Raw genomic sequence first — 57,671 nt, 5'->3', positions numbered from 1 at the left:
TGCCTTCGTCGTCCAGCCCCTCCATCCCATGGTCCGCCGACAGGTAGTCGTGAAAGCGCTGCAGGATGTGCAGGCGGTTCACATTGACCACGCGCTGGTCATAGGTGACGTGGAAGAAGCGCAGGAAGTCTTCCGCGGTTTCCAGATCGTCGAGGTCGTCGGTGAAATCGCTCATCGTCGAAGGCTCCTCACGCGTGCTGCTGGGTGGAAGGGGAGGGGCTGCACCCCTCCTGGTCGCAGATGTTGCCACAAGAGCTGCAGGCCACACCGTCCAAACGTATATCGCTGTGCATATCGTTCAGGCGAAATTCCGACAGGCGGATGTTCTTAGCAGGAAACTGTGACGTTTCGGTTGCGGTGTGGGCTTCCAGCCGGGCTTCGATGCGGTTGATGTGGTCGATCAGGCAGGCGATGGCCTTGCCGACCGGGTCCGGCATCAGATGATGTTCCAGGTCGATGCCATGATCGGAGACAGGTTGATCCGACAACTGGCGATGCGCTTCCGGCCGCACCACCCGGCCGGGGATGCCGACAACGGTCATTCCCGGCGGTACCGGCTTGGTCACCACCGAATTGGCGCCGACCCGCGCGTTGGTGCCGACGGTGATCGGCCCCAAGACTTTGGCGCCGGCACCGACCAGCACGCCGTCCGCCAGCGTCGGGTGCCGCTTGCCCTTGGTCCAGGAGGTGCCGCCCAGCGTCACCCCGTGATAGAGCGTCACGTCGTCGCCGATCTCTGCAGTCTCGCCGATCACCACGCCGGCACCATGGTCGATGAAGAAACGGCGGCCGATGCCGGCACCGGGATGGATGTCGATGTTGGTCACCGCGCGCGCCACATAGGACAGGAAGCGCGCCGGCCAGCGCAGCCCCCGCCGCCAGGCCGCGTTGGCGAAGCGGTGGATCACCAGCGCATGGATGCCGGGATAGCAGGTCAGCACGTCGAAGACATTGCGCGCCGCCGGGTCGCGGTCGAACACGCAGGCGACGTCCTCGCGCAGCAGGGCCAGAATGCCCGGGGAGCTTTTGGGCTTGGTCATGTCGCCGCCTCCAGAAAGGCGTGCAGTTCCTCGGGCGTAGGCGGCCGTTTGGCGCGGGTGGCCAGCGCGCGGACGCGCGGCAGCACCGCCTGCGCGGTGGCGTCGTCGCAGGCGATGCCGAGCCGCTCGTAGGCCAGCTTCACCGCCGCGGTGCCGGAATGCTTGCCCAGCACGATGCGGTGTTCGCGCCCGACCTCGGCCGGGTCGAAATTCTGGTAGGTGGCACGGTCACGCAGCAGCCCGTCGACATGGATGCCGGCCTCGTGGGTGAAGACGGCGGCGCCGACGATGGATTTGTTGACCGCCACCGGCCGGTTGGAGGCTCGCTCCACCAGATCGCTGATGGCGCCGAGCGACCGCGTCTCCACGCCGGTGTCGATGTGGTAGAGGTGCTTCAGCGAGACCACCACCTCCTCCAGCGGGGCGTTGCCGGCGCGCTCGCCCAGGCCGTTCACCGTGGTGTTGACATGGGTGGCGCCGCCCAGCACCGCGGCCAGCGAATTGGCGTTGGCGAGGCCCAGGTCGTCATGGGCGTGGATCTCGATCTCCAGGTCGGTCGCCCGGCGCAGCCGTTCGATGCAGGCGCGCGTCTGGAAGGGGTCGAGCACGCCGAGAGTGTCGGCGAATCGGAACCGCCGCGCGCCCGCCTCTTGCGCAACCGTGGCGGCGGCGATCAGGAAATCCATGTCGGCGCGGGAGGAATCCTCGCCGCCGACGCTGACCTCCAGCCCATGGTCGCGCGCCTGTTTCACCCGGCGCTCGATCTCCGCCAGCGCCCAGGCGCGGCTGCGCTTCAGCTTCTTCGTGATTTGGATGTCCGACACCGGCATCGACAGGTTGACGAAGCCGACATTGCAGGACAGCGCCGCCTTCAGGTCGGCGTCGTGCATGCGGCACCACACCATCAGCCGGCCCTTCAGCCCCAGTGCGGCCACGGCGCGGATGCCCTCGCGCTCCTCCTCGCCCATGGCGGGGATGCCGATCTCCTGCTCCGGCACGCCGGCGGCGTCGAGCGCGCGGGCAATGGCGATCTTCTCGTCCAGCGTGAAGGCGACGCCCGCCGTCTGCTCGCCGTCGCGCAGCGTCGTGTCGTTGATGGTGGCGAAGGTGGTGGGCATGGGGGCACCTTCTTGGAGTTGTTGCCGCGGATTGCCCCCTCCCCATCCCTCCCCCGCTTCGCGGGAGAGGGGGTAGGACGCTTGGTAAGGGTCAGCAAAGGAGCGGCGGCAGTTCCCTCTCCCGCGGAACGCGGGGGAGGGCTAGGGAGGGGGCCGAGAACTTCGCCCCCAAGTCAGTGTCGCAGGCCGGGCCGGGGACCCGCCCCGACGGGGTGTCGTCGGGCGGGGTGCCGGGACGGGCCATCGACCCGGCCTGCGATTCCGGTGTTACGAATAAACGGGTGCAAACTCCTTCGCCTTGCCCGCGTCCTGCTGCCAGTAGGGCGACAGGCTGCGCAGCTTGGCGATGATGCCCGGCACCACGGCGATGACCCGGTCGATCTCCTCCTCCGTCGTGTCGCGCGACAGCGAGAAGCGGGTGGCGCCATGGGCGGCGGTGTAGGGCACGCCCATGGCGCGCATGACGTGGCTGGGCTCCAGCGAACCCGAGGTGCAGGCGGAGCCGGAGGACGCGGCGATGCCGGCCTCGTTCAGCAGCAGGAGGATTGCCTCGCCCTCGATATACTCGAAGGCGATGTTGCAGGTGTTGGGCAGGCGGTTGTCGGGGTTGCCGGTGACGAAGCAGCTCGGCACCGCCGCCAGGATCGCCTGTTCCAGCTTGTCGCGCAGCGCCTTCACCCGCGTGTTCTCGTCGCCCATATGGACCAGCGCCAGTTGGGCGGCGGCGCCCAGCCCGACGATGCCGGGCGCGTTCTCGGTGCCGGCGCGGCGCGAGCGCTCCTGATGGCCGCCGCGCAGCATCGGGCGGTAGCGCAGGCCGCGCTTGACGTAGAGCGCGCCGATGCCCTTGGGAGCGTGCAGCTTGTGACCGGACAGCGACAGCATGTCGATGGCGCTGTCCGCCAGCTTCACCGGGATCTTGCCGACCGACTGCACCGCGTCGGTGTGGAAGAGGGCGCCGACCTCCTTCGCCATGCGCGCCAGTTCCTCCACCGGGAAGATCGTCCCGGTTTCGTTGTTGGCCCACATGATGGAGACGATGGCGACCCGGTCGGACAGGGCCGCGCGGTAGGCCTCCATGTCGAGGTTGCCCTTGTTGTCCACCGGGATTCGGTGGACCGTGTAGCCGCGCTTCTTCTCCAGATATTCGCAGAGCGCCAGCACGCCGGGGTGTTCGACCACGCTGGTGACGATCTCGCGCTTCTTCGGATAGGCCTCCAGCGCCGACAGGATGGCGGTGTTGTCGCTTTCCGTGCCCCCGGAGGTGAAGACGATCTCGCTGTCATGGGCGGCGCCCAGCAGGGCCTGGACCTGTTTGCGCGCCCATTCGATCTTGCCGCCCACCGCGGCGCCGAAGCCGTGCATGGAGGAGGCGTTGCCGAAATGCTCGGTGAAGAGCGGCAGCATCTCCTGCAGCACTTCCGGATCGACGCGGGTGGTGGCGTTGTTGTCGAGATAGATGCCCTGGCTCATGGCGTCACGCTCCCCCTTAGTTCGCATGGGCTGGCATGAGGGACGCGGGCTTGACCCGCACGAACTCACCGAGCTTCTCGACCAGCTTCATCTGCACGCCCATCATCGTGCCGGCCGATTGCGAACAGCCGGAGCAGGCGCCGGAGAGCCGCACATAGATGTCCTTGCCGTCGATGTCGACCAGCTCAACGTCGCCGCCGTCGCGCTGGATCTGCGGGCGAATCTCCTCGATGGCGCCCATGATGACCTGCATGCGCTGGACGTTCGTCAGCTTGGGCGCCGCGGCCGGTTCGGCCTTCGGCTCCAGCGGCTTGATGGCGTCGAGCCCGACCGTGCCGGGGGCATGCTTCTTGGCGGGCTTCAACGCGCCGGTCTTCGCCAGCACCTCCTCCAGCACCTCCTCGATCTTCTCGTGGCAGGTCTGGCAGGAGCCGCCGGCCTTGGTGTAGTGGGTGACTTCCTCCAGCGTGGTCAGGCCGTTGACGGTCACCGCGCGCTCGATCATGGCGGCGTCGATGCCGAAGCACTTGCAGACCAGCTCGCCTTCCTCATGGTCGTCTTCCCACGCCTCGCCCTTGTAGTTGGCGATGGCGGCGCGTAGCGCCTCGGCACCCATGACGGAGCAGTGCATCTTCTCCGGCGGCAGGCCGCCGAGATACTCGGCGATGTCGCGGTTGGTCAGGGTCAGCGCCTCGTCCACCGTCTTGCCGATGATCATCTCGGTCAGCGCGGAGCTGGAGGCGATTGCCGAACCGCAGCCGAAGGTCTGGAACTTCGCGTCCTGGATGATCTGGGTGTCGGGATCGACCTTCAGCATCAGACGCAGCGCGTCGCCGCAGGTGATGGAGCCGACCTCGCCGACCGCATTGGCGCTGTCCAGGACACCGGAGTTCTTCGGATTGAAGAAGTGTTCCTTGACCTTGTCGGTGTAGTTCCACATGTCGCTGCTGCCTTTCCGTGGGTGCGCGCCTTGGGGAAGATCCGTCCGGGGGCGAATTCAGTGAGTCGAGTAGGGGGCCGACGACCCGCAGCTGGACGAGGAGGTCGAGCAGGAGCCGCCACCGTCACCGCCGGCCGAGAAGGACTTGCCGCAGCCGCAGCTGCTGGTCGCGTTCGGATTGTCGAACTTGAAGCCGGAGCCCTCGATGCCCTCGACGAAATCGACCACCACGCCGCTCAGGAAGGGCTGGCTGTTGGCGTCGACGAAGATGGTGACCGGGCCGAAGCTGAGCACCGCGTCGTCATCGCCGGCTGCCGCCTCCAGCCCCATCTGGTATTTAAGGCCGGCGCAGCCGCCGTCGGTCACTGCGATCCGCAAGCCGGCGGCCGCACCGCCCGACTTCGCCAGGACCCGTTCCAGGGTGGAAACCGCCGCATCCGTCAGAGTCACCATGTCCCGCCTCCTCAAGCCGCGTTGCCGGGGGTGCCGGCCGATCTGACGGGGAATAGAGCAAGCGGTGTGCCAAACAGGCAAGACGTTGATTTTCAACGATTGTCAGGTCGGCCCGGCGTGGCGAAAGTCCGACAAAGTCCCGCACACGAACCATTTTGTCGGGTTTGGCGCGTGTCGTCTTTGCGACAGCCGCGACACTTCGCCGCACAAAAATATTGTGGTCTTTCGCCGTGCCCGCGCGCGTACCATGGGGCGTCGTCGGTGCGTCGGATGATTGATTGCGTCAGCAGGAATTAGTGGCGAGGAAAGCGATGAGCGACGAACCGATCGAACTCAGGATGTCGAACGGCCGGATGGCGTTCGGCGACGTGCCCGAACAGATCGACGAACTGTTGCAGGAGGCGGTGAAAGCCCGCGACGTGCCGGACGCCTGCGAGGCGCTGCTGTGGGAGGCTCATCGCAAGGGGCCTCGGGTGCTGCCGGTCTTCTATGCGCTCTACAAATTCTATTTCAACCGCAAGAAGCTGACGGACGCGGAGCGGGTGGCCCGCATCGGGCTGGATGCCGCGGCGCTCCAGGGCGGTTTTCCGGCGGACTGGTCGCGGCTGACCGCGGGGTCCACCGACTGGACGGCGGCCGGGCCGGCGCGCTTCTTCCTGTTCACCATGAAGGCGCTCGCTTTCATCGAACTGCGCCGCCACAACCGCGACAAGGCGCTGGCGATCCTTGCCAAGATGGCGGAAATCGACCCGGCCGATCAGGTCGGTTACGGCACCATCGCCGCCTTGGCCCGCGGACTGGACGGAGAGGGCGGGGCGGCGTAGAGGCCGGCTCCACATAAAAAAAGCCCCCCGGCCCAGGGGGGAGCCGGGCCGGGGGCAGCGGGGATTTGCGTCTCACGACGCTCTCACGACGCGCTCTCACGTCGAGAGCAATTGCGGCCCCGCCGGGGCAGGGAGGCCGCAATCCGGTCAGGCGGCGACGGATTCCAGGGCCGGATAGTCGGTGTAGCCCTTGGCGTCGCCGCCGTAATAGGTGGTGCGATCCGGTTCGGCCAGCGATGCGCCGACACGGAAGCGCACGGGCAGGTCCGGGTTGGAGATGAAGGACTCGCCGAAGCTGACCGCGTCGGCCTCACCCTTGGCGAGTGCGGCGTCGGCATCGTCGCGGCTGTATCCGCCATTCAGGATGAACGGACCCTTGAAGGCGGCGCGCAGGGCGGACGCCACATGCGGCGCACCGTCCGGCGGAGCCATGTGGTGGCCGGGCCGCCCCTCGATCACGTGCAGATAGGCGAGGTTGAACGGGTTCAGCGCCTTGGTGATCGCCAGGAAATGCGGCAGCGGGTCGCTGTCCTTCATGTCGTTGAACACGCCGGTCGGCGACAGGCGGACGCCGATGCGGTCGGCACCGACGGCATGGGCCGTGGCCTCCAGGATCTCCAGCAGGAAGCGGCAGCGGTTTTCCACCGTCCCGCCATACTGGTCGTTGCGGGTGTTGGTGCTGTCGCGCAGGAACTGATCGATCAGATAGCCGTTGGCCGCGTGGATCTCGACGCCGTCCAGGCCGGCATCGAACACCGCGCGCTTGGCGGCGTCGGCGAAATGGCGGACCAGACCGGGGATCTCGGACGTGTCCAGGGCGCGCGGCACCGGGAAAGGTTCCATGCCGGCGCCGGTGTAAAGCTGGCCCTTGGCCGCGATGGCCGACGGGGCGACCGGGGCGGCGCCGTTCGGCTGGAAGCGCGGGTGGGAGATGCGCCCGACATGCCAGAGCTGGGTGACGATCCGTCCGCCGGCATCGTGCACGGCGTCGGCCACCGCGCGCCAAGCCAGGGTCTGGGCATCGGTGTGGATGCCCGGCGTGTTGGGATAGCCCTGGGCGGTGTCGCAGACCTGCGTCGCCTCGGTGATGATCAGGCCTGCCGAGGCGCGCTGCGCGTAATACTCGGCGGTCAGCGCGGTCGGGCAGTTGCCTTCGCCGGCGCGGCTGCGGGTCATCGGCGCCATGACGACGCGGTTCGGCAGCTCGATCGCGCCGAGGCGCAGCGGGGCGAACAGATCCGGGGTGGCGGTGCTGTGCAGATCGGTGCTGTGCGGCATGGCGGGACTACCCCCTGTTGGGCGAATTGGCTTGTATGTATGTGAGTACATACTTGAACCGGAGCCTGCCGCTTGTCAAGTATGTATCCGCATACTTATTATCCAGCCGACGGCACCACGGGAGAGGGACGGGTTTTGGACGCAAGCAAGGACGCGGACGGCTGTTGCCCGGGCAGCGGCACCACTGACGGGGCCTGCGAGGGCGGGGTGCGCAAGCGCGACCGTGCCGCGACGGAAGGCGCGCTGCTCGACGCCGCCAAGCTGGTGTTCGCCGAACGCGGCTTCGACGCGGCGACGACGCGCGAGATCTCCGGGCGGGCCGGGGTCAACGAACAGCTGATCCAGCGCTATTTCTCAGGCAAGAGCGGGCTGCTGCTGGCGGTGGTGGAACGCTATTGGCGCGAGGAATCGGGCGGCTGCCACCTGCCGCCGCCGGACGAGGATCTGGAGACCGACCTTGCCCGCTTCCTGCACGCACAACTGAAGCACAGCTGGGAATGCCGTGACTTCACCCGCGTGGTTCTGGCCCGCGCCCTGGTCGATCAAGCGGTTGCGGACGAAATGGCCCGCACCCTCTCGCAGAGCCGCATTCCCTGTCTGCTGAAGCGGTTGGAGGGGTTCCGCGACCGCGGCGCCATCGCCGCCGATGCCGACCTCGCCAATGTGGCGGCCGGCATCGCGACGCTCAGCTTCGGGCTGGGTTTTCTCGATCAGGTGGTGTTCGGCCGCGACGACGCCGGCATCTGCGCCATGGTCGGCACGCTGGCCCACACCATCGCCCACGGCCTGACGCCGCGGTAAAGACTACTCCGCGGCAGTTGCGGTCCGGGCGGCGGTGCGGTGGCTGTGCACCGCGTCCGCGGTGAAGACGGCCAGCGCCACCCAGATGCAGGCGAAGGTGATGGCGTGGCTGCGGGTGAAGGCCTCGCCATAGACCAGCACGCCCAGCAGAAGCTGTCCGGTCGGCCCGACATATTGCAGCAGACCCAGTGTGGTCATGGTCAGTCGGGTCGCACCGATCATGAACAGCACCAGCGGCACCGCCGTCATCGGCCCGGCCAGCACCAGCAGGGTGCTCTCGCCCCATTCATGGCCGAAGGCCCCGCTGCCGCCCAGCCACAGCAGATAGCCGAGAGCGGCCGGCAGCAGCAGCGCGGTTTCCACCAGCAGACCGACCACCGGATCGACCGCCGCCTTCTTGCGCACCAGCGCATAGAAACCGAAGGACAGCGCCAGCGACAGGGCAACCCAGGGCACGGCGCCATAGCTGACGACGAGGCTGCCGACGCCGGCCGCGGCGATGGCGACCGCCAGCATCCGCCCGCGGCTGAGCTTTTCGTTCAGGAACAGCACGCCCAGCAGCACATTGACCAGCGGGTTGATGAAGTATCCCAGGCTGGCCTCGACCAGCCGGCTGTTGACCACCGCCCAGATGAAGACGGTCCAGTTGGTGGTGACCAGCAGCGTGGTGACCAGGAAAACGCCCAGCCGGCGCCAGCTTCCCACCGCTGCCACGATCGCCGCGGGCCCGCGGGTGGCCAGCACGCCGATGCCGACCAGCACCACCGTCCAGACCACGCGGTGCGCCACGATCTCCACCGCGCCGACATCGCCCAGCGATTTGAAGAAGACCGGGTTGACCAGCCCCCAGATCAGGTAGGAGGCCAGCGCCGCGACGAACGCCGCGGTTGTGGAGGTCGGGGCCTTGGCGGGCGGCGGGGTCTGAACCATACCGTCCGTTTAGCACATTGTTTGTGCAATCCGGCAGCGGGCGGACGAACATGGCCGGGCTGCGCAACCGGCATCACTCCCGCCCCGCGCCCTGTTCACTCAACAAAAAACCCCGCCGAAGCGGGGCTTTTCGTTCCGGTTCCTGGAAGACACCGGCCGTGTCAGGCGGCGGCGCCGGTGGCGACGCCCTTGTCGGCCAGCAGGGTCTGCAGCTCGCCCGACTCGTACATCTCGCGGACGATGTCGCAGCCGCCGACCAGCTCGCCCTTGACGTAGAGCTGCGGGAAGGTCGGCCAGTTCGAGTATTCCTTCAGACCCTGGCGCAGGCCCGGATCCTCCAGGATGTTGACGCCCTTGAACTTGACGCCGGTGTGGCTCAGCACCTGGACGACGGCGGCGGAGAAGCCGCACTGCGGGAACACCGGGGTCCCCTTCATGTACAGCACGACATCGTTGTTCTTGATGTCCTGCTCGATGCGCTCGACGACGTTCTGATCGACCATGACTCGATAACCCTTCCGATTCGGCCCGGCTATGCCGGGACCATGTCCGTTGCGACTTGTAATCAGGCGCCCTCGGGCATCCGTTCTCAGGCGCCTTCCGGCACCGCCGTGGTCAGCGCCAGGGCGTGCAGTTCGCCGCCCATCTTGCCCTGCAGGGACGCGTAGACCATCTGGTGCTGCTGCACCCGGCTCTTGCCCTTGAAGGCGGCGGAGGTGACGAGCGCGGCATAGTGGTCGCCGTCGCCCCGCAGATCCGCGATCTCGACGACCGCGTCCGGGATGCCCTCCTTGATGAGCTTTTCGATCGTGGCGGCTTCCATCGCCATGGGTCCAGTCCTCGCTCTGTTCAGGATTGCCCCGCCCGGGCACATACTGGGTAGATAGAGTAGGTGCGGCCGGGCCGTTTGTCATCCACCGGCAAATATTTGCCGGAATGCGGAAGACGCAGTAACGGCCCGCGCCACCCTGCTTCATCGGGGATTGCAGCTCACTCGCCGAAAACGCGCTTGAACACGGTGTCGACATGCTTGGTGTGGTAGGTCATGTCGAACATCGGCTCCAGCTTGTCGCGGCCGATATGCTTGGCGATGTCGGGGTCGTTCGACAGCAGGTCCAGATAGTTTCCGCCCTTCTCCCACACCTGCATGGCGTTGCGCTGCACCGCCTTGTAGCTGTCCTCGCGGCTCATGCCGGCCTGGGTCAGCGCCAGCAGAACGCGCTGCGAGAAGACCAGACCGCCGAGATCGTCCAGGTTCTTCTGCATGCGCTCCGGATAGACCACCAGCTTTTCCATCATGCTGGTCAGGCGCACCAGGGCGAAGTCGAGCGTGACGGTGGCGTCGGGGCCGATCATGCGCTCGACCGAGCTGTGCGAGATGTCGCGCTCGTGCCACAGCGCGACGTTCTCCAGCGCCGGCACCACGGCGGAGCGCACGATGCGGGCCAGGCCGGTCAGGTTCTCCGACAGGACCGGGTTGCGCTTGTGCGGCATCGCCGACGAGCCCTTCTGGCCGGGGTGGAAATACTCCTCCGCCTCGCGCACTTCGGTGCGCTGCAGGTGGCGGATTTCCGTCGCCAGATTCTCGATGCTCGAGGCGATCACGCCCAGCACGGAGAAGTAGAAGGCATGGCGGTCGCGCGGGATGACCTGGGTCGACACCGGCTCGACCGACAGGCCCAGCTTGGCGGCGACATGTTCTTCGACCCGCGGGTCGATGTTGGCGAAGGTGCCGACGGCGCCGGAGATGGCGCAGGTGGCGATGTCCTGGCGCGCCTGGACCAGACGCTCGCGCCCGCGGGCGAAGGCGGCGTAATGGCCGGCCAGCTTCAGGCCGAAGGTCGTCGGCTCGGCATGGATGCCGTGGCTGCGGCCGATGGTGACGGTGTCCTTGTGCTCGTATGCCCGGCGCTTCAGCGCGGCCAGCAGGGCGTCCATGTCGGCCAGCAGGAGGTCGGCCGCCTGGGTCAGCTGGACGGCTAGGCAGGTGTCCAGCACATCCGACGAGGTCATGCCCTGGTGGACGAAGCGGGCCTCCGGACCGACATACTCGGCGAGGTTGGTCAGGAAGGCGATGACGTCGTGACGGGTCTCGCGCTCGATCTCGTCGATGCGGTCGATCTCCCACTTGCCGCGTTCCCACACCGCCTTGGCGGCCTCCTTCGGGATCACGCCCAGCTCGGCCTGCGCGTCGCAGGCGTGCGCCTCGATCTCGAACCAGATGCGGAAGCGGTTTTCCGGCTCCCAGATGCGGGCCATTTCGGGGCGGGTATAGCGGGGGATCATCGGCACTCTCCGGAGGATGCGGGCGCTGGATTGAGGGTGGCTTGCGGGTCTCATAGCACGCGCGCGCGACCATAGCGGTGCCGGGGTGCGTTTTAAAGCCTCGCGATGCTCCGGTTTGCCCGTCCGGACCGGGCTGTTCGCGGCCGCATTAATCTTCGTGGTCGAATCGTTGCCCGCCGAAGGGAATCCGCGCCTAATGCTCGACAGGCGGAGTTTCCGCGATTTCCCTGTGCACTTGCGGTCGCGTCGTGGACCGGCCATCACGGAGCGAGGAAAACAGTCAAAGAGTCGCGCCCTGGTGGTTTTGATTCGCTTGCAGTTGAATCCTTGCGAGCATTAAGCAACACTTGCACAGCGCATCGGGGCCGGCCGCCTGCCGGTTTCCGCGAGTTTCATCAGATCAGGCCATCCGAAGGGAGCCCTTCTTGTCCGACCCCGTCGCCGAGCTGGTCCGTGCGCCGTCGCGCTCGTCAGACGAGGCCCGGCTCTACCGCCTGCAGTTCCTGGCGTCGATGGCGCTGGTGTCGGCGCTCGTCCTCGGGCTCGGCTTCTATTTCGTCTGGCAGCATTGGGCCGACCTCGAGCACGACCTGCAGCAGAGCGAGGCGCGCTATGTCCAGGAGCAGCATCAGGCCCTGGTGCAGGAGGTCGAGAACGCGCAGTCGTACCTGGCCTACATGCGGTCGCGCGTCGAACCGCTTCTGAAGGAGCATCTGCGCGCCCAAGTGGACGAGGCCTATGCCATCGCCCGCAGCGTCCATGACCGGGAAAAGGACATCCTGCCCGAAGCGGCGGTGAAGGAATCAATCAAGGAGACGTTGCGGCCACTCCGCTTCTCCGGCGGGCGCGGCTACTATTTCGTCCACGGTCTGAACGGCGAGTCGGTGCTGATGCCGGTCGATCCGTCGCGGGAAGGGACATCGCCCTTCGCGGCCCCCGACCCCCAGGGTGCCGCGGTGGTGCGCGAGCTGATGCGGGCGGTCCAGGACCCCAGCCTGCGCGGCTTCGCCCGCTACCGCTGGCGCATGCCCGACGACCCGGCGCAGATGGTGGACAAGCTGGCCTTCGTCCGCCGGTTCGAACCCTTCGACTGGCTGATCGGCGCCGGCGATTCCCTGGGCGCGGTGGAGGCGCAGCTCCAGCGCGAATCGCTGGAACGGCTGCGTGCCTTCCGCTTCGGGGAGACCGGCTATATCGGCGTGCTGCGCCAGGACGGGCAGGTCCTGCTGTCGCCCACCGCGCCCGCGTCGGAAGGGATGAACGCGCGCGACCTGCCGTGGAAGACCGAACGCGACCTCGTCACCCGCCTGCTGGAGCAGGGGCGCCAGGGCGGCGGGGAGGTGCGCTACGACTGGATCCATCCGGTCACCGCGCGGCCGACGCCGAAGATGGCCTATGTCTCCGCCCCCACCGTGTGGGGCTGGATCCTGGTTGCCGGCTTCTACATCGACGACGTCGGCAAGGAGATGGAGGCCCGCCGGGCGGAAATCAGCCGCGGCGTCAACCTGCGCGTCTGGACCACGGTCGGGGTGCTGGGCGTGGCGCTGGCCGCGTCCGTCGGCGTGTCCTGGCTGGTCACCGGCTGGATCCGGCGCATCGTCGGCAGCTACCAGCTGCGGGTCCGGCACAGCGACAGCATGCTGCGCGAACGGGCGCGGCAGCTCTACCTCGCCAACTTCTTCGTCGACCATGTGTCGGAGATTGTCGTACTGGCCGATGCGAACCTGAACATCGCCTACATCAACCCCTTCGGCTGCAAGGCGCTGGGCGGGACGCTTGAGGATCTGGTGATGGGGCAGGCCGACCTGTTGAAGCGCTTCGCCGCGGAGGGCGAGGACGCGGCCAGCCATTACGAGACCGTCTACCACACCCCGGACGGCCGCACGCTGGAGCTGGAGGTCACGGCCAGCCGCATCTCCTACGAGGGTGAGGTCTACTACTCCGCCATCGCCCGCGACATCAGCGAGCGCAAGCGGGCGGAATGGCAGCTGCGGCTGTCGGCCAAGGTGTTCGACAACGCGGCCGAGGGCATGTTCGTCGCCACCGAGAACCAGAAGATCGTCGCTGCCAACGACGCCTTCGCCCGCATCACCGGCTATGACCGGGAGGAGGTGCTGGGCCGCGGTCCGGAATTCCTGCGTTCCGACCGCAATCCGCCGGGCTTCTATGAGGATCTGTGGGCGCAGCTGCGCGATAACGGCCATTGGGCCGGCGAAATCTGGAGCACGCGCAAGAACGGCGAGGTGTTTCCGGAATGGCTCAGCATCAAGGTGGTGCGGAACGAGGATGGCGCCGTCGCCAACTACATCGCCGCCTTCACCGACATCACCGAGACCCGCGCGCAGGAGGAACGCATCCGCCATCTGGCGCAGTTCGATTTCCTGACCGACCTGCCCAACCGTTTCCTGCTGCGCGACCGGCTGGACCGCGCCATGCTGGCCGCCGGTCGCCACGGCACCAAGGTGGGGTTGCTGTTCGTCGATCTCGACCGCTTCAAGACCATCAACGACAGCCTGGGCCATCAGGTCGGCGACGGGCTGCTGCGCGAGGTGGCGGAGCGGCTGCTCGGCACAGTGCGGGCCAGCGACACGGTCAGCCGCCAGGGCGGCGACGAGTTCATCATCCTCATCAGCGACATGGACGGCCCCGACGCGGCCGGCATCGTGGCGCGCAAGGTGCTGCACGCCCTGTCGGAGCCCTATCTGATCGACGGGCACGAGTTGCAGGTCACGCCCTCCATCGGCATCGCCGTCTACCCGGACGACGGCACCGGCATCGACGCGCTGCTGAAGAGCGCCGACATGGCGATGTACGCCGCCAAGGAGGCCGGGCGCGCCACTTACCAGTTCTTCACGCCCGAACTGAACCGCCGCGCCTCGGACCGGATGTGGACGGAGAACAACCTGCGCCGCGCCCTGGCCAACAACGAACTTGAGCTGCATTTCCAGCCGCAGTTCTCGCTGGACGGCCGCCGGCTGATCGGGGCGGAGGCGCTGGTGCGCTGGCGCCAGCCCGACGGCACGCTGATCATGCCCGGCCAGTTCATTCCGGTGGCCGAGGATACCGGCCTGATCCTGCCGCTGGGCGACTGGGTGCTGGGGGAGGCCTGCCGCCGCACGGCGGAACTGCTGCGCCACCAGAACCTGCTGATCGCCATCAACCTGTCGGCCGTGCAGGTGCGCCGCCCCGGACTGGCGGAGCGGGTGGCCGGCTGGCTGTCGGCCTACGGCATCCCGCCCTCGGCGCTGGAACTGGAGGTCACGGAAAGCGTCCTGATGGACGATTCCGACGTGGTGTCGGAAACCTTCTCGCAGCTGCGCGAGATGGGGGTGCCGCTTGCCATCGACGATTTCGGCACCGGCTATTCCTCGCTGGCCTATCTGAAACGCTTCCGTGTCGACAAGCTGAAGATCGACCGCAGCTTCGTCAGCGGCCTGCGCGCCGGCAACCCGGACAGCGGCGCCATCGCTGAGGCGATCATCGGCATGGCGCGCAGCTTGCGCATGCAGACGCTGGCCGAGGGGGTGGAGACGGAGGAGCAGTATCACTGCCTCGCCACCATGGGCTGCGACCAGTGCCAGGGCTATCTGCTGGGCCGCCCCATGCCCTACGAGGACTTCCTGGCCTTCGTCCGGCGCGACGCCGACACGGCACAGGCGCGGTTGGCGGAAGTGGTGGAGTAGAGACCGGACTGCGCCCCGGCCGCCTCCGCGTCACCCGTACCGCAGCAGCCGCGTGCCGTTGGCCTTCAGCCAGGCCCGAGGCAGTTCGACGTTCTGCCCGGCGGTCAGGCTGGCGCACAGCGCCCAGAAGCGCGGGGAATGGTTCATCTCGCGCAGGTGCGCCACCTCATGCCCGACGACATAGTCCAGCACCGGTTCCGGCGTCAGGATCAGCCGCCAGGAGAAGGACAGCCGGCCGGTGGACGAACAGCTGCCCCAGCGGCTCTTGGTGTCGCGGATGGTGACGGCGGCGATGCGGGCGCCGATGGACGCGGCCTTGACGCGGGCGCGGGTCGACAGCTCGCGCTTCGCCTCGGCCGCCAGGAAATCGCGCACGCGGCGTGCCACATGCTCCGGCTGGCCGCCGACCAGCAGGGCGCCCTCCTCGATCCGGGTCGGTCCGCGCAGGGCAGGGTCGTGGCGGATGACATGCTCGACGCCCAGGTAAGGCACGCTGGCGCCATCGGCGAAGGGCAGGGACGGCGGCATCGCCGCCAGACGCGCCCGCAGCCAGCCGTCATGCCGGCCGACGAACTGGCGGGCGTCGGTCTCCGACACGCCGACCGGAACGACAACCTGCACCAGCCCGCGCCCGGCATCGACGCGCAGGGTCATGCGGGTGGCGCGCGCGCTCTCCCGCAACTCCAGCGGAATCGGCAGGCCGGATATCTCCAGCGCCCGCGGCGGCTGGGGCGGCCGGGCGGCGGATCGCTTGCGTTTGCGCAAGAGGACGGGGAGGGAAGGGCGGCGCTGCACCATGCCATCTTATAGCGCGGCTTCGGCCGCATGCGGAAGCGTCCTGCCACCTTGGCGGTAAAGGAGTTGCGGCGCAGCCTCGGCTTAAAGCATTAGTGCCTTCGAACGAAGCATGGGCTATGGGATCGACTGAGGTCACATTTGACACGATCGATCGGAGCACAAGATAAAGCAGAGGTAACGCGGTGGTCCCGGGATCCCCATTTTTCCGGACTTGAAAGCGCCTCTTCTCTATCGTCAGTCTTCCCCGCAGTTTTGCCGAGTACATGCCGATGCCACTCATCCAAGGACAGACGCCGACCCGCGCGGACTGGTTCGACGCGCTGATGTCGGCCAACGACGCCCCCCACGCGTTGCTTGGCGAAGACGGGCGCGTGCTGGTGGCGAACCGTGCCTTCGCCGAGGCTCTTGGCCTCGCCCGGGATGCGGTGGAAGGGCGAACCCTGGCGGAGGGCGGGTTGGCGGCAGGGGCGGCCGACGCGATCGACGTGCTGCGGCGCCAAGTGCTGGCGACCGGCACAGCGGCGAGCGGTGCCGGACCGTTTCCCGGCCTCGGGGGGGCCGTGGCTCTGAGCCCGGTGCGGGATGCCGGCGGCGTCGTCCGCGCGGTGGCGCTGATCGCCGACGCCGGTGCGGCCGCCCTGGCGGAGGCGCGGGCTGATGCCGCCCAGGCGCGTGCCGACGCGGAGCGCGCCCGCACCGCCAAGGGCAAGTTCCTGTCGGCGGCGAGCCACGATCTGCGCCAGCCTTTCCAGGCGATGCACCTGTTCCATCATCTGCTGATCGGCCGGCTGACCGATCCGGCCTCCATCGAACTGGCGAACAAGCTGGAGCAGGCGATCGTCGGCGGCGAGACCCTGCTGCGCGCCCTGTTGGAGGTGTCGGCGCTGGAGGCCGGGCTGGTCACCGCCAAGCCGCAGACCTTCCCGGTCGACGAACTGCTCGCCAAGATGCTGGAGGAGTTCGGGCCGGAGGCGGAGGCCAAGGGGCTGCGCTTCAACGTCCGTCCGCTCGATGCCCAGGTCACCAGCGATCCCGTCCTGATGGAACGGCTGCTGCGGCCGATCCTGGCGAACGCCCTGCGCTACACGCTGAAGGGCGGCATCCTGCTGGCGGCGCGGCGGCGTGGCGACACCCTGCGCATCGAGGTGTGGGACACCGGCGTCGGCATCGACCCTGCCAACCATGCCGTGATCTTCGAGGACTTCCACCAACTCGGCAACCCCGGCCGCGACCGCAAGCAGGGGCTGGGGCTGGGGCTGGCCATCGTGCGCCGGCTGGCGCAGGTGCTGGGGCATCCGGTCACGGTGCGCTCCAAGCTCGGCAAGGGCTCGGTCTTCGCGGTGGAGGTGCCGCTGTCCGGTTCCGACGGCGACCGGTCGGGCGACGAGTCCGCTGACAGCGAACCGGAACCGGCAGTCGGAACGTCGGCGTCCGCCGCCCCGGCAATGGCCGGCACGGTGCTGGTGATCGAGGATGACGCCATGCAGCTGGAAGGGATCGGCATGCTGCTGCGCGGCTGGGGCTATGCCGTCATCCCCGCCCGCGGCATCGTCGAGGCCTGCGCCGAGTTGGACAGTGCCGCCGCCGCCCCGGACCTCGTGTTGTCCGACCTGCGCCTGTCGGGGCCGGAGACCGGCATCGACGCCATCCAGGCGGTGCGCGCCCGTTGCGGCCGGCGCGTGCCGGGCGTGATCGTGACCGGCGATACCGACCCCGACCGGCTGCGCAGCGTCGACCGCAGCGGCCTCCCCCTGGTCCACAAGCCCTGCGATCCCCGGGCGCTGCGCCGCCTGCTCAGCCGCAGCCTGAAGGCGGGGGCCGGACCCGCTCCAAATGGCGGGGGCCGGCCGGACCTCGCCTGTTCGCGCTAGCCTTTCCGCGCTTGCGCATTTTCGCTCTGCAACATCCCGGTTGGCCTGATTCCCGCGTCACAAAACCGTAATACGGCGTCTTGACAGACCCAGTCGTGCATGGGCAGTGTGACGCTTAGAGCAACCAAACAATTTCGAAAGCGATCATCGGGTTATCGGTTCTTTTCGCAAGCGCAAACACATTGCCGTATGCGTCTGCCACCAAAACTTCACGAAAGCGTCGCGGGACGGCAACCCAATGCCCTCATGACAACCGCGCACCATACCGGGACAGGGAGACCCACCGCATGTTGAGCCGCCGCAAGCTTGCCCTCCTGACGGGCGCCGCCACCACCACCGCGCTGCTATTCGCCGCCCTTCCGGGGTCCGCGCTGGCGCAATCCAAGACGGTGATCGATTTCTGGCACGGCCTGCCGCAGCCGTTGGGCGGCCAACTGGAGCAGGTCGTCAAGGATTTCAACGACAGCCAGCAGGCGGTCCAGGTCAACGCCTCCTACAAGGGGGCTTATCCGGAGACGATGCAGGCGGCCATCGCCGCCTTCCGTGCCGGCAACGCGCCGCACGTCGTCCAGATGTTCGAGGTCGGAACGGCAACGATGATGGCCGCCGGCCCGGCGATCAAGCCGGTCTACCAACTGATGCAGGAGACGGGGGCGGCCTTCGACGCCGACGCCTACATCCCGGCGGTGAAGGGCTATTACTCGTCCAAGGACGGCAAGATGATGGCGCTGCCGTTCAACAGCTCCAGCACCATCATGTTCTACAACAAGGACGCCTTCCAGAAGGCCGGCCTCGACCCGAACAAGCCGCCGGCGACCTGGCCGGAGATGATCGAGGCGACGAAGAAGCTGAAGGCGTCGGGCTCCACCTGCCCGATGACCACCTCCTGGCCGGTGTGGGCGCAGTTCGAACAGCTGGGCGCCATCCACAACACTCCCTTCGCCAGCCAAGCCAACGGCTTCGGCGGCCTGAACGCCGAGCTGAAGATCGATGCCCCGCTCTTCGTCAAGCATGTGCAGACGCTGATCGACATGCAGAAGGAGGGGCTGTTCAAGTATGGCGGCCGCGACAACAAGCCGGACGCCCTGTTCCCGTCGGGCGAATGCGCGATGATCCACGGCTCGTCCGGCCTGCGCAGCCGCACCACCAAGGAGGCGACCTTCGCCTGGGGCGCCGCCCCGCTGCCCTACTGGCCGGAGTTCGCCAAGGAAGGTCCGAAGAACAGCATCATCGGCGGCGCCGCCTTCTGGGTCATGACCTCGCCCAAGCGCACGCCGGCCGAATACAAGGCCGTGTCGCAGTTCTTCAGCTATCTCGCCAAGCCCGAGGTGGATGCCAAGTGGCACATGGACACCGGCTATGTCCCGGTGACGATGAAGGGCTTCGAACTGGCCAAGGCCCAGGGCTATTACGACAAGAACCCCGGCGCCGACGTGCCGGCCGCCCAGCTGACCCGCACGCCGACCACCGAGAACAGCATGGGCCTGCGGCTGGGCAACCTGCCGGAAATCCGCAACATCGTCCAGGAAGAGCTGGAGAAGGCCTTCCAGGGCCAGCAGGACGCCCGCCAAGCGCTGGACTCCGCTGTGAAGCGCGGCAACGCCGTGCTGCGCAACTTCGAGCGCGCCAACAAGGGCTGAGTTCGGACGTAACCTCCATGGGATCCCCTCTCCCCCCGCTCTCGCGCAAACGAAGTTTGCGCTGACGCGACAGGCGGACCTCCGGTCCGCCGAAAGCGGGGAGAGGGTTAGGGTGAGGGGGAGGCGCGGTGAGGAGCTTCGAGCATCGCGCACGCTTCGCTTCCCACCAAATCCACCTCATGCATCCCCCTCACCCCGACCCTCTCCCCGGGGAGGAGAGGGGGATTAGGGAGGAGAGGGGGGGCCCCCCAAATGCGCGCCATCTAACCGACGAAAGATCATCCTTTGCAGCGTCGCGTGACATTCGACAGCCGGCTGCTGCCCTACCTGCTGCTTGCGCCGCAGGTGGCGGTGACGCTGGTGTTCTTCATCTGGCCGGCGGCCCAGGCCGTCTGGCAGTCGGTGCATCTGCAGGACGCCTTCGGCATCCGCAGCGAGTTCGTCTGGTTCGAGAATTTCGAGCATGTGCTGACCGACCCGAACTACCTCGACACGCTGAAGGTCACCGTGATCTTCAGCGTCGCGGTCACCGTGCTGTCGATGGGCACGGCGCTGCTGCTGGCGGTGCTGGCCGATTCCAAGATCAAGGGCGCGCGTGCCTACAAGACGCTGCTGATCTGGCCCTATGCCCTGGCGCCGGCCGTCGCGGCGGTGTTGTGGATGTTCATCTTCAACCCCGACATCGGGTCCTTCGGCCGGGCGCTGAGGGCGCTGGGCTATGACTGGGACTACCGGCTGAACGGCGGGCAGGCGCTGTGGATGGTCATCATGGCCGCCAGCTGGAAGCAGGTGGCCTACAACTTCATCTTCTTCCTGGCCGGCCTGCAGGCCATCCCGCGCTCGGTGATGGAGGCCGCCAGCATCGACGGCGCCGGTCCGGTCCGGCGGTTCTGGACCATCACCTTCCCGCTGCTGTCGCCGACCACCTTCTTCCTGCTGGTGGTCGACATGGTCTACGCCTTCTTCGAGACCTTCGGCACCATCCATGCCCTGACCCAGGGCGGCCCGGGCAAGGCGACGGAGACGCTGATCTTCCGCGTCTATCACGACGGCGTGGTCAACAACGACCTCGGCGGGTCGTCGGCCCAGTCGGTGATCCTGATGGTGATCGTCATCGCTCTGACCGCGGTGCAGTTCCGCTTCATCGAGCGCAAGGTCCATTACGCATGAAGCAGACCCGTTTCATCGATGTCGTGCCGCACATCGTCCTGATCGTCGGCGTCCTCATCTTCGCCTATCCGATCTACGTGACGCTGATCGGCTCCACCTGGGATTCCGGCACCATCGGCCGTGGCGGTCTGCCGCTGTGGCCGGGCGGGGAGGGGGCGGCCAACTATGCCCAGGCCTGGGCGGGCGAGGCGGGCGCGCGCGCCAAATACACGCCCGTGCGCACCATGATGCTGAACAGCCTGATCATGGCGCTGGCCATCGCGTTGGGGAAGATCGCCATCTCGATCCTGTCGGCCTATGCGGTGGCCTTCTTCCGCTTCCCGCTGCGCATGGCCTTCTTCTGGCTGATCTTCATCACACTGATGCTGCCGGTCGAGGTGCGGATCATCCCGACCTACAAGGTCGTCGCCGACCTCGGCCTGATCAACACCTATGCCGGCCTGGCGATCCCGCTGATCGCGTCGGCCACCGCGACGCTGCTGTTCCGCCAGTTCTTCCTGACCATTCCGGACGAACTGCTCGAGGCCGCCAAAATCGACGGCGCCGGGCCGGTGCGCTTTTTCATCGACGTGGTCCTGCCGCTGTCGCGCACCAACATCGCCGCGCTCTTCGTCATCCTCTTCATCTATGGCTGGAACCAGTATCTCTGGCCGCTCCTGGTCACCAGCAGCGGCGACATGGAAACCATCGTGACCGGCATCACCAAGATGATCGGCACCGGCGAATCGGCCAACGACTGGAACCTCATCATGGCGACCACGGTGCTGGCGATGCTGCCGCCGGTGGCGGTGGTGGTGCTGATGCAGCGCTGGTTCGTCAAGGGCCTGGTGGACAGCGAAAAGTAAGACGCGGACGAAGGAAAGAAGAACAATGGCAACCGTTGAAATCCGCGACGTCCGCAAATCCTACGGGCCGGTCGAAGCGATCAAGGGCATCGACATCGCGATCCGGGACGGCGAATTCCTCGTCCTGCTGGGGCCGTCCGGCTGCGGCAAGTCCACCCTGCTGCGCATGGTCGCCGGGCTGGAGGGCATCACCGGCGGCGAGATCGCCATCGGCGGGCGCGTGGTCAACAATCTGGAGCCCAAGGATCGCGACATCGCGATGGTGTTCCAGAACTACGCGCTCTACCCGCACATGACGGTCTTCGACAACATGGCCTACGGCCTGAAGATCCGCGGCATTCCCAAGTCGGAGATCCGCGCCCGCGTCGACAAGGCGGCGGAGATCCTGGAACTGGGCCGCTTCCTCGACCGCAGGCCGAGCCAGCTGTCGGGCGGCCAGCGCCAGCGCGTCGCCATGGGCCGCGCCATCGTGCGCGAACCCGCCGCCTTCCTGTTCGACGAGCCGCTGTCCAATCTCGACGCCAAGCTGCGCACCCAGATGCGGGTGGAGATCAAGCGCCTGCAGGACCGGCTGCGCATCACCAGCCTCTACGTCACCCACGATCAGGTGGAGGCGATGACGCTGGCCGACCGCATTCTGGTGATGAACCATGGCGTCGCCGAGCAGATCGGCACGCCGCTGGAAGTCTATCAACGCCCGGCGAGCCTGTTCGTCGCCGGCTTCATCGGCTCGCCGCCGATGAACGTTCTGGACGGCCGCATCGACGACCGTGGCGAGGCGGTGCTGCTGCCCGGCGGCCAGCGCCTACCCCTGCCGCAGCCGCGCCCGACCGATGCCGGCCGGCCGATCAAGCTGGGCATCCGTCCGGAACATATGGCGGTCGCCGCGGAAGGCTTTTCCATCGAAATCGAGCTGGTCGAGGCGCTGGGGGCCGACACGGTGGTCTATGGCCGTCTGCCGGACGGCGAGACGCTGCTGGTCCGCATGGCCGGCATTCCCACCGTGCGCGAGCGCGACCGGATGACCGTCGCCCCGCAGGCCGACGCCCTCCACCTGTTCGACGCGGTCACCGGCCGCCGGGTGGAGTGAGAAAACCGTCGCTTACCGCCGATTGAATTCCCTCTCCCCCCCGGGGAGAGGGTTAGGGTGAGGGGGGCGCGCGGCGAGGATTCTCAAATAAGTCCGGCATGTGCATCCCCCTCACCCCGACCCTCTCCCCGGGGGGGAGAGGGGGACTGTCGCACCCCTCAGAAATCCGAACAGCGTCCCTTGAACTCCCAATCGCCGTAGCGGGTCGGCTCCGGCCCCTTCGGGCCGCCGATCTCGCCCGGCTTCTGTTCGGGACCCTTGGTCTCCGTGGCATCCGGAGCGGTCTGGTCGGCTACCGTCTCGGCGGCATCCTGCTGCGGCTTGGTGGGTTCGGTCATCATATCCATCGCGATACTGCGGGCATTCCGGCGGGCATCTTGAACGCGGGCTCGGATCAGGCCCATATCTGGGGCATGGCACGGAGCGGGGCGGGTTACCCCGCTTCGGCCCATCCTGAACCGATATGGCGATCATGACCAGCTATCTGAAGACCACCATTCTCCTTGCCGGCCTGACGGCGATCTTCATGGCGGTCGGCTTCCTGCTGGGCGGCAAGACCGGTCTGATCATCGCCTTCGTCGTCGCGCTGGGCATGAACCTGTTCAGCTACTGGAATTCCGGCGACATGGTGCTGTCGATGTACGGCGCCCGCGAGGTCGACGCCTATTCGGCGCCGGAGTTCCACGGCATCGTCGCCCGGCTGGCGGAACGTGCCGGCCTGCCGATGCCGCGCGTCTACATCATCCAGAACGACCAGCCCAACGCCTTCGCCACCGGCCGCGATCCGGAGCATGCGGCGGTCGCCGCCACCACCGGCCTGCTGCAGCGCCTGACGCCGGAGGAGATCGCCGGCGTGATGGCGCACGAGCTGGCCCATGTGAAGAACCGCGACACGCTGATCATGACGATCACCGCGACCATCGCCGGTGCGGTGTCGATGCTCGGCAACTTCGGTCTGTTCTTCGGTGCTTCCAGCAGCGACGAGCGCGGCGGCAACCCGCTGGGCATGGTGGGCGCGGTGCTGGCCGCCATCCTCGCCCCCATCGCCGCGACGCTGGTGCAGATGGCGATCAGCCGCACCCGCGAGTTCGAGGCCGACCGCATCGGCGCGGAGATCTGCGGCCGTCCCAACTGGCTGGCCGACGCGCTGACCAACATCCACAACAGCGCCAACCACATCCCCAATCATCAGGCGGAGGCGCATCCGGCGACCGCCCACCTGTTCATCGCCAACCCCCTGAGCGGCGCCAGCATGGCCAGCCTGTTCTCCACCCACCCCGATATGGGCGAACGGGTGGCGCGGCTGCGCGCGATGGCGGCCCAGACTGGCAGTTTCGGCAGCGGTTTTGGGGGTGGGTTCGGGGGTGGCTTTACCCCGCCGCGCGACGGCCGCTCGCCCTGGGGCGCACCGCCGCAGGGCAGCCAGGGCGGCTTCATGCCGCAGAACCGCCGCGGCCCCTGGGGCTGATCTCCGACGCGGGCGCTGTTAAGGATTGCGCGCCGGACGGGTGGACGACTACCCTTCCGGCCAGCGCTCAACCAAGACGGCCGCCAGGGGAAGCTTGCATGTCCGAAGTCGCGAAATACCGCCTCGTCACCCGTTCCGATTTCGATGGGCTGGTCTGCGCCGTCCTGCTGAAGGATCTGGGCATCCTCGACGAGATCAAGTTCGTCCACCCCAAGGACATGCAGGACGGCAAGATCGAGATCACCGGCCGCGACATCACCACCAACCTGCCCTATGTCGAAGGCGCCCATCTGGTGTTCGACCATCACCTGTCGGAGACCATGCGCGTCGGCGAAAAGGCGAACCACATCATCGATCCCAAGGCGCCGTCCGCCGCCCGCGTCGTCTATGATTATTACGGCGGCAAGGAGCGCTTCCCCACCATTTCCGATGAGATGATGCTGGCCGTCGATCAGGCCGATTCGGCCCAGTACCAGCGCGAGGACATCCTCAATCCCACCGGCTGGACCCTGCTGAACTTCATCATGGACGCGCGCACCGGCCTCGGCCGCTTCCGCGAGTTCCGGGTGTCGAACTACCAGCTGATGATGGACCTGATCGATTACTGCCGCAGCCACAGCATCGAGCAGATCCTGGAACTGCCCGACGTGAAGGAACGGGTGGAGCTCTACACCCAGCACGCCGAACTGTTCGTCGACCAGCTGAAGCGCTGCGCCACGGTGCGCGGCAACGTCGTCGTGCTCGACCTCCGCCGGGAGGAGACGATCTATGCCGGCAACCGTTTCATGATCTACGCGCTGTATCCCGACACCAACGTGTCGATCCATGTGCTGTGGGGCCTGAAGCAGCAGAACACGGTGCTGGCCTGCGGCAAGTCAATCCTGAACCGCAGTTCCAAGACGGACATCGGCCCGCTGATGCTGCAATATGGCGGCGGCGGCCATCAGGCGGCCGGCACCTGCCAGGTCGACAACGACCGGGCCGAAGAGGTGCTGGAGGCCATCGTCGCCCGCATGCGGGCGGACGGCTGACTTCAACCGAGCGGATCTTTAGCGATTGAGCGCCTTTCCTCCCTTCCCCGACGGCACCCTGTTCGACGCCGGCTGGCTGTCCGCCCTGTCCGACGAGGTGCCGCGGGCCGAGGCGCTCGACCGCGCCCGCCCGGTGGTCGCCGATGCCATCGCCCGCACCGATGCGGCCGGGGCGGCGGCGCTGGCCCGCATCGACGCCCTGGTGGCGGGGGCGGCGCTCGACGCCATTCCGGCGTTGCTGGCGGCCGAGACCGATGAGTTGCCGGAAGCCGCCGCGACGGCCGAACGCTCCATCCACGACCTGATGAGCCGCGTCGCCTACAAGCGGCGGGAGCTGATGCCGCTGTTCCCGGACCTGATCGAGCGGGTTTCCGCCGTCCATGCCGCGGCGGTGCAGGCCTGCGGCATGGCGCGCTGGCGGCTGATGGCGGCACGCGCGCGGATGCAGCCGGGGCGGCCGTCCAGCCCGATCCAGGGTTCCGGCACCCGCTATGTGAAGAGCGACCGCTTCGACGCCCGTGCCGCCGAAAGCCTGCCCGCCATCGACCGCACCCGTGCCGACCGCATCCTGAAGCGGCTGGGCGAAGCGCCGGTGCCGGACGAGCTGGAGCTTCGCCCGCTGGATGACGGCGATGATCTCTGGACCATCAAGGCCGGCGGGATCAGCCGCTTCATCCTGCGGGTCGAGCGCGACCGGCGGGGGCCGTTCTACATGGTGGAGGATGTCGGGCCGCAGCCGGCATAAACAGGGGCGGCCTGATGCCTCACGACGCCTGCCGCAACCGCACCTGTTCCCGATAGAAGATGTAGACGCCGCTGGCGACGATCACGGTGGTGCCGGCGATGGTCGACAGGCGCAGATCCTCGCCGAATAGCATCAGCGCATAGACCGCCGCCCAGACCAGCGTCGTGTAGCCGAAGGGCGCCACGGTCGCGGCGGGGGCGGCGCTGTAGGCACGGATCAGGCAGAAATGGCTGATACCGCCCAGCGTCCCCAGCAGGATCATCAAGGCCGCCCCGGTCAGGTCCGGCGTCACCCAGTTGAAGGGCAGGGCCGCCGTACAGACCAACGTACCGACCATGCCGGTGTAGAAGATGGTCGTTGTCGGTGAATCCACGCCCTTCAGCTTGCGCGTGGCGATCTGATACAGCGCGTTGCAGAAGGCTGCACCCAGCGGCAGCGCCAGGGCCCATTGGAAGGTTCCCCCCACCGGCCCGACGATGATCAGCGCGCCGGCCATGCCGGCCAGAACACCGACCCAGCGCCGCCAGCCGACCTTCTCGCCCAGCAGCGGGACGGATAGCGCCGTCACCAGAACCGGAACGGCGGCGGCAATCGCCTGCACCTCGGCGAAGGAGATGCTGCGCAACGCCAGGACGGCAAGCAGCGTGGTCGCCAACAGCAGGCAGGAGCGGACGAGTTGCAGGGGCAGCCGGCGCGACACCATCAGATGCGGGCTGCGCCACGCGACGATGCATCCGACCAGCAGCATATGGACGGCGAAGCGCGCCCAGGCGACTTCCATCACCGGGTAGCTTTGGGCAAGGACGCGTGTGGTGGCGTCCTGGGTGACGAACAGCAGCGTGGTCAGGATCATCCAGAAGATGCCCGCGCGGCCCGAGCGCCGTTCGGCCAAGGATCGTTCGGCCAAGGATCGCTCCGCCAGCGCGGCGTCACCGGCAGCGGCAGGCGCGCCCGCAGCCGTACTCGTCTCCCCCATACCCATGGCCCCGCTTTTCCAAGGTTGCCATACTAGTATATGGACGACGCGAGGTTGCTGCCCTGCCAAGGGCGTGACATTGCCGTGCCCTGTGCGCAGGGCTGCCTGGATCGGTTAGATCCCCGCCACGCCCCACAGCAGCAGCGCCACCAGCCCGACCAGCAGCAATGCTGCGACCGCGGATAGAGCGAGCGCTCGCCCGATGTCGGCGGGGGTGACGCGGGCGCGGCCGTCGCCGATCCAGCTTTCGGTGATGACGACGCCGCCGTCGCGGTGCGGGCCGCCCAGTGCGAGGCCCAGCGCGCCCGCCATCGCCGCGATGGGCCATCCCATGTTCAGCGACGGGTGCTTGCGCGCGTCGCTGCGCAGCGTGCGGAAAGCGCCGCCGGCCTTGGCGGTGCCGATGAAGGGGGCGGCGAGCGCCAGCAGCAGGCCCGCCAGCCGGGCGGGCAGGGCGTTCAGCGCGTCGTCCAGCGTCGCCGCGGTCGATCCGAAGCGGCCATGACGGACGCCCGGACTGCCGAGCGCGGCGTCGGCGCCGTCCATCGCAGTCCAGACGAACAGGCCCGGCACGCCGAGCAGGGCATAGCCGAAGACCGGTGCAACCAGCTTGCGGTCGAAGGCGCGGGCCGCGGCCTCCACCGCCGCGCGGGCGATGCCGTGCTCGTCCAGGCCATAGACATGGCGGCGGGTCAGCGACTGGATCGCCTCCTGGCCGGGGACCACCCCGCCGCTCTCCAGCGCGCGGCGCACCGCACGCACGCGGGTCCAGGCCGCCCGCCCGCGCAGGCCGCAGAGCAGGGCCAACAGTTCCAGCATCCAGCCGCGGCCGATGGAGCCGACCCATTCGACCGCCAGCCCCGCCGCCACGGCGATCAGCAGCAGCGCCAGCACCACCAGCGTCCCGCGGAACAGCTGCGCCGAGGCGCCGCGCTCCGCCCGGTTCAGCCGGGCGTCGGCGGCGTTGCAGAAGCGCCGCGCCAGCCCCGCCGGGTCGGGCAGGATACGGTCCAGCCAATCGCCGAACAGCGCGTCGATCCCCAGCGCCAGCAGCAGAAGCAGCAGCGGGCCGGGACCGCCGAAGGCCGAACCGAACATGGCGTCTCCGCGACTAGAGGATAGGCATCAGCGGGCGCCGGCTTGGCGCAGCAGGGTGCCGACACGGGCGTTGCGGCTTTCCTGCGCCCAGTTCAGTGCGGTGCGGCCGGTGAAGTCGGAACGGTCGACCTTGGCCCCGGCCTTCAGCAGCCGGTCCACCACGTCGGCGCGGCCGGCGCGGGCGGCGACCATCAGCGGGGTCATGCCCTCGCGGTTCTCCTGGTCGACCTTGGCGCCCTTCTTCAGCAGCAGGTCGATCAGTTCCGGGTTGCCGTTCTCGGCCGCGGTCAGCAGCGGGGTGTTCCCGCCCTTGTCGGCGCGGTTGACGTTGGCGCCGCCGTCCAGCAGCAGGCCGGCCATTGCCGGGTTGGACCGGTCCACCGCGGCCAGCAGGGCGGTCTTGCCGTGGATGTCGGCCTGGTTGGGGTTCTCGCCCCGCAACAGGGCGCCCTTCACCTTGGCGACATCGCCCTCGTTGACCGCCTGCATCAGCCCGGTGTCCTGGAACAGGCTGATCTGGGCGAGCGCCGGGGCGGCGGAGCCGGCGGACAGGCCGGCGGCGAGGAGGGTGGCGAGCAGGAGCCGCTTCATGGCGGGTGTCCTTCCTTGACAGCAGGGGTGCCGGATACTAGCCAAAAGACGGGCGCCTTTGCCAGATCGGCCTTGCCTGTTCCGTGCGCGCGCCGCATTCGCCTGGGGGACCGCCTTGCTTCGTACCGCGCTCCGCAACCCGCTTGCCCGCCACATCGCCCTGTTCCTGCTGGTGAAGGCCGTGCTGATCGGGCTCGGCCTCTGGTGGTTCCTGGGCGCCATGCCGGAGCCGCGCGGCGCCGTGCCTCCGCCCGCCGCAGCCGGGCGCTCCTGATCGAACGCCTTATCGGAAGCCCCGGCGGAAGCAAGGGCGGAACCTTGGCCCCGCTTCGCGGTTGGATCCGGATTGTACGGACTTCCTGCGAAGCGAAGGGGTGGAGGCATGATCGAGAGCCGCGACCAGAACCCGACCACAATCGATTCCAGCGCCTGGACGGGAGACACCGGAGGGACGACGGACGCCACGGTGCGCGAGGCGGTGGCGATCTTCGACAGCCGCGAGTCCCTGCAGAACGCCATCGACGACCTGACGCTGGCCGGTTTCCAGCGCCATGAGCTGAGCCTGCTGGCCAACGACGAGACGATCCGCGAGCGGCTGGGCAGCGTGCCCGGCGATGTCGGCAGCCTCGCCCACGATCCCGACGCCCCGCGGCAGGCCTACATCTCGCCGGAGGACATCGGCAGCGGCCAGGGTGCCGCCGTCGGCTTCCCCGCCTATGTCGGCGCCATCATCGCCACCGGCGCCATCCTGGCCACCGGCGGGACGGCGCTCGCCGCCGCCGCTGCGGCTGCGGCTGCCGGGGTTGGCAGCGGGGCCGCCGGCTCCTTCCTGTCGCAATGGATCACCGACAAGCGCAACGAGCCGATGCTGCAGCATCTCAACAAGGGCGGCATCCTGCTGTGGGTCAATGTCGGCGACGCCGCCCGCGAACGCATCGCGCTCGAGGTGCTGAACCGCCACGCCACCCAGCCGGCCGAAGTCCACGACGTGCGGCAGACCGGGTCGACGTAAGCATGGGAATCCTCACCCCCGACGCCCGCGGCGGACCAGGGCCTCGGGGGTGAAGTCTTCCGGCTTGAGCGGTGCGTCGAACTGCGGCGGCGGCAGGCCGTTGTCGCCGCCGCGGGCGACATAGCGATCGGCGGTCAGATCGAAGGCGAACTCCACCGTCGGAACCAGGGCCGGGACCTGCCAATGAGGGATCGGATGCGCCTCGGCGTAGCGCAGAAGCTCGCCCTTGCCGTTGTAATGCTCCGACGCCAGGATCTGCCAGCTGTCCTCGTCCAGGTAATAGGTGCGGTCGGGCAGGGCGTGCTGGAAGTTCGGCTTCAGCCGGGCGTCCACCACCCAGACCCGGTGCATCTCATAGCGCAGGAACTGCGGGTTGGGATGGCCCGGCCACAGGATGTCCCGCACCGTCAGGCCGGGGTTGGTCAGCCGGTGGGCGTTGTAGGGCATGTACATCTCGCGCCGCGTGACCAGCGTGAAGTCGAAGCGGTCGAGCGCGCCGCTGAACATGTCCAGCATATCGGCGGTGCAGATGCCGCCCGTCACCGGGTCCGGCGTGTCATAGGCGAAATCGGGCGCCGGCACCACCCGGCCGCGTTCACCCTCCCGCGCCCAGGCGCGGGTCCGCGCGGCGATTGGGTCGAGCGTCGACTGGAGCACCAGACTGCTGCCGGCCTGTTCCCGCGGTTCCAGAATCGTGCGGCGGTAGAGCAGCGGCGGTGCCGCCGTGTCCCCGGCAGCGTAAGGAGAGAGGAAATCCTCGCGCAGCCGTGTCTGCGACCGCGACCCGTCGCCGGATTGGACGATGGTCAGGCCGGTGCGCGAGACCCGCTCGCCACGCCAGCGCAGCTTGTGGTTCCACATCGCCTGCAGCCCGTTGGCGGGGATGGGGAAGGGCACGCCGACCGCGGCATCGCGCAGGACCAGTCCGTTCGCCCCCAGCGAGGTCCGGTCGGCGTTCGCCATCGATGCGTCATAGATGCGTTGCGGGGCGGCGGCGCTGCGCCGGCAGGGGAACAGCGCCAGTTCGAAGCTTTCCGGATATTTTTCCAGCAGCGCCTGTTGCCCGGCGGTCAGCCGGACCTTGTAGCGCTCCACATCGGCGGCGCCGACGGTGAACCAGCGGACATCCTCGATGTAGGGATCGGGGGAGGGGCGGCCGGGCACATAGCCGCGCGGCGCCTGGGTCAGCCCCCCGGTCCAGGCGGGGATCGCCCGCGTGCGGTTGCCGGCGCGCACCGCCCCGAAGGGCGTCAGTTCCTCGCCCAGCCGGGGCACGCCGACCTCTGTCGGGGTATTCTGGGGCGGGGCATTCTGGGGCGGGGCATTCTGGAGCGGTGCATTCTGGGCCCGCAACGGCGATGCCGTCGTCGCCACGGTGGCACCCAGCAGAAAGCCCAGCGCCTCCCGCCGGCTGGGGTGGCGGATCGTCGGATCGTTCATCGTGCCGGACTTTCCGCTTCGGCCAACTCCTTGCCGATGGCCTCGCAAGTCGCCGCGAAGCTGCCGCGCAGCCGGTCGGCCGCCTCCGCAAGCTGGGAAAGCGGCACACCCTCGGCGGCGGCCTGCTCCAGCACACGGGCCGCCTCCGCCAGCGGCTTGGCACCGGCGTTGCGCGAGGAGCCTTTCAGATTGTGGGCGCAGGCCCGCATCCAGTCGCGGTCGCCGTTGCCCAGCGCCGTAACCAGATCGGCGACGATCCCGCGGCCGATGGTGACGAAATCGTTCAGCAGTTCCGCCAGCATCGCCGCATCACCCCCGCACAGCGCCCGCAGGCTGCCGAGTTCGATCAGCGCTTCGCCGCCGGCCGGCGGGACAGGCAGTGGGATAGGCAGTGGGACAGGCGGCGGGGCGGATGGCGGTGGAGCGCTCTCCGCCGCATCGGACGAAACCGGCGCCGGCGGCATCCAGCGGGCGAGGGCGACGGCCAGTTGCGACAGCTCCAGCGGCTTGCTCAGCACATCGTCCATGCCGGCGGCGCGGTAGTTCTCGATGTCGGCGGGGGCGGCGTTGGCGGTGATCGCGACGATCGGCAGGCGGCTGCCAAAACCCGGTTCGCCGATACCCGCCTCGGCGGCGCGGATGCGGCGGGTCAGCTCGAAGCCGTCGATCTCCGGCATCTGGACGTCGGTCAACAGCAGGGCGTAGCGGCGCCGGCCTTGGCGCATGGCGTCCAGTGCAGCCAGCGCCTCCGCCCCGCCCGGAGCCATCTCCGCGGCATAGCCCAATGCCTGCAACTGCATCAGCAGAACTTTGCGGTTCACCGGATTGTCTTCCGCCACCAGGATCAGGCGTCCTTGGGCCATCGCCTCTTCCACGCTGGGCGCGGCGGGGGCGGACGGTTTCGTGGCGGCGGTACGGCCGGCGGCGGGCGTGGAGGAGGCGCCGTCGGGGGCGGCGTCATGGGGACAGGCATGGGCGGCGGGCGGGGCGGCGGGCGGGGGAACCAGCCGCCCGGCGGCGATCGCCACCGCGCGCAGCAGCACCAGCCGGCGTATCGGGCGGCTCAGCACCACGGTGCCGGGCTCCGCGCCCCGCGTGCCGGGACGGGAGGTGGCGGACGCCTCTCCCCCCGTCTCGTGGCAGAGCAGGACCACCGGCGGACGGGGCTCGCCGCTGCGGCGGCCGAACTCGTCGGGTGCACAGGCCGCGGCGGGAACATGCAGCGCCTCGTCGATGGTGACGACGCCGACGGCGCATCCGGCCTCCCGCGCTACGCGGGCCTGGGTCGCCAGTTCGGGCGGGGAGGCGGCGGGCAGCACGCGGGCGCCGGCCTGCTCCAGATAGCGGGCGAGGAACCCGCGCTCGGTATCGTCGGGCACGCCCAGCAGCACCGTCAGGCCGTCCAGCCCGATGGAGTCGCTGCCGTCCTCCGCCGGGGCGGGGGCCGCCGCGCGGGCCAGCGGCAGGCGCAGCCAGAAGGTGGAGCCGGCGCCGGGTTCGCTTTCCACCCCGATCTCGCCGCCCATCAGCGCGGCCAGCCGCCGGCTGATCGACAATCCAAGCCCGGTGCCGCCGAATCGCCGGGTGGTCGAACTTTCCGCCTGGGTGAAGGGCTGGAACAGGCGCTGGCAGGTGGATTCGGCGATGCCGATCCCCGTGTCGCAGACCGCGATGCGCAGCAGCGGCTCCGCGCCGCCATCGTCATTGTCAACCGCGGCTGCGGGCTCAAGTTCGGCACGCAGGACGACGCGGCCGGCCTCGGTGAACTTGATGGCGTTGCCGGCAAGATTGAACAGGATCTGGCGCAGCCGCACCGGATCGCCCAGCAGGGCCGGCGGAATTGCAGGGTCCACATAGGTCAGCAGCGCCAGCCCCTTCGCCCCGGCGGCGGGCGCCAGCGTTTCCGCCACCCCTTCGACCAGGGCCGGGACCGACAGCGGCACCCGTTCCAGATCCATCTTCCCGGCTTCAATCTTGGAGAAATCCAGGATGTCGTCGATGATCCGCAACAGCGCACTGGCCGATTCGCGCATGGTGGCGACGGTGTCGCGCTGATGCTCGTCCAGTTCGGTCCGTTCCAGCAGGCCGAGCATGCCCAGCACCCCGTTCATCGGCGTGCGGATCTCGTGGCTCATGGTGGCGAGGAAGGCCGATTTGGCCTTGGTCGCCTCCTCCGCCTGCTCGCGGCTTTCGCGCAGTTCGCGCGTGCGTTCAGCCACGCGGGTCTCGATCGACTGGATCTGGTCGAAGGCGCGCAACGCCGCGATCACGGCGGTGAACAGGCTCTCCGCGGACAGGTCGGCCTTCGGCTTGTAGTCGTTGATGTCGTAATCGACGATCACGTCGCGCTGCGGCGCCTGCCCCGGCTGGCCGGTGCGCAGGATGATGCGGACGTCGCGGTTTCCCAGATCGTCCCTGATCCAGCGGACCAGCTTCAGGCCGGAGTCATCCTCCTCCATCACGACGTCCAGCAGGATCACGGCGATGTCGCGGCGGTGTTCCAGCACTGCGCGGGCGTCCGCCGCGGTGAAGCAGCTGACGAGTTCCAGCCGCCGCCGCTGGAAGACGACGTCGGCCAGCAGCAGGCCGGTCATGGAATGGACGTCCGATTCATCGTCCACCACCAGGATGGTCCAGGGCGGGGCGGCCGGGTCGTGCGCGGGCGCGCGCTGGACCGCCGTGGCGCCGGAGCGATCCGCAAGGCCCTCCGCCTCCTCGTCGGCGAACAGAATCTCGTCGTCGTCAAAGGCGGCGCCGGTGCTCATGCGGGGTCGGTCTCCAGCGGGACGGGCGTCGGAAGGTGGGACGGCTGTGGTTGCGGTTGCGGCTGCGATTGGGGGTGCGGGGCCGCCTGCGGATTGGCGGCGGTCCGCGGAATGCGCAGGGTGAAGGTAGTTCCATCGCCGGCAACGCTGTCAACCGAGATCCGCCCGCCCAGCGACTGGGTGACCAGGTTGAAGACGATGTGCAGCCCCAGCCCGCTGCCGCCCGACCCGCGCCGGGTCGTGAAGAAAGGCTCGAACACCTTGGGCAGGTTTTCCGCCGGGATGCCGACTCCGTCGTCGGCGAAGCGGATCTCCACCTCGTCGTCCGGCATCTCGTCCACGTCGATCACCATGTGCCCCTTGCAGTCGGACGGGAAGGCGTGGGTCAGCGCATTCATCACCAGGTTGGTCACCACCTGGCTCAGCGCGCCGGGGAAGCTGTCCATCTGGATGCCGGGCGAGCAGGCGATGGCGACGCGGTGGCGGCTCTTGCGCAGGGTGGGACCGAGCGAGGTCACCACCTCCTCCAGATAAGCCAGCAGGTCGAAGCGGCGCCGCTCCTCGCTGGTCTGGTCGACGGCGACCCGCTTGAAGCTCTGGATCAGCTCGGCGGCGCGGGTCAGGTTCTGTTCGATCAGGCGGGAGGACTCAGCCGCGGTGGCGACATAGGCGGCGAGGTCGGACTTCTTCATCGTCCCGCGCTCGAACGCTTCGGCCAGGGTGCCGGTCCGTCCCGACAGATGGGTGGCGCAGCCGAAGGCGATCCCGATGGGCGTGTTGATCTCGTGCGCCACGCCGGCGACCAGCAGGGCGAGCGAGGCCATCTTCTCCGCCTGGACGAGATTGGCCTGGGTCTCCTTCAGGTCGGCATATGCCTTCTCCAGTTCCTGCATCGCGTTGAAGATTTCCTCGGCCGACCGCGCCTCCACCGTCACGTCGGTCAGGGTGCGGACGAAGCCGCCCTCCGGCAGCGGGTTGGTGCGCACCTCCACGATCCGGCCGTCGGGGCGGCGGCGCTTGAAGGTGAAGGGCTGGTCGATGGTGCCGGCCGGCTCGTCGGGTTGGCCGCCGGGGCCGCCGTCCAACCCGCCGTGGGGGCCGCCATCCGGGCCGCCGATCCCGTAACTCAGATACAGGTCGGGATCGTCGCCCATCTCGCCGAACTCGCCTTGGCGGCGCTGGAGGGCAACCACGTCGGCGAAGCGCGGGGTGCCGGTCAGCATGTCCGGCGGGATGTTCAACAGTTCCGCCGCGCGGCTGTTCGCCATCACCACGCGGCCGCCGCCGTCGACCTTGATGATGCCCTGGTCGGTGTTGTCCAGCGTGACCTGCAGCACGTTGCGCTCGTGCGCCAGGTCCAGTTCCGCCCGCACCCGTTCGGTGACGTCCGACATGGTGCCGGTCAGCCGCCGGGCGCGGCCGTCGGGGTCGCGCTGTGCGGTGGCGCGATCCTCGATCCAGGCCCAGCGGCCATCGCGCCGGCGCATTCGGTAGACCGCGGTGTAGGCCATGGCCCGGTCGCGCAGCCGCCGCCGCGACTCGGCCATCACCCGTTCCGCTTCGTCCGGATGCAGCAGCGACGCCCAGGTCTCCGTCGTCATGGTCAGATCGTTCGGCCCGTAGCCGAGCAGGGCGGGGAACTCCTTCGACCACCAATACTGCCCGGTCCGCAGGTCGTAGTCCCAGACGGAGGAGCGGGTGGCGGTGATGGCCAGCGCCAGCCGCTGCTCGCTCTTGCGCAGGGCGGCTTCCTCCTGCCCCAGGCGGGCGAGCATGGCGTTGTGGGCCTGGATCACCCGGCCGAGCTCGTCGGAGGCGCGCCAATCCACCGGCTGAAGCCCGCCGCCGCGTTCCGATTCCAGGATGGAGGCGATCAGCCGCCGCAGCGGCCGTCCCACCGTCAGCCGAAGCGCCGCCAGAGCCGCCGCGATGGTGCCGGCCAGCATCAGCAGAAGGAGGACGGCGGTGTTCACCACCTCCTGCCGCAACTGTTCACGCGCGACCTTGTGGTCGTAGTGCAGGGTGATGGTGCCGACCTGGAGGTTCTGCACCCGGATGGCGCGCCGTTCGATGTTGGCGTCGCCGCTCAAGGGGCAGCTCGGCCCCGGCCAGGCGAACAGCCCGTCGGCCAGATCGTCCGTCACCTCGACGCAGACCAGCTCGCGGTTGGCGCCGATGGCCTGGATCACGTTGCGGATCGCCTGGACGTCGAAGGTCCACAGGTTGTTGGACAACGCCGCCGCATTGATGTCGGCGATGGTCGCCACCTTGTCCCGCTGGGCCGCCTGCAGATCCTGGTAGCGGTCGTAGAAGAACAGGGCGGAAAACAGCGAGACGGTGACCACCAGGCTTGGGACCAGGATCAGCAGGAATTTTGCCGATACCGCCGGCACGCGCCGCCACGCCTCAGCGATCCTGGTCATGCACTGCCGTTCCGGACGTTCGTTGGTGCGGCACGCGGCGCACGTGCGCCCGTCAAGACGTTCTACCCCGTTGCGGGCGGCGCGTCCATGGGGGTGAACCCGGGGTGTCGCGCAGGGGAAAAGTGTCGCGCCAGGGTGAAAGGGACAATCCGTGCGGCATCCGCGCTTGAGACATACCCCGGGGTTGCACTACTGTGCATAGGCGGATGTCCGGTGTTTCGCGCGCATTCGTATGAGGGCCGTCCGGACTGCACGCGCGTGGCCGGCCGGCGACCGATGGGTGAGGGGAAGTATGGAATTCAAGACGATCAGAGCCGATGCGGAGTCCGAGATCTGGCTGTCCGGGCGGATGGAGTTCACTGACCACGACCGTCTGGTCGATATCGTGACCCAGCTGCAGGACCTGGGGGGCAGCCGGGTCGTGCTCGACCTGTCGGCGCTTGAGTTCATCGACTCCGCCGGTCTCGGCATGCTGCTGATCCTGCAGGAAGAGGCGGAGACCCGGAACACGAAGCTGATCGTCCGCGGGGCGGCCGGCGACGTGAGGCGGTCGATCGAGCTCGCCCGCCTGTCCGAGATCATCACCTTCGAATATTGAACATCCGGCAGCCGGCCTTCCGCCGCCGGCAGCGCCGGTCCCTTTCACTGGGGAGATTGCCGCCATGGATGCCGCCCTTCCCGACAGCCCGGCCGAACCGGCGCTCCGTGCGTTCAGCGTGCTGCGCGACCGTGTGCCGGCGGACATGGCCGCCCGGATCTTCTCCCGCTTCGACGGCACCGGGGTCGGGACGGCCTGCCTGCCGGACGCTGCGGAGGGCGTCTGTCCGGCGGTGGAGGCACAACTGCTCGAGCGGGCGGACCGCGACCGGCTGCGCGCCGCCTTCGACCGCAGCCCCTTCCTGACGGTCGAGTTGGGGGAGGGAACCGACGAATGCGCGGCGCTCCTGGACGACTGGTCGGGCGCGCCGGCGGCGGAGCATCCGCGCCTGCCCGGATTCTACCTGTCGCTGACCACCGGCAGCGCCTATGGCCTGCAATGTCCGGTCCTGATCTGCGACGAACTGGTCCGGCGCGGGGCGCTGGACCCGCAGCGCCGGTCCAACGTGGAGCTTTGCCTGCACGAGGCGGTCGCCAATGCTATCGTCCACGGCAATCTCGGCCTGTCCAGCGCGGTCAAGGGTGAGCCCGGCGGCTATCGCCGCTTCGGCGAGATGATGCGCGACCGGCTGGGCGACCCTGCCGTGGTGCGGCGGCGGCTGGACATCTTCTGCCGCTGGAACGAGCGCAGCATCGCCATCGCCGTGGTGGACCAGGGCGGCGGTTTCGACGTCGCGCTCGCGCCGGCAACCACCGGCAACAAGGCGCGGTCGGGCCGGGGCTTCGTCTTCATGCGCACGCTGGCCTCCCGCGTGACGGTGACCGACGGCGGGCGCTGCACCGTCCTTCAGTTCGACCGCTGACGGAGCCTTCATGCCGGTTCCCGCCCTGTCGCTGTCGGACTGCCGTGTCCTGATCGTCGACGACAACGAGTTCAACCGCAAATCGCTGGCCCTGGTGATCCGCCGCGCCGGCATCACCGACATCGCCTTCGCCGAGAACGGCCGGGAAGGGCTGGCGGCCGTTGACCGCTTCCGTCCCGACCTCGTCCTGCTCGACGTCGACATGCCGGTGATGAACGGCTGGGAGATGTGCGAGGCGTTGCGCCGCAACGCGACGCATGAGGAGCTGCCGGTCCTGTTCCAGACCGCGCTGGACAGCGACGAGGAGCAGGTGCGCTGTTTCGAGGCCGGCGGCAGCGATTTCATCTCCAAGCCGATCAAACCCGGCGAATGCGTCGCCCGTGTCCGCCATCAGCTGGAAAAGCGCAAGCTGTTCAGCGATCTCGCCGCCTTCCGCGAGCGGGTCCAGCGCGAGCTTTCGCATGCCCGCGCCATGCAGACCTCGCTTCTGCCGGAAAGCCGCCGGCTGGCGGAGGTGGCCGACCGCTACGGCCTGACGTTGGACGCCCATTTCGAGACATCGTCGGAGTTGGGCGGCGATTTCTGGGGGCTCTACCCGCTGGGCGACCGGCGGCTCGGGCTTCTGATGGTCGACTTCGCCGGGCATGGCATCACCGCGGCGATCAACACCTTCCGCCTGCACACGCTGATCGACCGCTTTCCCATGCATCATGTGGCGCCGTCGCAATGGTTGGCGCAACTGAACGCCGCGTTGAAGGACGTGCTGCCGACAGGACAGTTCGCCACCGCTTTCTTCGGCATCCTCGACCTTGCCACCGACACGCTGACCTTCGCCGCGGCGGGGTCGCCCAACCCGGTGCTGGGCACGCCGGCCGGCACGAAGGGCGACGGGCCGGACATCCGGCTGCTCGATTCGGCCGGTCTGGTGCTGGGGGCCTCGCGGCGGGCGCAGTATGTCGACCACAGCTTTCGCCTGCCGCGCGGCGGCTTCCTGTTCCTCTACAGCGACGCGCTGATCGAATGCGGCGGCGACGAACTCGGCCCGCTGGGGCAGGACGCCGTGCCCGACTTCGTCCGCGACGCGCTGGCCAAGGATCGCGTGCACCCGCTCGGCCCGATGATGGACAGCTTCTACGCCCGCACCCGCCTGCCCCTGCGCGACGACCTGACCGCCGTCTGGGTCGCAAGGCGGGCGTAAAGGGGCGGGGGAGTAAGGGGTCAGGGCGCGAACTGCTCCTTCAGGATGCGTTCCTCGAAATTCAGTTCCGGGTCGAACAGCAGGGTCAGACCGACCTCGCGGCATTCCTGAACCTCCACCTGCAGAACCTCGCGCACCTCGGTAAAGTCGGCGACGGCGCTGACCGGGCGCTTCACCTCTTCCAGAACGTCGAAGGTGATCCGGGCGGCGTGGGGCAGAAGGGCGCCACGCCAGCGCCGCGGGCGGAAGGCGCTGATCGGGGTCAGGGCCAGGACGCCGGCGTTCAGCGGCACGATGGGGCCATGGGCCGACAGGTTGTAGGCGGTGCTGCCGGCCGGCGTCGCCACCAGGGCGCCGTCGCAGATCAGCTCCGGCAGCCGGATCACCCCGTCGATCGTGATGCGCAGCTTGGCCGCCTGCCGCGTCTCGCGCAGGAGCGACACTTCGTTGATGCCCAGCGCCTCCACCCGCTCGCCATTCACCCGGGTGGCGATCATGCGCAGCGGGTGCAGACGGACATGCTGCGATGCCACGATGCGCTCCGCCAAATCCTCCTCGCGGTAGGCGTTCAGCAGGAAGCCGACCGACCCGCGGTTCATGCCATAGACCGGTGTCGGCTGTTCGCGATCACGGGTGAGTGCCCGGTGCAGCGTTTCCAACAGGAAGCCATCGCCGCCCAGCGCCACGATCACGTCGGCCTCGTCCGGGGTGGCGTTGCCGTAGCGGTGGACCAGCCGGGTGCGGGCGGCGCGCGCCTCGTCCGTGTCGGCGCAGGCGAAGGCGATGCGCAACGCGTCGGGCGCTGGCAGCAAGGGGGCCTGCGCATCTGCGGACTGCTGGGCGGCGGACTGCATGGCGGCGGACTGCATGGCGGCGGGATCGGTCATGGTGCCGACCATAGCGCAGTCCGGCGTTCGCGCAAAAGTATCGCGCGGTGACGAGACGATGCAAAAGAGCGCATCCGCCAGGTGGACAACAGAAAGGGGGGCCGCGGACGGCCCCCCTTTTTCACGATTTGGAACGGAGCAGCCGAGTTATTCGACCATCTCCGACACCATTTCCTCGTCGTCGTCGCCGGAGGTGCGCTTCGGCCGGTTGCCCTCGGCATAGTCGAAGGCCGGCTTGTCGTCCTTGACGGTGACCTTGACCAGGCCGCCCTTGCTGAGCTTGCCGAACAGCAGCTCTTCCGCCAGCGGCTTCTTGATGTACTCCTGGATCACGCGGCCAAGCGGACGGGCGCCGTAGAGCGGGTCGTAGCCCTTCTTGCCCAGCCACTCGCGCGCCTCTTCGTTCAGCTCGATGGACACGCCGCGGTCTTCCAACTGCGCTTCCATCTGCATGATGAACTTGTCGACGACGCGGTTGATGACCTCCTGAGTCAGCGGCGCGAACGGGATGATCGCGTCGAGACGGTTGCGGAACTCCGGCGTGAACATCTTCTCGACCGCTTCGATGTCCTCGCCGACCCGGCGGTCACGCTCGAAGCCGATGGCGGGCTTGGCCATGTCGGCGGCCCCGGCGTTCGAGGTCATGATCAGGATGACGTTGCGGAAGTCGACGATCTTGCCGTTGTGGTCGGTCAGCTTGCCGTGGTCCATGATCTGCAACAGGATGTTGAACAGATCCGGGTGGGCCTTCTCGATTTCGTCCAGCAGCAGGACGCAGTGCGGGTGCTGGTCGATGGCGTCGGTCAGCATGCCGCCCTGGTCGAAGCCGACATAGCCCGGAGGTGCGCCGATCAGGCGCGACACCGTGTGCCGCTCCATATACTCCGACATGTCGAAGCGAGTCAGCTCGATGCCGAGAGTCATGGCGAGCTGGCGGGCCACCTCGGTCTTGCCGACACCGGTCGGGCCGGTGAACAGGTAGTTGCCGATGGGCTTCTCCGGCTCGCGCAGGCCGGCCCTCGCCAGCTTGATGGCGGAGACCAGCGCGTCGATCGCCTTGTTCTGGCCGAAGACCATGGTCTTCAGGTCGCGCTCCAGGTTGAGGAGCGTTTCCTTGTCGTCGCGGCTGACCGACTTCGGCGGGATGCGGGCGATCTTGGCGACCACCGCCTCCACGTCCTTCACGCCGATCTTCTTGCGGCGTTTGTTCTCCGGCAGCAGCATCTGCGCGGCACCGACCTCGTCGATGATGTCGATGGCCTTGTCGGGCAGCTTGCGGTCGCCGATGTACTTGGCCGACAGCTCCACCGCGACGCGGATGGCGTCGTTGGTGTAGGTGACCTTGTGGTGCTTCTCGTAGTAGGGCTTCAGGCCTTGCAGGATCTTGATCGCATCCTCGACCGACGGCTCGTTGACGTCGATCTTCTGGAAGCGGCGGACCAGCGCCCGGTCCTTCTCGAAGTAGCTGCGGTATTCCTTGTAGGTGGTCGACCCGATGCAGCGCAGCGAACCGGAGGCCAGCGCCGGCTTCAGCAGGTTCGAGGCATCCATCGCACCGCCCGAGGTGGCGCCGGCGCCGATCACCGTGTGGATCTCGTCGATGAAGAGGATGGCCCCCTCCGTCGCCTCGAGTTCCGACACGACGGCCTTCAGCCGCTCCTCGAAATCGCCGCGGTAGCGCGTGCCGGCCAGCAGCGAGCCCATGTCGAGCGCGAAGATGGTGGCGTTGCGCAGCACCTCCGGCACTTCCTGCTGGACGATGCGGCGGGCCAGGCCCTCGGCGATGGCGGTCTTGCCGACACCGGGGTCGCCGACATACAGCGGATTGTTCTTCGACCGCCGGCACAGGATCTGGATGGTCCGTTCGACCTCCTGCTCCCGGCCGATCAGCGGATCGATCTTCCCGCCGGACGCCTTCTTGTTCAGGTTGACACAGTAAGCCTCGAGCGCTTCGCTGCCTTTTTTCACGACCTTCTCCGCCGCCGCCTCGTCGTCAGCGCCCGAGACCCGCTTGGTTTCCGAGCGGCCCGGAGCCTTCGCGATTCCGTGAGAGATGTAGTTGACCGCGTCGAACCGGGTCATCTCCTGCTCCTGCAGGAAATAAACCGCGTGGCTCTCGCGTTCAGAGAACAAGGCGACGAGGACATTTGCTCCCGTCACCTCCTCACGTCCCGACGACTGGACGTGGATGGCCGCACGCTGCAGAACCCGTTGGAAACCAGCCGTCGGCTTGGCGTCATCGGGCCTGTTCGTGATAAGGTTCGCAAGTTCGTTGTCGAGGTAATCCGACAGTTCCGCGCGCAGTCGGTCGAGGTCGATCCCGCAAGCGCGCAAGACGGCGGTAGCATCGGAGTCTTCGGTCAACGCGAGAAGCAGATGTTCGAGCGTCGCGTATTCATGCCTGCGCTCGTTCGCGTGGGCCAGGGCTCGGTGCAGCGTCTGTTCCAGGTTACGCGACAGCATGTGTGGGTCTAATCCTTTTCTAACGTGCATTGCAGCGGGTGCTGGTGCTGGCGTGCAAAGTCCATCACCTGCGTGACTTTCGTCTCCGCCACCTCGTAGGTGAACACGCCGCACAACCCCACACCCCGCCGGTGCACATGCAGCATGATCTGTGTCGCTTCCTCCCGCGATTTGCTGAAGAAGCGTTCGAGAACGAGAACGACGAACTCCATGGGAGTGTAATCGTCGTTCAACATCAAGACCTTATACATCGACGGCTTTTTGGTCTTTGGCTTGGCCTTTACGACCACGCCGCTGTTCGTGCCGTCGTTGCCCTGCTTGTCAGAGTCGGCCATGGTCCCAGTCGAATGTCATCGCGATGCACTGTCTATGTGAATGATATGGGCATTTCGGTCGCGGTGGGAAGGGGCCGTTTTCAGTCACCCTCCATTTGGCAGACCCTCCTTTGGTCCGCCGGACCTCCCGCTACCCCGTAATAGGAGACATCGCTTTCGATCGGGCCGCAATCGGCGGAAAACCCTAGCCCTTTTCCGCGGCACCGCGGGGATTCGGTGGACAGCGAACGCAAAATGGCCCGGCATCCCTGTCCGGGATGCCGGGCCGCCGCAATGCGGGCCATCACCTGGGAACAATCGGCAGGCCGGTCAAGGCCCGACCGGTTCCGTCGGTCAGGCGGCCTTCTTCGACAGGACCTCGACCGTGGCGTTGACGCGGGCGCTCAGCGGGGCCAGCGCCTGGTTGGCGATCTTGACGGTCAGCTCCTGCAGCTTGGTGCTTTCCGACACCAGCGCGTCGATGCTGGCCTTGGCGTAGGCGTTCTGCAGCTCGACCAGTTCCTGGATCGTCTTCACCGCCAGCAGGGCCTTGGCGTTCGACACGCTCTTCTCCAGCGAGGACTGGGTGAAGGCGGCGACCTGCTTGCCGGCCTCTTCCGCGCCCTTGGCGACGACGGTGCCGGACTTCACGAAGGCGTCGACGTTCTGCTTGGTCAGCACGGTCAGCTCGTCATAGCCCTTCAGCACCTGGGCGGAGGCCTTTTCGACCTGCTCCTGCTGGGCCTTCACGAGGCCTTCCAGGTTCTGCTTGGCGGTGGCGATGGCGTCTTCGACGGACTTGGTGACGGCGGTGATCTGGTCGGACATGGCTATGCTCCTCGCGCTCTCTCAGGGGTCAACCGCGCGGCCCCGACGATTCGGCGACCGGGTGCGGAGTGGGTTGAAACCCTCGGACCCCGTTTGGGCGGGCGCCCGAGATATGCTGCATTGCAACATAAGCGGAATGTAAGGGAGGCCGGGCTCTGAGTCAATGAGATATTGTGCACTGCACAAAAAACCCGGCCTGCAAGCCATGCCTCGTTGGAACGCAATCGGCCCGGCAACCGCGTGGAGGTTGCCGGGCCGATTGCGAAGCCGGGGTCCATGGCTGAACCCCGGCCGTCAGGATCTATCGGATCGGATCGATCAGGCGGCGATCGGCTTGGAGAAGGTCTCCACCGTGGCGGTGACGCGGGCGTTCAGCGGGGCCAGCGCCTCGTTGGTGACCTTGGTGGTCAGCTCCTGCAGGCGGCTGGTCTCGGCCAGCATCGCGTCGAAGCTCGACTTCAGGAAATCGTTCTGCAGCTCGACGACTTCCTGCAGGGTCTTGGCGGCCAGCAGGGCCTTGCCGGTGGTGATCGACTTGTCCAGCGCCGACTGGCCGTAGGCGACGACCTCGCGGCCCAGATCCTCGGCGCCCTTGGCGGCGATGGTGCTGCTGGCGATCAGGGCCTCGACATTGGCCTTGCCGGTGGCCTGCAGGTCCTCGTAGCTCTTCAGCATCTGGGCGGCGGTCTTCTCGAACTGCTCCTTGGCGGCGGTCGCGGTCTGCTCGAACTGCTTGACCGTCTGCTCCTGCCCGGCCTTCACCAGACCTTCATACTGCTCCTTCGCCTGGGCGGCGACGTTCTCGAGCGACTTCGGCGTGAACTGGTTCATGACGCGCGTTCCTTCCTGGCTGATGCCGACGTTTGGACGATGGGCCCGGCCGCCGCGAAGCGGGGCACAAGCCTGCCGGCAGCGGTTTGCGTTGCGTTTATACGTTGTGCATCCGGTCCAGCCGGTTCCCGAAGCCGCAATCCGGCCTCAGGAATGCTGCACTGCAATATGAGGATTTTATGGGCTAGGCAGGGGGCGCTGTCAACAGTCCGTTCGGCAAGTATCCGGCCTATACTTTTGCGCCGCACCACACCCCGATCGCGTGAATATCCGGCGAGCACGGCATCGCGGACGTTGCCGGCGGGTGCTGTGGTCGCGGAACCGGCGGCAACTCCTCAATGAAGCAACTCCTTAACGAAGGATTTACCGGCGGTGGGACAAGTGTAGCGTGGCCGTGGGGGTGAATCGCCTCGGCCAATGGTCAGGTGCGGCGCTTGGACGCGGCGCCCCCGGCCGCCCGCTCTCCAGGCCGCATCTTCGGGACCCCTTCGATCATGACCTATTGCCTTGGCATCAAGACACGCGACGGCCTGATCGGTCTGTCGGACGGCCGCATCACCAGCGGGTCGCAGCTTTCCTCGGCCCGCAAGGTGACGATGATGGGCAGCGGCGGCGACCGCTTCTTCATCATGAATTCCGGCCTGCGCAGCGTGCGCGACAAGACGCTGGCCTATCTCCGCCGCGACATGCAGAAGCGCCGGGGCGAGGCATACTCGACCATGCTGGACGCGGTTTCGGCCTTCACCGCCTGCCTGCGGCAAGTCGCCGCGGAGGATAAGGAGTCGCTGGAGGCGTCGAAGCTGCACTTCAACCTGCATGCCATCATCGGCGGTCAGCTGGCCGAGGACCGGGAGCCCTACATGTTCCTGGTCTATCCGGAAGGCAACTGGATCGAGGTGGACGAGCGCACGCCATACCTGTCGATCGGCGCCACCGCCTACGGCAAGCCGATCCTGGACCGGGCCCTGACCTACGGCACCGACATGCAGACGGCGCTGAAGCTGGCCTACCTGTCCTTCGACAGCACCCGCTTTTCCAGCAACGACGTCGGCTTTCCCATCGACATGGTGTCCTACCATGCGGAATCGCGCAGCTGGCGCCAGTCGAACTACGATTATGACGACCTCAGCGAACAGCGCCAGTGGTGGAACCGCAACCTGACGGAGCTGGCCCGCCGCATGCCGGACGGCCCGTGGGTCGAGACCCTGGTGCCCGACAACCTGCGCCCGCGCCTGATCACCGAACAACCGGCCGAGGAGCCGGCCTGAGCGGTTCAGTCCTCCGGAAGGGCGCCGAGCATCAGCGCCCCGAAGGGGGCGGTCGGGCCGACCAGCCCATAGTGGCCCTGCCCGTTGCGGCCGACCTGGACCTCGAAGAACACGCCGCCGTCCGCCAACTGGCCGGAGGAGGGCAGGGTGCGCGGCGCGTCCTCCGGCTCCGGCAGGCCGGGATAGGCGACGCCGGTCGGGTCGATGCTGCGCAGAAGCTCCGGGAACCGGGCGTCGGTGAAGCGGCTGGACGGGTAAGGGTAGGCGGTGAAGAACCACTGCCCGGAACGGCAACCGTTGATCAGCCAATAAAAGCCGTTCGACGGAAGCCGCAGCCCATGCGGCGGCGGGTCGAACGCCCCATCCTCGCGCAGGCGGCCGATGAAGCTGTCATACTGCGCGGCGCTCAGTTGCAGCGTCGCCTTGCGGCCGCGGGCGGCGGAGAAGGGATCGGCCGGCGTGATGCGGGCGAGGTCGGTCGCCTCGATCACATGCGCCTCCACCGCGGCACCGCCGCGCTCGGGATCGCCGACGACGTCGTATGTCCGCACATGACGATTGTAATCGGCGTTGAAGATCAGGCGGAAGCGGTCGGTCCCGTCCTTGCCGCAGCGGGTCCTCAGGTCGTCGCCGTTGAGATAGCTGAACCAGGTCAGCTTGCGCGCCACCGGATTGTCGGTCGGCCCGGCGGAGCTGCAGCCGGCGAGCGCCAGCAGGGATGCCGCCACGGATGCCGCCAGGCGGGCCGCGGTTGCACGGCGGGAGAGGCCGCGGCGAAGGCCCCTGGGGGAAAAGGCGTCGGCCGGAACGGTTGTTCCCGGTACGCTTGTGTCCGGGACGCTTCTTTGATGACCACGGCTCATTGTCGCTTGCCTCGCGTCAGCGGCCCCTGGTAGGTGGAGGGCGCAGGTCGCGGCGGCAAGCCCGATCGCCGGGCCCCGGCCGATCGGAGGGCGCCGGTAATCCGTCTGCCCCCATGCCGTAACCCCTCCGCTTGCGTGCCGTCCTCCGCGGTCTTCCCCGCCATCCTCCGTCAGCCAGGACCTGCCATTTTGGTCACAGACACTGCCAAAAGCCAAAGCAAGAAATTAACGAATTCCTGCTAGACACTGATTTCGCACGAATTTACCATTGAACCAAGCACCAAAATCTAGCGGTTGGCGGGGCCATCATGAGTGTAACGCGCAACACCGTTCGTAACGGATTGTTTCCGTTCGCCTTTCGCGGAACGGACACGGCCGGCGGGCGGAGTTCGGCGGGTGTGGGACGCCATTTCCTCGCGGCGGCCGCGCTGCTGGGCATGGTGGCCGTCGGGTCGGGCCTTTCGGCGGCCGAAGCGCTGGCGGCGAAGGCCGCGGCCATCGTGGTCGATGCCCGGACCGGGCAGGTGCTGATCGACCAGGACGCCGACGCCATCGTCCATCCGGCGTCGCTGACCAAGATGATGACGCTGTATCTCGCCTTCGACGCGCTGGAGGACGGTCGCCTGTCCCTCGACCAGCAGTTGCCGGTTTCCTCCTTCGCGGAGAGCATGTCGCCGACCAAGCTCGGCCTGCGTGCCGGGCAGACGCTGAAGGTCGAAACCGCGATCCTCGGTCTCGTCACCAAGTCGGCCAACGACGCCGCCGTCGTCCTGGCGGAAGCGCTGGGCGGCACCGAATCCCGCTTTGCCGAGATGATGACGCGCAAGGCGCGCGAACTGGGCATGCGCCGCACCGTCTACCGCAACGCGTCGGGCCTGCCGAACATGGAGCAGGTGACGACCGCCCGCGACTATGCCGCGCTGTCCCGCGCCCTGATGCGCGACCACGCCAAATACTATCCCTATTTCAGCCGCCGCAATTTCGTCTATGGCGGCCGCACGCTGGCCAACCACAACCACCTGATGTCCCGCTACGAAGGCATGGACGGCATCAAGACCGGCTACACCGTGGCCTCCGGCTTCAACCTCGCCGCATCAGCGGTGCGGGACGGGCGTCGGCTGGTCGGCGTGGTGATGGGCGGCAAGTCCGCCGGGTCGCGCGACAACAAGATGGCGGCGCTGCTCGACCAGGCCTTCGGCCGGCCCAGCCATGGCCGCGACGATGGTCCGGTGATGGCCAGCCTCGACACCACGCGCTCCGACGCTGTCGACGGCGAGGGGGATGACGACGACGAGCCGGTGGTGAAGGCCAAGCCGGTGCGCGCCGCCGTGCAGATGGCCGCGGTTCCCGCCGCTCCGGCGCGGGAGAGCAAGGCCACCCGAGAGGCCGGTTCGCATTGGGGTGTCCAGGTCGGCGCCTTCTCCAGCCGTGCGGCCGGCAACAAGGCGGTCAGCCAGGCGGTCAAGCAGGCTCCCTTCATCCTGCGCGCGGCCAAGGCCAGCGTGGTGGAGGCGAAGGCCGGCAAGGACACCGTCTATCGCGCCCGCCTGACCGGTCTTGACGAGAAGGATGCGCGCAAGGCCTGCGCGGTCCTTACGAAGCACGGCCACCATTGCGTTGCCGTGTCGCCCGGCGAGCGCGGCTGACCGGCGCCCATCGCGGAACGGGGCGGGGGGATCACCCCCGCGCCGCCACCACAGCCCAACGATCCAGAAACGCCAGCGCCGGCGCCATTGCGCCGGTCAGATGGGCCATCCGCCGCGGCAGGTCGGCACCGCTGCCGTCCTCCAACGCCGCCTCCAGTGCGCGGGCAGCGCGACGCAGGGCGAGGCAGCCATACTGGCCCGACACGCCGGCGATCTTGTGCGCCATCGCCCCGGCAGTCATCCGATCCCCGTTCCGCAAGGCTTCGCCGAGCGTCTGATCGTGCTGGCGCAGCACGGCCGCCGTCTTGCCGATCAACTCGGCGGTGCGGTCGGGCGGCAGCATGTCCCGCATCGTCGCAATGGCGCTTTCGTCGAAATCAGGCTCGTCCACCGGCGGGGTCGCTTGCGGCGAGCCGGCCAGTGCGGCGGCCAGGGCGTCCAGCTTCAGGGGTTTCGCCAGGATGCCGTCGGCACCGCAGCCGGCGCAGCGGTCGCGGCCATCGGCGGTGATGCTGGCCGTCAGCATCAGGATCCGCGGGGTGCCGCCGGCCGGCCGGTTGCGGATGGCGCGCACGGCCTCGTCGCCGGGCAGGCTGGGCAACCCCAAATCCATCAGGATCAGGTCGAAGGCGATCTGCGCGGCGGCCGCGACGGCGGCCGGGCCATCCTCCACCGCCACGACCCGATGGCCGGCACGTTCCAGCAGGGCGCGGGCGGCAAGGCGGGTGACCGTCTCGTCTTCCGCCAGCAGGATGTGCAAGGGGGGCATGCCGGTCCGCTCTTCCCGGTTGATGACAGGACCGCAGTCTAGCCGCTTCGCAGGCGGTGCGCACCCACACCATGAGACAGTGTCGTAAGGGGGCGGCGTCACACGGTCGGAGAGGCCTGGGTGAACATCGGATCCTCGATCCGGTGCAGGCGCCCGGCGCCGGTCATGGCCGCGCGCAGCAGTAGGGTCTTGCGGCGGGCGGCAGCCAGCTTGCTGACCGGCGCCTCGCGCAGGACCTCGGCGCCGTAAGCGTCGGCGACCATCAGCCCGCAATCCTCCGGGATCAGTTCGGTCGGGAACCCGTCGTCGACCGCGAAATAGAAGGCATCGCACCATTCGCGATACTCCTGCCATTTCTGGTCGGACCGGAAGTCGGGAACGCCGCTCTTCACCTCGACGATCAGGATGCAGCCGGACTCGTCGATGGCCAGCACGTCGGCCCGCCGTCCGCTCGCCAGCCGGAATTCGGTCAGGGTGGCATAGCCGCGCATCGCCAGCGCCCGCCGCACGCCACGGAAGATCGGCACCGCTCCGCCGGCGGACAGGGCGGTTTCACCATCGGAAGCCGGAACGGCAAGGTCGTCGCTCATTGGCGCTGCGCCACCACTGGAAAATAGAACGGTTCAGGAACGATGGGAGCACAATGCCGCGTCCGCCCCCCGGCGCCAAGGGGCAAAAAGAGTATGAAAGGCCGCGCCCGGTCCGAACCCGACGCGGTCCGGGCAACTCGGTTTGGCCCCCTCAGCCCGGAATGACGACCGGGGGCAGGGGAGCCGGCCTGCAACGGTCGCGCGGCAGGCTGCGGTCGGCGGGGAACACCAGAACGGCGGCGGTGCCGACTCCCGGCTCGCTGGTCAGCTCCAGCCGGCCGCCATGCATTTCAGCCAGCCGCTTGACGATCGGCAGGCCCAGCCCGGTCCCGCGGGAATTGCGGGCGATGGTGGAATCCTGCAGCTCGAAAGGGTGGAGGATGCGGGGAAGTTCGGCGGTCGGGATGCCGACGCCGGTGTCGGCCACCATCAGCCCGATCCCGCCGTCCGGCATCAGTTGTGCCGTCAGCACCACCTCGCCGCCCGGCCGGGTGTGGGTGACCGCGTTCGACAGCAGATTGGTCAGCATCTGGGTCAGCGCCTGGGCGTCGCCCTGCAGAAGCGGCAGATCGGCCGGCACGTCGCGGCGCAGGCGGACCTCGCCCTCCGCCGCGACCTCCTGCAGGGCTGCGGCGACCTTGAGCGACAGGGCGTCCAGATCCACCCCCTCCTCGGCCATCGGCATGGTGCCGTCCAGGCGCGACAACTCCAGGATATCGTCGATCAGGGCCAGCAGATGGCTCCCGGCATCGCGGATATCGCCGGCATAGCTGCGGTAGCGCGGGTTGCCCAGCGGCCCGAACGGCTCCGACAGCAGCATCTCGGAAAAGCCCAGGACGGCGTTCAGGGGCGTCCGCAACTCGTGGCTCATCTGCGCCAGGAAGGCGCTCTTGGCGCGATTGGCGCTTTCCGCCTCGCTGCGGGCGGCGCGCGCCTCCGCTTCGCGGACGCGCATCCGTTCCTCGTTCAGCTTCAGCGTGGTGACGTCGGTGTAGTGGACCAGCACGCCGCCGGGCACCGCATGTTCACGGCTGAGCAGCCAGCGCCCGTCAGGCAGCGGCACGACCACCGGCGGCTCCAGCCGGCGATGCCGCTCCAGCCGCACCCTCAGCCATGTCGCGCGCTCCTCCTCCGTGGTCAGGCGGGGATCGGACAGGGCGAAGCTGCGGGCCAGCTCCTCGAAGGGCACGCCGGGGACCAGCCGGTCGGCCAGCGCGGGCAGGTCGCTCTTCAACCGGCTGTTGGCGTGGACGAGGCGGTCGTCATGGTCGAACAGGGCGAAGCTCTCGGCACTGTGCTCCAGCGCGGCGGTCAGGCTTTCTGCAAGCGCTTCGGCCACGGAGGGCGCCTCCGGGCCCAGGTCGGTCAGGATCGCGCTGAGGCCGCCGGGCGCCGGGGCAGCCACCACCCGCCAGCGCACGGGAATGCCGCCGCGCCGCGCCGCGACCGTCCGCTCCACCGGTTCATGCAGGGCGTCCGCCAGCACCGCGAACAGTCCGGGGCAGGCGGCGTCGGTCGCACCGCCGCGCAGCCGGCGCCCGGCCAGAGGGGCGGCGCCCAGCAGCCGTTCCGCTGCCGCGTTGGCCGACCGCCATTCGAGGTCCGTCAGCGCGCCGGTGCAGTCGCGGTGGGCCTTGAGAAGGGCGACCGCGACCGGCAGCCGCATCATTGCCGACAGGAAAAGATCATCGGGCAGGACTTTCCCGGCCGTCGCCCGGCCGCTTTCCCCGTCGTCACAAGTCTGCGCGTCGCATTCCATCCAACCATCATTGCGGCCCATTCCTAAAAAACGCTGAAGGCCAAGCCTGGAATGGCGACGATTATTTGTCGAATTGTAACAGAAAGCCTCCTTTGCAGGTGGAGTCCATGGAATTTACCGAAAAAGCAACAAAAGGTATGATTGCGCGGTGCGTCATGATCTTCGCGTAAGCTCTGCCCAATGGCGGGCTTTGCAGCGGGCGATGGTTTCCATACTCTGGTAACTCCACAGCGTGATCGATGCCGGGGCGTTATGGTTTGGATGCAGGTGTGGCCATGAACGGCAGCCAAGACGATGCCGACTGCTCGGCGCCGCCGATTCTGGTGTTCGGCCTAGACGGGCGGCTGGCCGACTGGTCTCCGGCGGCCGAAGCCTTGCCGGGTCTGGACGGCCGCCTTGCGGCCGGGATGCCGTCCGCCGACCTGGAGGAGCGGGCCGGGCCGGCGCGCATGGTTGTCCCGCTGGCCGGTGGCGGGGCGGTGTGGTGGCTCGCCGACCTCACATCCTCCACCACCCACCCCGTCTCGACTTCCGCATCCGTGGACATTCCCGCCCCGGTCCCGGCCGTACCGCCGATGCGCGACCCGGCGGGGCGCCTGTTCGCTGCGGCGAGCCACGACCTGCGCCAGCCCCTGGCGGCACTGTCCCTGCTGATCGGCACGCTGGACGGCCGGTTGAAGGAGGGCCGCACGGGCGCGGCGGAGCGGTCGGGGCGCGACCTGCTTCACTCGATGGCCCAGGCGGTGGAGTCCATGCGCAGCATGGTGGATGGTCATTTCGATCTGGTCCGCCTGGAAAGCGGTCTGGTCGAGCCGGACGTCCGTACCCACGCCGTCAACGGGGTCCTGATGCGGCTTGCGCTGGACGTGGCGCCGCGCTTCGCCGACCGCGGGGTGCGCTTCAGCGTAATGCCCTGTTCGGCGATGGTGCGGACCGACTCCGCGCTGCTGGAGCGCCTGCTGCATGGGCTGGTCGCCAATGCCCTGCGCGTTACGGTGCATGGCCGGGTTCTGGTCGGTTGCCGCACCCGCGGCGACTGCCTGCGGATCGAGGTGTGGGACAGTGGACGCGGTCTGTCCCCGCAGCGGTTGGAGGCGCTGAGGGCGGAACTGGCGCGTCCGGCCGGGGAGGGCTCCAGCACTCTGGGGCTGGACCTGACGCTGGTCCGCGGCTTGGCACGCAAACTCGGCTTCGGACTGGAGGTGTGTTCGGCGGAAGGGCGGGGCACCGTCTTCGCGGTGATCGTTCCACGCTCCGTCGAGGCGGCGGAAAGTGGCGACAGGGAGGAGCCGCCTGCCGCAGCCGCGCCGGACAGCGGTGCGGCCGACATCAGCCGGACCCGCATCCTGGTGATCGAGGACGATCCGATGGTGCTGGCGGCACTGGAAGCGCTGCTGAGCCAGTGGGGGTGCAGCGTGGTGGGTGCGGAATCCTATGACGCCGCCGTCGAACGGATCGGCCCGACGCCTGACCGATTCGACCTCATCATTTCCGACCTGCGGCTGAAGGGAGCTGCAAATGGCATCGTCGCCATCCGTCAGATCGCCAAGCTGTTCGACCGTCCGGTGCCCGGCATGATCCTGACCGGCGATACCGATCCCAAGCGTCTGCGCGAGGCGCGCCTGTCCGGCTATCCGCTGCTCCACAAGCCGGTGGCACCGCTCGCTTTGCGTGCGGCGGTCATCCGCCTGCTTGGGCGCGATCCGCTTTGATAATATTGACTCTAAATCTGCGGTGATTCGGCAGGGCATGTGAAGGGTAGAGGAAGGGGGTGTTAATCGTTTCTGAAGCGCAATGACTTTTCTGAAACAGAGGCCGCAAGAATGCGGCAAAATGCGACAGAGATCTCTCGGCGATCCCTTCTTTCGATGCTTTCCGATCCCCCGATGGTTAGAACCGCATCCCTCTTTCGTTTGAGTGGGATCTTTCACATACCCATTTATGTCTTTCCCTCGCTATGATCGGGTATGGGCGGGACGGAGGGCTATCGGATGAACCGGCGATATCGGGGAGACGGACGGGCGGGCACGGCAGTTCCAGCCATCGTCTTTGCCGGCCTGTTCCTATCCCTCAGTGCTTTCCTTCTGATCCGTGCCGCGACCAGCGATGCCGAACATGCCCTGGCCGACCGCCAAGCGATCCAACTCCACGATGAACTCAAGACCCGCTTCGACCATCAGAGCGTCCTTCTGCGGGCGCTGAGCGGCCCCATGGCCGGACCGGAGCCGGTGACGGAGGCGAGCTTCTCCTCGGCGGCCGAACCCCTGCTTCCGCTCTATCCCAATCTCCGCGCCGTCGTCTGGTCACGGCGGATGGCCGAACGCGACCTGCCGCTGCTGGAGCGGGCGATGCGGTCGGCCGGCCACACGTCCTTCGCCGTCCGCTATGCCGCCGAGGACGCGGAGCTGGAACCCGGCGCCGACCGGTTCGTGAATGTGCTTGCCGAACCCAAATCGGCGGCCAGCCTGATCGGTCTGGATATGGCCAGCCTGCCCGGGCAGCGCGACGTGCTGGTCCGATCCTGTGCCGCCAATCGCGTGGTCGCGGCCGAAGGAGAGCCGCTGCGGGCGGAATTCGGCCCGGATTCCGCGCTGATCTACCTGCCGGTCTATTCGCGCGACGTCGATGCCGGGGAGGAGCGGTTCGCCGCACGAACGGTCTGCGATGTCCTGACCGGCTTCCTGTGGACCAGCTTCGACGTCGACCAGTTGCTGCGCGATGCGGTTCTGCGGGTGGGGCTGACCGTTGGCGACGCCTATCTGCTGGACCCGAAGGCGGGAACACCGCGGCTGCTTGCCGCCGAAGGGGCGTTGAGCCGTCCCGGCGAGCTTCCGCATCCTCCGATCCGGCCGTTGACGGTGGAGCAGCTGAACGGGGAGGCGGCAACGCGGGCCATCGTCCGCGACATCGCCTATGGCGGTCGGGTGTGGCGGCTGTACGTGGTGCCGGGGGCCGTGCGGCTGTTCAGCGCCGACGACCGGCTGGCCTGGACCATGCTGATCGGCGGGCTCCTTCTGACCGCCGGCGCGGTGGCCTATGTGCTGCGCGAGGCGCGGACGAAGCGCCTGCTGCGCACCGAGGCGCGCGCCCGCGCCGCCATGGCCCGCGCTTTGCGTGAAAGCGAGGAGCGGTTCCGGATGGCCCTGCGCTATTCCAAGGTGACGCTGTTCACCCAGGACCTCGACCTGCGGCATCTGTGGGTCTATTGCCCGCAGCCGGACTTCCGTCCGGAACGCATGATCGGCCGTACCGACGCCGAGCTGTTCCCGCAGGACGCCGACCGGCTGATTTCGGTAAAGCGGTCGGTGATGGAGCGCGGGATCGGCGCCCGCTGCGAAGTGGAGATGACCTATAACGGCATCCGCCGCGCGCTGGACCTGTCGGTGGAACCGATGCGCGACGACACCGGGGCGGTCTGCGGCATCATCTGTGCCGCGGTCGACATGACGGAGTCGGTCGAAATCCGCGAGGCCCTTGCCCGCGCCCATGCCGAGGCGGAGCGCGCTAACCAAGCCAAGAGCCGTTTCCTGGCCGCAGCCAGCCACGACCTGCGCCAGCCCTTCCAGGCGATGAGCCTGTTCCATCACATCCTGTTGAGCAAGCTGGACGATCCCCAGCAGGTGGAGGTGGCGAACAAGCTTGGCGAGGCGCTGAGCGCCGGCAACACGCTGCTGTCCACCCTCCTCGATACCTCCGCGCTGGAGGTCGGCAACGTGAAGCCGCGGGTCGTCGATTTCGACGTGCAGGACATCCTCGGACGGCTGTCCATCGAGATCGGCGATCAGGCCATCGACCGCGGACTGGAGTTGCGGGTGGTGCCCTGTTCGGTGCGCGTGCGCAGCGACCCGATCCTGCTGGAGCGGATGGTGCGCAACCTGCTGGTCAATGCCCTGCGCTACACCACCGAAGGGCGGATCCTGCTGGGCTGCCGCCGCCGCTGCGAGGGCGAAGGCGGCGACCGCCTGTCCATCGAGGTTTGGGACACCGGTCCCGGCATCGCCGAAGCCGAGATGACGGCGATCTTCGAGGATTTCTACCGCTGCGGCACCGACCAACGCGACAGCGGGCGCGGCCTGGGCCTGGGGCTGTCGATCGTCCGCCGCATGGCCCAGATGCTGGACCATCCCGTCGCCGTGCGGTCGCGGGTGGGGCACGGCACCGTCTTTACCGTCAGCGTCCCGCGCCTCGTGCAGCATTGCCCCTGCGCAGCTGCCGCGGAGTGAACGGACGGCCAGGCACCCGCAGTCCGGTCCTTGCCGCCACGTCGGCTATGCCGCAGCGCGCAATGGGAGCAGTTTTCCCCACGGGTCCGCTTTTCTCGTCCGCGGACGCGAAAGTTTCGGTTATGCTGCGGCCGCTCACCGCTCCGAAACGAACTCAGTAACCCAGCTGCAACAATAGCTTGGTAACTTTATTGATGTAGGTCATTGGGTCCCCTGCCCATGGGGGCTATTTCTTTCGCACAAGCACACTCCTTGGAAAATCCTTGGAGAGTGACGGTTCCGCTTCGGCGGGACCCAACAAGACGGGTTCCGGCCCGCCGCCGTCGGCCTGCCCCAGCGGGCGCCGCGGCACGGGAACCGGGATCGGGAGGATACGGCCTGCCGCGGCGACGGGTGCCCCATCCCAGGGGCATCCGTCCCGGTCTCCGGCATACGGGTTCGCCTGCGGACGGGCTTTCGTCCGTCCGGCGGCCCGTTGGTCGGGCGCCGCGATCCTTTTGAGGAGCTTTGAGATGGACACCGTCACCGCCGCCTTCTCCGCCGCTCCGGCGGGCCGCAGCGGCATCGTTCCGACCGGCAAGAACGGCAGCCCCATGATCGAAAACGTCACGTTCGAGGAAATCCGCATCGGCCAGCAGGCCAGCCTGTCGCGCCGGCTGACCATGTCCGACATCGAGCTGTTCGCGACGGTGTCCGGCGACCTCAACCCGTCCCATGTGGACGAGAACTACACCGCCGACCACAAGGTGGTCGGGCACGGCATGTGGTCCGGTTCGCTGATCTCCGCGGTTCTCGGCACGCTGCTGCCCGGCCCAGGCACCGTGTATGTCGGCCAGGATCTGCGCTTCGAGCGTCCGGTCCTGCTGGGCGACATCGTCACCGTGACGGTCACCGCCAAGTCCAAGGATGCGGAGCGCAAGACGGTCGTCTTCGACTGCCTCGCCGCCAACCAGGACGGCAAGACGGTCGCGACCGGCGTCGCCGAGGTGATCGCCCCGACGGAAAAGTTCTGCCGCGCCGCGGCGGAACTGCCGCAGGTGCAGGTGATCCGCCATGACGGCCACGAACTGATGCTGAAGAAGTGCGAGTCGCTGCCGCCGGTGCCGACCGCCGTCGTCCATCCCTGCGACGAAAGCTCGCTGCGCGGCGCCGTCGAGGCTGCCGAGGCCAACCTGATCGATCCGGTGCTGGTCGGTCCGGAATCCAAGATCCGCTCCGTCGCCGACGCCTGCGGTCTCGACATCTCCCGCTACCGCATCGTCGACGTCGCCCACAGCCATGCCTCCGCCGAGACCGGCGTGCGGCTGGCCCGTACCGGCGAGTGTGAGGCGGTGATGAAGGGCAGCCTGCACACCGACGAACTGATGGGCGAGGTGGTGCGGAAGGAGACCGGCCTGCGCACCGGCCGCCGCCTGAGCCACGTCTTCGTGATGAACGTCCCGACCTATCCGCGTCCGCTGCTGATCACCGATGCGGCGATCAACATCTACCCGACGCTGGAGGACAAGGTCAGCATCGTCCAGAACGCCATCGACCTCGCCAAGGTGCTGGGGACCGAGGTTCCGCGCGTCGCCATCCTGTCGGCCGTCGAGACCATCAACACCAAGATCGCCTCGACGCTGGAAGCCGCCGCGCTCTGCAAGATGGCCGACCGCGGCCAGATCACCGGCGGCATCCTCGACGGCCCGCTCGCCTTCGACAACGCGATCAGCCGCGAGGCCGCCATCACCAAGGGCATCAAGTCCGAGGTGGCCGGCCAGGCCGACATCCTGCTGGTCCCCGACCTGGAAGCCGGCAACATGTTGGCCAAGCAGCTGTCCTTCCTGGCCCATGCCGATGCCGCCGGCATCGTTCTGGGGGCCCGCGTGCCGATCATCCTGACCAGCCGCGCCGACAACGTACGCACCCGTCTGGCGTCCTGCGCCGTGGCCGTCCTGTCGGCCGCCGCCCGCCGCCGCGGTGCCGCCGCTGCGGCCGAGTGAGGAGGGCAGGGCATATGTCCAACGCGATCCTCGTCATCAATGCCGGTTCCTCCAGCCTGAAATTCTCGGTGTTCCGGGATCATGGCGGCGGGGATCCGGTGGTCGCCATCAACGGCCAGATCTCGGGCATCGGCACCCAGCCGGTGTTCGAAGCCAAGGACGCCCAGCGCCGCCCGCTCGCCGAAAAGAGCTGGGGAGCGGGGGAGGCCAGCGACCGCACGGCGCTGCTGTCCTACCTGCTCGACTGGATCGAGGAACGGCTGGAAGGGGCGACGCTGATCGCCGCCGGCCACCGGGTGGTGCATGGCGGCGTCCGCCACGCCGCCCCGGTGCTGCTGACCCCGGCTCTGCTGGACGAGTTGGACGGTCTGGTCCCGCTCGCCCCGCTGCACCAGCCGCACAACATGGCCGCCATCCGCGCGCTGGCCGAGGCGCATCCGGAGTTGCCGCAGGTCGCCTGCTTCGACACCGCCTTCCACCGCAACCAGCCCTGGCAGGCGCAGACCTTCGCCATCCCGCGGGAGCTGACGGAGGAGGGCGTCCGCCGCTACGGCTTCCACGGCCTGTCCTACGAGTACATCGCCCGCCGCCTGCCGGAGATCGCGCCGGAACTGGGTGATTCGCGGGTGGTCGTCGCCCATCTCGGCAGCGGCGCCAGCATGTGCGCGATCCATGGCGGGCGCAGCGTCGACAGCACCATGGGCTTCACCGCCCTGGATGGCCTGCCGATGGGCACCCGCTGCGGCACCATCGACCCGGGCGTGCTGATCTATCTGATGCGCAAGGGCATGGACGCCGGCG

At 68.0% G+C, this 57,671-nt stretch carries 50 protein-coding genes (1 of these 50 running past the window's edge); 22 read left to right on the top strand and 28 right to left on the bottom strand.

Annotated features, from left to right (window positions below; translation table 11 throughout):
- The 6 genes from nifW to VD964_RS02930 form a co-directional block, all read right to left on the bottom strand.
- Positions 1-175, bottom strand: the 5' portion of a protein-coding gene (nifW, locus tag VD964_RS02955) for a nitrogenase-stabilizing/protective protein NifW (protein WP_324865398.1). Its footprint begins 161 nt before the window's first position; the window shows 175 of its 336 coding nt (coding positions 1-175); the start codon lies at positions 173-175; its stop codon lies off the left edge, out of view.
- 13 nt (positions 176-188) lie between these two features.
- Positions 189-1,013, bottom strand: a complete 825-nt coding sequence (gene cysE, locus VD964_RS02950; RefSeq protein ID WP_349255949.1) for a serine O-acetyltransferase — start codon at positions 1,011-1,013, stop codon at positions 189-191.
- Between the two features lie 23 nt (positions 1,014-1,036).
- Complete coding sequence (nifV, locus tag VD964_RS02945) at positions 1,037-2,158, bottom strand: homocitrate synthase (protein WP_324865394.1); 1,122 nt, start codon at positions 2,156-2,158, stop codon at positions 1,037-1,039.
- Positions 2,159-2,425: 267 nt separating this feature from the next.
- Complete coding sequence (gene nifS, locus VD964_RS02940) at positions 2,426-3,631, bottom strand: cysteine desulfurase NifS (RefSeq protein WP_324865392.1); 1,206 nt, start codon at positions 3,629-3,631, stop codon at positions 2,426-2,428.
- Between the two features lie 16 nt (positions 3,632-3,647).
- Positions 3,648-4,571: a Fe-S cluster assembly protein NifU gene (gene nifU / locus VD964_RS02935; protein WP_324865390.1), complete on the bottom strand. Its 924-nt coding sequence runs from the start codon at positions 4,569-4,571 to the stop codon at positions 3,648-3,650.
- 57 nt (positions 4,572-4,628) lie between these two features.
- Positions 4,629-5,024, bottom strand: a complete 396-nt coding sequence (locus tag VD964_RS02930) for an iron-sulfur cluster assembly accessory protein (RefSeq protein WP_324865387.1) — start codon at positions 5,022-5,024, stop codon at positions 4,629-4,631.
- A 311-nt stretch (positions 5,025-5,335) separates the two neighbouring features.
- On the opposite strand from VD964_RS02930, the gene VD964_RS02925 reads away from it, so the two are divergent.
- Complete coding sequence (locus VD964_RS02925) at positions 5,336-5,848, top strand: hypothetical protein (RefSeq protein WP_324865385.1); 513 nt, start codon at positions 5,336-5,338, stop codon at positions 5,846-5,848.
- A gap of 147 nt (positions 5,849-5,995) precedes the next feature.
- On the opposite strand, the gene VD964_RS02920 is transcribed toward VD964_RS02925, so the two are convergent.
- Positions 5,996-7,126, bottom strand: coding sequence for an alkene reductase (locus VD964_RS02920; protein ID WP_324865383.1), 1,131 nt, complete (start codon positions 7,124-7,126; stop codon positions 5,996-5,998).
- Positions 7,127-7,261: 135 nt separating this feature from the next.
- Between VD964_RS02920 and VD964_RS02915 the strand changes: the two genes are divergently transcribed.
- Positions 7,262-7,927 (top strand): TetR/AcrR family transcriptional regulator, encoded by a 666-nt coding sequence (locus tag VD964_RS02915; RefSeq protein WP_324865381.1) that lies wholly within the window; start codon positions 7,262-7,264, stop codon positions 7,925-7,927.
- Between the two features lie 3 nt (positions 7,928-7,930).
- On the opposite strand, the gene rarD is transcribed toward VD964_RS02915, so the two are convergent.
- The 4 genes from rarD to purB form a co-directional block, all read right to left on the bottom strand.
- Positions 7,931-8,857, bottom strand: coding sequence for an EamA family transporter RarD (gene rarD, locus VD964_RS02910; RefSeq protein ID WP_324865379.1), 927 nt, complete (start codon positions 8,855-8,857; stop codon positions 7,931-7,933).
- A 161-nt stretch (positions 8,858-9,018) separates the two neighbouring features.
- Positions 9,019-9,360: a Grx4 family monothiol glutaredoxin gene (gene grxD / locus VD964_RS02905; protein ID WP_324865377.1), complete on the bottom strand. Its 342-nt coding sequence runs from the start codon at positions 9,358-9,360 to the stop codon at positions 9,019-9,021.
- 86 nt (positions 9,361-9,446) lie between these two features.
- Positions 9,447-9,686: a BolA family protein gene (locus VD964_RS02900; RefSeq protein ID WP_012973287.1), complete on the bottom strand. Its 240-nt coding sequence runs from the start codon at positions 9,684-9,686 to the stop codon at positions 9,447-9,449.
- A gap of 161 nt (positions 9,687-9,847) precedes the next feature.
- Positions 9,848-11,143 (bottom strand): adenylosuccinate lyase, encoded by a 1,296-nt coding sequence (gene purB, locus VD964_RS02895; RefSeq protein ID WP_324865372.1) that lies wholly within the window; start codon positions 11,141-11,143, stop codon positions 9,848-9,850.
- Between the two features lie 425 nt (positions 11,144-11,568).
- Here purB and VD964_RS02890 point away from each other — a divergent pair, with 425 nt between their 5' ends.
- Positions 11,569-14,826: a bifunctional diguanylate cyclase/phosphodiesterase gene (locus VD964_RS02890; protein ID WP_324865370.1), complete on the top strand. Its 3,258-nt coding sequence runs from the start codon at positions 11,569-11,571 to the stop codon at positions 14,824-14,826.
- A gap of 30 nt (positions 14,827-14,856) precedes the next feature.
- On the opposite strand, the gene VD964_RS02885 is transcribed toward VD964_RS02890, so the two are convergent.
- Positions 14,857-15,624 (bottom strand): SprT family zinc-dependent metalloprotease, encoded by a 768-nt coding sequence (locus VD964_RS02885; RefSeq protein WP_324865368.1) that lies wholly within the window; start codon positions 15,622-15,624, stop codon positions 14,857-14,859.
- Positions 15,625-15,893: 269 nt separating this feature from the next.
- Between VD964_RS02885 and VD964_RS02880 the strand changes: the two genes are divergently transcribed.
- From VD964_RS02880 to VD964_RS02860, 5 genes are all read left to right on the top strand, one after another.
- Positions 15,894-17,495: a hybrid sensor histidine kinase/response regulator gene (locus tag VD964_RS02880; RefSeq protein ID WP_324865366.1), complete on the top strand. Its 1,602-nt coding sequence runs from the start codon at positions 15,894-15,896 to the stop codon at positions 17,493-17,495.
- A 287-nt stretch (positions 17,496-17,782) separates the two neighbouring features.
- A complete protein-coding gene (gene ugpB / locus VD964_RS02875; protein ID WP_324865364.1) occupies positions 17,783-19,135 on the top strand; it encodes a sn-glycerol-3-phosphate ABC transporter substrate-binding protein UgpB in 1,353 nt (450 codons plus the stop codon).
- A gap of 285 nt (positions 19,136-19,420) precedes the next feature.
- A complete protein-coding gene (gene ugpA / locus VD964_RS02870) occupies positions 19,421-20,305 on the top strand; it encodes a sn-glycerol-3-phosphate ABC transporter permease UgpA (protein WP_324865362.1) in 885 nt (294 codons plus the stop codon).
- Positions 20,302-21,150: a sn-glycerol-3-phosphate ABC transporter permease UgpE gene (ugpE, locus tag VD964_RS02865; protein WP_324865360.1), complete on the top strand. Its 849-nt coding sequence runs from the start codon at positions 20,302-20,304 to the stop codon at positions 21,148-21,150. Before ugpA ends, ugpE begins: the two co-directional genes overlap by 4 nt.
- 25 nt (positions 21,151-21,175) lie before the next feature.
- Positions 21,176-22,240, top strand: coding sequence for a sn-glycerol-3-phosphate import ATP-binding protein UgpC (locus VD964_RS02860; RefSeq protein WP_324865359.1), 1,065 nt, complete (start codon positions 21,176-21,178; stop codon positions 22,238-22,240).
- Positions 22,241-22,398: 158 nt separating this feature from the next.
- On the opposite strand, the gene VD964_RS02855 is transcribed toward VD964_RS02860, so the two are convergent.
- Complete coding sequence (locus VD964_RS02855; protein WP_324865357.1) at positions 22,399-22,587, bottom strand: succinate dehydrogenase assembly factor 4; 189 nt, start codon at positions 22,585-22,587, stop codon at positions 22,399-22,401.
- 116 nt (positions 22,588-22,703) lie between these two features.
- Here VD964_RS02855 and htpX point away from each other — a divergent pair, with 116 nt between their 5' ends.
- From htpX to VD964_RS02840, 3 genes are all read left to right on the top strand, one after another.
- Positions 22,704-23,708: a zinc metalloprotease HtpX gene (htpX, locus tag VD964_RS02850; RefSeq protein WP_324865355.1), complete on the top strand. Its 1,005-nt coding sequence runs from the start codon at positions 22,704-22,706 to the stop codon at positions 23,706-23,708.
- 98 nt (positions 23,709-23,806) lie between these two features.
- A complete protein-coding gene (locus tag VD964_RS02845) occupies positions 23,807-24,739 on the top strand; it encodes an exopolyphosphatase (RefSeq protein WP_324865354.1) in 933 nt (310 codons plus the stop codon).
- Between the two features lie 25 nt (positions 24,740-24,764).
- Positions 24,765-25,484, top strand: coding sequence for a hypothetical protein (locus VD964_RS02840; protein WP_324865352.1), 720 nt, complete (start codon positions 24,765-24,767; stop codon positions 25,482-25,484).
- A gap of 19 nt (positions 25,485-25,503) precedes the next feature.
- Here the strand turns inward: VD964_RS02840 and VD964_RS02835 are convergent, their stop codons facing one another.
- The 3 genes from VD964_RS02835 to VD964_RS02825 form a co-directional block, all read right to left on the bottom strand.
- The gene (locus VD964_RS02835; protein WP_324865350.1) at positions 25,504-26,391 is read right to left on the bottom strand and encodes a DMT family transporter; all 888 of its coding nucleotides are present in this window, start codon (positions 26,389-26,391) and stop codon (positions 25,504-25,506) included.
- A gap of 183 nt (positions 26,392-26,574) precedes the next feature.
- Positions 26,575-27,558, bottom strand: coding sequence for a cobalamin biosynthesis protein (locus tag VD964_RS02830; protein WP_324865348.1), 984 nt, complete (start codon positions 27,556-27,558; stop codon positions 26,575-26,577).
- Between the two features lie 27 nt (positions 27,559-27,585).
- Entirely contained in the window at positions 27,586-28,149 is a 564-nt protein-coding gene (locus tag VD964_RS02825) for an ankyrin repeat domain-containing protein (protein ID WP_324865346.1), read from the bottom strand.
- Between the two features lie 115 nt (positions 28,150-28,264).
- On the opposite strand from VD964_RS02825, the gene VD964_RS02820 reads away from it, so the two are divergent.
- Both VD964_RS02820 and VD964_RS02815 read left to right on the top strand, forming a co-directional pair.
- Positions 28,265-28,423 (top strand): hypothetical protein, encoded by a 159-nt coding sequence (locus VD964_RS02820; RefSeq protein ID WP_324865344.1) that lies wholly within the window; start codon positions 28,265-28,267, stop codon positions 28,421-28,423.
- 108 nt (positions 28,424-28,531) lie between these two features.
- A complete protein-coding gene (locus tag VD964_RS02815) occupies positions 28,532-29,161 on the top strand; it encodes a hypothetical protein (protein WP_324865342.1) in 630 nt (209 codons plus the stop codon).
- Between the two features lie 12 nt (positions 29,162-29,173).
- Here the strand turns inward: VD964_RS02815 and VD964_RS02810 are convergent, their stop codons facing one another.
- The 3 genes from VD964_RS02810 to VD964_RS02800 are packed head-to-tail and all read right to left on the bottom strand — an operon-like array spanning position 29,174 to position 35,789.
- Positions 29,174-30,601, bottom strand: coding sequence for a DUF1329 domain-containing protein (locus VD964_RS02810; protein ID WP_324865340.1), 1,428 nt, complete (start codon positions 30,599-30,601; stop codon positions 29,174-29,176).
- Positions 30,598-33,366 carry a response regulator gene (locus VD964_RS02805; RefSeq protein ID WP_324865338.1) on the bottom strand — a complete coding sequence of 923 codons (2,769 nt, stop codon included), beginning with the start codon at positions 33,364-33,366 and terminating at the stop codon, positions 30,598-30,600. Before VD964_RS02805 ends, VD964_RS02810 begins: the two co-directional genes overlap by 4 nt.
- On the bottom strand, positions 33,363-35,789 hold the full coding sequence (locus VD964_RS02800) for an ATP-binding protein (RefSeq protein ID WP_324865336.1): 2,427 nt from the start codon (positions 35,787-35,789) through the stop codon (positions 33,363-33,365). The genes VD964_RS02805 and VD964_RS02800 overlap by 4 nt, the downstream gene beginning before the upstream one ends.
- Before the next feature lie 292 nt (positions 35,790-36,081).
- On the opposite strand from VD964_RS02800, the gene VD964_RS02795 reads away from it, so the two are divergent.
- From VD964_RS02795 to VD964_RS02785, 3 genes are all read left to right on the top strand, one after another.
- Positions 36,082-36,387, top strand: a complete 306-nt coding sequence (locus VD964_RS02795) for an STAS domain-containing protein (protein WP_324865334.1) — start codon at positions 36,082-36,084, stop codon at positions 36,385-36,387.
- A 64-nt stretch (positions 36,388-36,451) separates the two neighbouring features.
- Positions 36,452-37,249: an ATP-binding protein gene (locus VD964_RS02790; RefSeq protein WP_324865332.1), complete on the top strand. Its 798-nt coding sequence runs from the start codon at positions 36,452-36,454 to the stop codon at positions 37,247-37,249.
- Positions 37,250-37,259: 10 nt separating this feature from the next.
- Entirely contained in the window at positions 37,260-38,447 is a 1,188-nt protein-coding gene (locus VD964_RS02785) for a fused response regulator/phosphatase (RefSeq protein ID WP_324865330.1), read from the top strand.
- Between the two features lie 20 nt (positions 38,448-38,467).
- On the opposite strand, the gene VD964_RS02780 is transcribed toward VD964_RS02785, so the two are convergent.
- The 5 genes from VD964_RS02780 to VD964_RS02760 form a co-directional block, all read right to left on the bottom strand.
- Entirely contained in the window at positions 38,468-39,346 is an 879-nt protein-coding gene (locus tag VD964_RS02780; protein WP_324865328.1) for an NAD kinase, read from the bottom strand.
- 135 nt (positions 39,347-39,481) lie between these two features.
- Complete coding sequence (gene clpA / locus VD964_RS02775) at positions 39,482-41,797, bottom strand: ATP-dependent Clp protease ATP-binding subunit ClpA (RefSeq protein ID WP_109075459.1); 2,316 nt, start codon at positions 41,795-41,797, stop codon at positions 39,482-39,484.
- Between the two features lie 8 nt (positions 41,798-41,805).
- Positions 41,806-42,132: an ATP-dependent Clp protease adapter ClpS gene (clpS, locus tag VD964_RS02770; RefSeq protein WP_063633957.1), complete on the bottom strand. Its 327-nt coding sequence runs from the start codon at positions 42,130-42,132 to the stop codon at positions 41,806-41,808.
- Between the two features lie 333 nt (positions 42,133-42,465).
- Complete coding sequence (locus VD964_RS02765; RefSeq protein WP_324865323.1) at positions 42,466-42,939, bottom strand: phasin family protein; 474 nt, start codon at positions 42,937-42,939, stop codon at positions 42,466-42,468.
- A gap of 318 nt (positions 42,940-43,257) precedes the next feature.
- The gene (locus VD964_RS02760) at positions 43,258-43,770 is read right to left on the bottom strand and encodes a TIGR01841 family phasin (protein ID WP_324865321.1); all 513 of its coding nucleotides are present in this window, start codon (positions 43,768-43,770) and stop codon (positions 43,258-43,260) included.
- 494 nt (positions 43,771-44,264) lie between these two features.
- Between VD964_RS02760 and VD964_RS02755 the strand changes: the two genes are divergently transcribed.
- Positions 44,265-45,038 carry a peptidase gene (locus VD964_RS02755; protein WP_324865319.1) on the top strand — a complete coding sequence of 258 codons (774 nt, stop codon included), beginning with the start codon at positions 44,265-44,267 and terminating at the stop codon, positions 45,036-45,038.
- Positions 45,039-45,043: 5 nt separating this feature from the next.
- Here VD964_RS02755 and VD964_RS02750 read toward each other — a convergent pair whose 3' ends face one another.
- Complete coding sequence (locus VD964_RS02750; protein WP_324865317.1) at positions 45,044-45,766, bottom strand: hypothetical protein; 723 nt, start codon at positions 45,764-45,766, stop codon at positions 45,044-45,046.
- A 533-nt stretch (positions 45,767-46,299) separates the two neighbouring features.
- Here VD964_RS02750 and VD964_RS02745 point away from each other — a divergent pair.
- Positions 46,300-47,547: a D-alanyl-D-alanine carboxypeptidase family protein gene (locus VD964_RS02745; protein ID WP_324865315.1), complete on the top strand. Its 1,248-nt coding sequence runs from the start codon at positions 46,300-46,302 to the stop codon at positions 47,545-47,547.
- A 31-nt stretch (positions 47,548-47,578) separates the two neighbouring features.
- Here VD964_RS02745 and VD964_RS02740 read toward each other — a convergent pair whose 3' ends face one another.
- The 3 genes from VD964_RS02740 to VD964_RS02730 all read right to left on the bottom strand — a co-directional run bounded on the left by VD964_RS02740 (position 47,579) and on the right by VD964_RS02730 (position 50,665).
- Complete coding sequence (locus VD964_RS02740; protein ID WP_324865313.1) at positions 47,579-48,316, bottom strand: response regulator; 738 nt, start codon at positions 48,314-48,316, stop codon at positions 47,579-47,581.
- A gap of 98 nt (positions 48,317-48,414) precedes the next feature.
- Positions 48,415-48,906: an MmcB family DNA repair protein gene (locus VD964_RS02735; protein ID WP_324865311.1), complete on the bottom strand. Its 492-nt coding sequence runs from the start codon at positions 48,904-48,906 to the stop codon at positions 48,415-48,417.
- 151 nt (positions 48,907-49,057) lie between these two features.
- The gene (locus tag VD964_RS02730) at positions 49,058-50,665 is read right to left on the bottom strand and encodes a PAS domain-containing sensor histidine kinase (protein WP_324865309.1); all 1,608 of its coding nucleotides are present in this window, start codon (positions 50,663-50,665) and stop codon (positions 49,058-49,060) included.
- A gap of 275 nt (positions 50,666-50,940) precedes the next feature.
- On the opposite strand from VD964_RS02730, the gene VD964_RS02725 reads away from it, so the two are divergent.
- The 4 genes from VD964_RS02725 to VD964_RS02710 form a co-directional block, all read left to right on the top strand.
- On the top strand, positions 50,941-52,377 hold the full coding sequence (locus VD964_RS02725) for a hybrid sensor histidine kinase/response regulator (RefSeq protein WP_324865307.1): 1,437 nt from the start codon (positions 50,941-50,943) through the stop codon (positions 52,375-52,377).
- A 279-nt stretch (positions 52,378-52,656) separates the two neighbouring features.
- Positions 52,657-54,888, top strand: coding sequence for an ATP-binding protein (locus tag VD964_RS02720; RefSeq protein ID WP_324865305.1), 2,232 nt, complete (start codon positions 52,657-52,659; stop codon positions 54,886-54,888).
- A gap of 593 nt (positions 54,889-55,481) precedes the next feature.
- Positions 55,482-56,870: a bifunctional enoyl-CoA hydratase/phosphate acetyltransferase gene (locus tag VD964_RS02715; protein WP_324865443.1), complete on the top strand. Its 1,389-nt coding sequence runs from the start codon at positions 55,482-55,484 to the stop codon at positions 56,868-56,870.
- Positions 56,871-56,884: 14 nt separating this feature from the next.
- A partial coding sequence (locus tag VD964_RS02710) for an acetate kinase (RefSeq protein ID WP_324865303.1) occupies positions 56,885-57,671 on the top strand: 787 nt, incomplete at its 3' end.

Source organism: Azospirillum sp. (assembly GCF_035628975.1).
GTDB lineage: Bacteria > Pseudomonadota > Alphaproteobacteria > Azospirillales > Azospirillaceae > Azospirillum.
Note: the sequence above shows the minus strand (reverse complement) of the source record. Positions and strands in the feature narration are given on the sequence as shown.

Bases quoted from the DNA above. Each gene is read 5' to 3' on its own strand.
- VD964_RS02825 (WP_324865346.1), bottom strand. From the start codon at position 28,149: ATGAAGCGGCTCCTGCTCGCCACCCTCCTCGCCGCCGGCCTGTCCGCC.
- VD964_RS02790 (WP_324865332.1), top strand. From the start codon at position 36,452: ATGGATGCCGCCCTTCCCGACAGCCCGGCCGAACCGGCGCTCCGTGCG.
- nifV (WP_324865394.1), bottom strand. From the start codon at position 2,158: ATGCCCACCACCTTCGCCACCATCAACGACACGACGCTGCGCGACGGC.
- clpA (WP_109075459.1), bottom strand. From the start codon at position 41,797: ATGCTGTCGCGTAACCTGGAACAGACGCTGCACCGAGCCCTGGCCCAC.
- VD964_RS02845 (WP_324865354.1), top strand. From the start codon at position 23,807: ATGTCCGAAGTCGCGAAATACCGCCTCGTCACCCGTTCCGATTTCGAT.
- VD964_RS02800 (WP_324865336.1), bottom strand. From the start codon at position 35,789: ATGACCAGGATCGCTGAGGCGTGGCGGCGCGTGCCGGCGGTATCGGCA.
- VD964_RS02735 (WP_324865311.1), bottom strand. From the start codon at position 48,906: ATGAGCGACGACCTTGCCGTTCCGGCTTCCGATGGTGAAACCGCCCTG.
- VD964_RS02920 (WP_324865383.1), bottom strand. From the start codon at position 7,126: ATGCCGCACAGCACCGATCTGCACAGCACCGCCACCCCGGATCTGTTC.
- VD964_RS02900 (WP_012973287.1), bottom strand. From the start codon at position 9,686: ATGGCGATGGAAGCCGCCACGATCGAAAAGCTCATCAAGGAGGGCATC.
- ugpB (WP_324865364.1), top strand. From the start codon at position 17,783: ATGTTGAGCCGCCGCAAGCTTGCCCTCCTGACGGGCGCCGCCACCACC.
- VD964_RS02785 (WP_324865330.1), top strand. From the start codon at position 37,260: ATGCCGGTTCCCGCCCTGTCGCTGTCGGACTGCCGTGTCCTGATCGTC.
- VD964_RS02755 (WP_324865319.1), top strand. From the start codon at position 44,265: ATGACCTATTGCCTTGGCATCAAGACACGCGACGGCCTGATCGGTCTG.
- clpS (WP_063633957.1), bottom strand. From the start codon at position 42,132: ATGGCCGACTCTGACAAGCAGGGCAACGACGGCACGAACAGCGGCGTG.
- VD964_RS02780 (WP_324865328.1), bottom strand. From the start codon at position 39,346: ATGGTCGGCACCATGACCGATCCCGCCGCCATGCAGTCCGCCGCCATG.
- VD964_RS02765 (WP_324865323.1), bottom strand. From the start codon at position 42,939: ATGTCCGACCAGATCACCGCCGTCACCAAGTCCGTCGAAGACGCCATC.
- VD964_RS02930 (WP_324865387.1), bottom strand. From the start codon at position 5,024: ATGGTGACTCTGACGGATGCGGCGGTTTCCACCCTGGAACGGGTCCTG.
- rarD (WP_324865379.1), bottom strand. From the start codon at position 8,857: ATGGTTCAGACCCCGCCGCCCGCCAAGGCCCCGACCTCCACAACCGCG.
- VD964_RS02715 (WP_324865443.1), top strand. From the start codon at position 55,482: ATGATCGAAAACGTCACGTTCGAGGAAATCCGCATCGGCCAGCAGGCC.
- VD964_RS02830 (WP_324865348.1), bottom strand. From the start codon at position 27,558: ATGTTCGGTTCGGCCTTCGGCGGTCCCGGCCCGCTGCTGCTTCTGCTG.
- nifS (WP_324865392.1), bottom strand. From the start codon at position 3,631: ATGAGCCAGGGCATCTATCTCGACAACAACGCCACCACCCGCGTCGAT.
- VD964_RS02795 (WP_324865334.1), top strand. From the start codon at position 36,082: ATGGAATTCAAGACGATCAGAGCCGATGCGGAGTCCGAGATCTGGCTG.
- purB (WP_324865372.1), bottom strand. From the start codon at position 11,143: ATGATCCCCCGCTATACCCGCCCCGAAATGGCCCGCATCTGGGAGCCG.
- VD964_RS02725 (WP_324865307.1), top strand. From the start codon at position 50,941: ATGAACGGCAGCCAAGACGATGCCGACTGCTCGGCGCCGCCGATTCTG.
- htpX (WP_324865355.1), top strand. From the start codon at position 22,704: ATGGCGATCATGACCAGCTATCTGAAGACCACCATTCTCCTTGCCGGC.
- VD964_RS02720 (WP_324865305.1), top strand. From the start codon at position 52,657: ATGAACCGGCGATATCGGGGAGACGGACGGGCGGGCACGGCAGTTCCA.
- VD964_RS02810 (WP_324865340.1), bottom strand. From the start codon at position 30,601: ATGAACGATCCGACGATCCGCCACCCCAGCCGGCGGGAGGCGCTGGGC.
- nifU (WP_324865390.1), bottom strand. From the start codon at position 4,571: ATGTGGAACTACACCGACAAGGTCAAGGAACACTTCTTCAATCCGAAG.
- VD964_RS02815 (WP_324865342.1), top strand. From the start codon at position 28,532: ATGATCGAGAGCCGCGACCAGAACCCGACCACAATCGATTCCAGCGCC.
- VD964_RS02855 (WP_324865357.1), bottom strand. From the start codon at position 22,587: ATGGATATGATGACCGAACCCACCAAGCCGCAGCAGGATGCCGCCGAG.
- VD964_RS02805 (WP_324865338.1), bottom strand. From the start codon at position 33,366: ATGAGCACCGGCGCCGCCTTTGACGACGACGAGATTCTGTTCGCCGAC.
- VD964_RS02730 (WP_324865309.1), bottom strand. From the start codon at position 50,665: ATGGAATGCGACGCGCAGACTTGTGACGACGGGGAAAGCGGCCGGGCG.
- VD964_RS02885 (WP_324865368.1), bottom strand. From the start codon at position 15,624: ATGGTGCAGCGCCGCCCTTCCCTCCCCGTCCTCTTGCGCAAACGCAAG.
- VD964_RS02860 (WP_324865359.1), top strand. From the start codon at position 21,176: ATGGCAACCGTTGAAATCCGCGACGTCCGCAAATCCTACGGGCCGGTC.
- grxD (WP_324865377.1), bottom strand. From the start codon at position 9,360: ATGGTCGATCAGAACGTCGTCGAGCGCATCGAGCAGGACATCAAGAAC.
- VD964_RS02760 (WP_324865321.1), bottom strand. From the start codon at position 43,770: ATGAACCAGTTCACGCCGAAGTCGCTCGAGAACGTCGCCGCCCAGGCG.
- ugpE (WP_324865360.1), top strand. From the start codon at position 20,302: ATGAAGCAGACCCGTTTCATCGATGTCGTGCCGCACATCGTCCTGATC.
- VD964_RS02740 (WP_324865313.1), bottom strand. From the start codon at position 48,316: ATGCCCCCCTTGCACATCCTGCTGGCGGAAGACGAGACGGTCACCCGC.
- VD964_RS02925 (WP_324865385.1), top strand. From the start codon at position 5,336: ATGAGCGACGAACCGATCGAACTCAGGATGTCGAACGGCCGGATGGCG.
- VD964_RS02880 (WP_324865366.1), top strand. From the start codon at position 15,894: ATGCCACTCATCCAAGGACAGACGCCGACCCGCGCGGACTGGTTCGAC.